The 41,708-nt window shown below is 74.1% G+C and carries 38 protein-coding genes and 2 pseudogenes; 18 read left to right on the plus strand and 22 right to left on the minus strand.

What is annotated here, in order from left to right:
• The first annotated feature begins 218 nt into the window (after nucleotides 1-218).
• From ACIQF6_RS17205 to ACIQF6_RS17215, 3 genes are all read left to right on the plus strand, one after another.
• Nucleotides 219-1,961: an ATP-binding cassette domain-containing protein gene (locus ACIQF6_RS17205; RefSeq protein ID WP_400895487.1), complete on the plus strand. Its 1,743-nt coding sequence runs from the start codon at nucleotides 219-221 to the stop codon at nucleotides 1,959-1,961.
• 366 nt (nucleotides 1,962-2,327) lie between these two features.
• On the plus strand, nucleotides 2,328-4,187 hold the full coding sequence (locus ACIQF6_RS17210; protein WP_400895490.1) for an ATP-binding cassette domain-containing protein: 1,860 nt from the start codon (nucleotides 2,328-2,330) through the stop codon (nucleotides 4,185-4,187).
• A gap of 51 nt (nucleotides 4,188-4,238) precedes the next feature.
• Entirely contained in the window at nucleotides 4,239-4,901 is a 663-nt protein-coding gene (locus tag ACIQF6_RS17215) for a LuxR C-terminal-related transcriptional regulator (protein WP_400895493.1), read from the plus strand.
• Nucleotides 4,902-5,297: 396 nt separating this feature from the next.
• Here ACIQF6_RS17215 and ACIQF6_RS17220 read toward each other — a convergent pair whose 3' ends face one another.
• From ACIQF6_RS17220 to ACIQF6_RS17230, 3 genes are read right to left on the minus strand one after another with little or no spacing between them, the layout of a single operon-like run.
• The gene (locus ACIQF6_RS17220; protein WP_400895495.1) at nucleotides 5,298-6,533 is read right to left on the minus strand and encodes a sensor histidine kinase; all 1,236 of its coding nucleotides are present in this window, start codon (nucleotides 6,531-6,533) and stop codon (nucleotides 5,298-5,300) included.
• A gap of 43 nt (nucleotides 6,534-6,576) precedes the next feature.
• On the minus strand, nucleotides 6,577-7,953 hold the full coding sequence (locus ACIQF6_RS17225; protein ID WP_400895498.1) for an FtsX-like permease family protein: 1,377 nt from the start codon (nucleotides 7,951-7,953) through the stop codon (nucleotides 6,577-6,579).
• A complete protein-coding gene (locus ACIQF6_RS17230; protein ID WP_400895500.1) occupies nucleotides 7,950-8,705 on the minus strand; it encodes an ABC transporter ATP-binding protein in 756 nt (251 codons plus the stop codon). The genes ACIQF6_RS17225 and ACIQF6_RS17230 overlap by 4 nt, the downstream gene beginning before the upstream one ends.
• Before the next feature lie 245 nt (nucleotides 8,706-8,950).
• Between ACIQF6_RS17230 and ACIQF6_RS17235 the strand changes: the two genes are divergently transcribed.
• Entirely contained in the window at nucleotides 8,951-9,265 is a 315-nt protein-coding gene (locus ACIQF6_RS17235) for a hypothetical protein (RefSeq protein ID WP_400895503.1), read from the plus strand.
• A 64-nt stretch (nucleotides 9,266-9,329) separates the two neighbouring features.
• Here ACIQF6_RS17235 and ACIQF6_RS17240 read toward each other — a convergent pair whose 3' ends face one another.
• From ACIQF6_RS17240 to ACIQF6_RS17250, 3 genes are all read right to left on the minus strand, one after another.
• On the minus strand, nucleotides 9,330-10,370 hold the full coding sequence (locus tag ACIQF6_RS17240) for a polysaccharide deacetylase family protein (protein ID WP_400895505.1): 1,041 nt from the start codon (nucleotides 10,368-10,370) through the stop codon (nucleotides 9,330-9,332).
• 201 nt (nucleotides 10,371-10,571) lie between these two features.
• Nucleotides 10,572-11,240: a peptidylprolyl isomerase gene (locus tag ACIQF6_RS17245; RefSeq protein WP_400895507.1), complete on the minus strand. Its 669-nt coding sequence runs from the start codon at nucleotides 11,238-11,240 to the stop codon at nucleotides 10,572-10,574.
• Between the two features lie 42 nt (nucleotides 11,241-11,282).
• Nucleotides 11,283-11,753 (minus strand): hypothetical protein, encoded by a 471-nt coding sequence (locus tag ACIQF6_RS17250; RefSeq protein WP_400895510.1) that lies wholly within the window; start codon nucleotides 11,751-11,753, stop codon nucleotides 11,283-11,285.
• 334 nt (nucleotides 11,754-12,087) lie between these two features.
• Here ACIQF6_RS17250 and ACIQF6_RS17255 point away from each other — a divergent pair, with 334 nt between their 5' ends.
• Nucleotides 12,088-12,804, plus strand: coding sequence for a hypothetical protein (locus tag ACIQF6_RS17255; RefSeq protein WP_400895512.1), 717 nt, complete (start codon nucleotides 12,088-12,090; stop codon nucleotides 12,802-12,804).
• Here ACIQF6_RS17255 and ACIQF6_RS17260 read toward each other — a convergent pair.
• A pseudogene (locus ACIQF6_RS17260) lies at nucleotides 12,799-13,277 on the minus strand (transposase); the annotation flags it as partial. The gene ACIQF6_RS17255 and the pseudogene ACIQF6_RS17260 sit on opposite strands and share 6 nt — an antisense overlap.
• Before the next feature lie 59 nt (nucleotides 13,278-13,336).
• On the opposite strand from ACIQF6_RS17260, the gene ACIQF6_RS17265 reads away from it, so the two are divergent.
• From ACIQF6_RS17265 to ACIQF6_RS17275, 3 genes are all read left to right on the plus strand, one after another.
• Nucleotides 13,337-14,137 (plus strand): DUF5984 family protein, encoded by an 801-nt coding sequence (locus tag ACIQF6_RS17265; protein ID WP_400895514.1) that lies wholly within the window; start codon nucleotides 13,337-13,339, stop codon nucleotides 14,135-14,137.
• A 113-nt stretch (nucleotides 14,138-14,250) separates the two neighbouring features.
• Nucleotides 14,251-14,418, plus strand: a complete 168-nt coding sequence (locus tag ACIQF6_RS17270; protein ID WP_400895517.1) for a hypothetical protein — start codon at nucleotides 14,251-14,253, stop codon at nucleotides 14,416-14,418.
• A 15-nt stretch (nucleotides 14,419-14,433) separates the two neighbouring features.
• Nucleotides 14,434-14,727 carry a hypothetical protein gene (locus ACIQF6_RS17275; protein ID WP_400895519.1) on the plus strand — a complete coding sequence of 98 codons (294 nt, stop codon included), beginning with the start codon at nucleotides 14,434-14,436 and terminating at the stop codon, nucleotides 14,725-14,727.
• Nucleotides 14,728-14,954: 227 nt separating this feature from the next.
• Here the strand turns inward: ACIQF6_RS17275 and ACIQF6_RS17280 are convergent, their stop codons facing one another.
• Nucleotides 14,955-15,509: a GNAT family N-acetyltransferase gene (locus ACIQF6_RS17280; protein ID WP_400895522.1), complete on the minus strand. Its 555-nt coding sequence runs from the start codon at nucleotides 15,507-15,509 to the stop codon at nucleotides 14,955-14,957.
• 66 nt (nucleotides 15,510-15,575) lie between these two features.
• Nucleotides 15,576-15,920, minus strand: coding sequence for a hypothetical protein (locus tag ACIQF6_RS17285; protein WP_400895524.1), 345 nt, complete (start codon nucleotides 15,918-15,920; stop codon nucleotides 15,576-15,578).
• A 91-nt stretch (nucleotides 15,921-16,011) separates the two neighbouring features.
• Between ACIQF6_RS17285 and ligA the strand changes: the two genes are divergently transcribed.
• The gene (gene ligA, locus ACIQF6_RS17290; RefSeq protein WP_400895526.1) at nucleotides 16,012-18,048 is read left to right on the plus strand and encodes an NAD-dependent DNA ligase LigA; all 2,037 of its coding nucleotides are present in this window, start codon (nucleotides 16,012-16,014) and stop codon (nucleotides 18,046-18,048) included.
• Nucleotides 18,049-18,085: 37 nt separating this feature from the next.
• Here the strand turns inward: ligA and ACIQF6_RS17295 are convergent, their stop codons facing one another.
• From ACIQF6_RS17295 to ACIQF6_RS17310, 4 genes and pseudogenes are all read right to left on the minus strand, one after another.
• Entirely contained in the window at nucleotides 18,086-18,787 is a 702-nt protein-coding gene (locus ACIQF6_RS17295; protein ID WP_400895528.1) for a TSUP family transporter, read from the minus strand.
• Nucleotides 18,784-20,253, minus strand: a pseudogene (locus tag ACIQF6_RS17300) (MFS transporter); the annotation flags it as partial. The pseudogene ACIQF6_RS17300 and the gene ACIQF6_RS17295, both read right to left, overlap by 4 nt.
• Nucleotides 20,199-21,044, minus strand: a complete 846-nt coding sequence (locus ACIQF6_RS17305) for an SDR family NAD(P)-dependent oxidoreductase (RefSeq protein WP_400895530.1) — start codon at nucleotides 21,042-21,044, stop codon at nucleotides 20,199-20,201. The pseudogene ACIQF6_RS17300 and the gene ACIQF6_RS17305, both read right to left, overlap by 55 nt.
• Entirely contained in the window at nucleotides 21,041-22,366 is a 1,326-nt protein-coding gene (locus ACIQF6_RS17310) for a flavin-containing monooxygenase (protein ID WP_400895533.1), read from the minus strand. The genes ACIQF6_RS17305 and ACIQF6_RS17310 overlap by 4 nt, the downstream gene beginning before the upstream one ends.
• A 133-nt stretch (nucleotides 22,367-22,499) precedes the next feature.
• Here ACIQF6_RS17310 and ACIQF6_RS17315 point away from each other — a divergent pair, with 133 nt between their 5' ends.
• The 4 genes from ACIQF6_RS17315 to ACIQF6_RS17330 all read left to right on the plus strand — a co-directional run bounded on the left by ACIQF6_RS17315 (nucleotide 22,500) and on the right by ACIQF6_RS17330 (nucleotide 26,741).
• Nucleotides 22,500-23,147: a TetR/AcrR family transcriptional regulator gene (locus ACIQF6_RS17315; protein ID WP_400895536.1), complete on the plus strand. Its 648-nt coding sequence runs from the start codon at nucleotides 22,500-22,502 to the stop codon at nucleotides 23,145-23,147.
• Between the two features lie 285 nt (nucleotides 23,148-23,432).
• A complete protein-coding gene (locus tag ACIQF6_RS17320) occupies nucleotides 23,433-24,851 on the plus strand; it encodes an MFS transporter (RefSeq protein WP_400895539.1) in 1,419 nt (472 codons plus the stop codon).
• Between the two features lie 376 nt (nucleotides 24,852-25,227).
• Entirely contained in the window at nucleotides 25,228-25,704 is a 477-nt protein-coding gene (locus ACIQF6_RS17325; RefSeq protein WP_400895542.1) for a hypothetical protein, read from the plus strand.
• Between the two features lie 416 nt (nucleotides 25,705-26,120).
• Complete coding sequence (locus ACIQF6_RS17330; protein ID WP_400895545.1) at nucleotides 26,121-26,741, plus strand: TetR/AcrR family transcriptional regulator; 621 nt, start codon at nucleotides 26,121-26,123, stop codon at nucleotides 26,739-26,741.
• Nucleotides 26,742-26,748: 7 nt separating this feature from the next.
• Here ACIQF6_RS17330 and ACIQF6_RS17335 read toward each other — a convergent pair whose 3' ends face one another.
• Both ACIQF6_RS17335 and ACIQF6_RS17340 read right to left on the minus strand, forming a co-directional pair.
• Complete coding sequence (locus tag ACIQF6_RS17335) at nucleotides 26,749-27,138, minus strand: hypothetical protein (RefSeq protein ID WP_400895547.1); 390 nt, start codon at nucleotides 27,136-27,138, stop codon at nucleotides 26,749-26,751.
• Nucleotides 27,139-27,222: 84 nt separating this feature from the next.
• A complete protein-coding gene (locus tag ACIQF6_RS17340; protein WP_400895550.1) occupies nucleotides 27,223-28,770 on the minus strand; it encodes a helix-turn-helix domain-containing protein in 1,548 nt (515 codons plus the stop codon).
• A gap of 257 nt (nucleotides 28,771-29,027) precedes the next feature.
• Between ACIQF6_RS17340 and ACIQF6_RS17345 the strand changes: the two genes are divergently transcribed.
• Nucleotides 29,028-32,222, plus strand: a complete 3,195-nt coding sequence (locus ACIQF6_RS17345) for a M28 family peptidase (RefSeq protein WP_400895553.1) — start codon at nucleotides 29,028-29,030, stop codon at nucleotides 32,220-32,222.
• A 74-nt stretch (nucleotides 32,223-32,296) separates the two neighbouring features.
• On the opposite strand, the gene ACIQF6_RS17350 is transcribed toward ACIQF6_RS17345, so the two are convergent.
• Nucleotides 32,297-33,136, minus strand: a complete 840-nt coding sequence (locus ACIQF6_RS17350) for a hypothetical protein (RefSeq protein ID WP_400895556.1) — start codon at nucleotides 33,134-33,136, stop codon at nucleotides 32,297-32,299.
• 156 nt (nucleotides 33,137-33,292) lie between these two features.
• Between ACIQF6_RS17350 and lepB the strand changes: the two genes are divergently transcribed.
• Nucleotides 33,293-34,030: a signal peptidase I gene (gene lepB, locus ACIQF6_RS17355; protein WP_400895559.1), complete on the plus strand. Its 738-nt coding sequence runs from the start codon at nucleotides 33,293-33,295 to the stop codon at nucleotides 34,028-34,030.
• Here the strand turns inward: lepB and ACIQF6_RS17360 are convergent.
• From ACIQF6_RS17360 to ACIQF6_RS17370, 3 genes are read right to left on the minus strand one after another with little or no spacing between them, the layout of a single operon-like run.
• Nucleotides 34,023-34,664, minus strand: a complete 642-nt coding sequence (locus ACIQF6_RS17360; RefSeq protein WP_400895561.1) for a nucleotidyltransferase domain-containing protein — start codon at nucleotides 34,662-34,664, stop codon at nucleotides 34,023-34,025. The two genes, lepB and ACIQF6_RS17360, sit on opposite strands and share 8 nt — an antisense overlap.
• 9 nt (nucleotides 34,665-34,673) lie before the next feature.
• On the minus strand, nucleotides 34,674-35,234 hold the full coding sequence (locus ACIQF6_RS17365; protein ID WP_400895563.1) for an NIPSNAP family protein: 561 nt from the start codon (nucleotides 35,232-35,234) through the stop codon (nucleotides 34,674-34,676).
• A complete protein-coding gene (locus ACIQF6_RS17370; RefSeq protein WP_400895565.1) occupies nucleotides 35,231-35,701 on the minus strand; it encodes a hypothetical protein in 471 nt (156 codons plus the stop codon). Before ACIQF6_RS17370 ends, ACIQF6_RS17365 begins: the two co-directional genes overlap by 4 nt.
• A gap of 64 nt (nucleotides 35,702-35,765) precedes the next feature.
• Here ACIQF6_RS17370 and ACIQF6_RS17375 point away from each other — a divergent pair, with 64 nt between their 5' ends.
• Together ACIQF6_RS17375 and ACIQF6_RS17380 are read left to right on the plus strand one after the other, a co-directional pair.
• Entirely contained in the window at nucleotides 35,766-36,695 is a 930-nt protein-coding gene (locus ACIQF6_RS17375; protein ID WP_400895567.1) for a helix-turn-helix transcriptional regulator, read from the plus strand.
• Nucleotides 36,696-36,789: 94 nt separating this feature from the next.
• A complete protein-coding gene (locus tag ACIQF6_RS17380; RefSeq protein WP_400895569.1) occupies nucleotides 36,790-37,722 on the plus strand; it encodes a DUF389 domain-containing protein in 933 nt (310 codons plus the stop codon).
• Nucleotides 37,723-38,327: 605 nt separating this feature from the next.
• On the opposite strand, the gene ACIQF6_RS17385 is transcribed toward ACIQF6_RS17380, so the two are convergent.
• The 3 genes from ACIQF6_RS17385 to ACIQF6_RS17395 form a co-directional block, all read right to left on the minus strand.
• Nucleotides 38,328-39,650, minus strand: coding sequence for a caspase domain-containing protein (locus ACIQF6_RS17385; RefSeq protein ID WP_400895571.1), 1,323 nt, complete (start codon nucleotides 39,648-39,650; stop codon nucleotides 38,328-38,330).
• A 32-nt stretch (nucleotides 39,651-39,682) separates the two neighbouring features.
• A complete protein-coding gene (locus tag ACIQF6_RS17390; protein WP_400895573.1) occupies nucleotides 39,683-40,420 on the minus strand; it encodes a hypothetical protein in 738 nt (245 codons plus the stop codon).
• A gap of 291 nt (nucleotides 40,421-40,711) precedes the next feature.
• Nucleotides 40,712-40,987, minus strand: a complete 276-nt coding sequence (locus ACIQF6_RS17395) for a hypothetical protein (protein WP_400895575.1) — start codon at nucleotides 40,985-40,987, stop codon at nucleotides 40,712-40,714.
• A gap of 201 nt (nucleotides 40,988-41,188) precedes the next feature.
• Between ACIQF6_RS17395 and ACIQF6_RS17400 the strand changes: the two genes are divergently transcribed.
• Nucleotides 41,189-41,708, plus strand: a 520-nt coding sequence (locus tag ACIQF6_RS17400) for a hypothetical protein (protein ID WP_400895578.1), incomplete at its 3' end; no start/stop codon positions are given.

The raw sequence follows: 41,708 nt of genomic DNA on the forward strand, positions 1-41,708 counted from the left end.
CGTCCGGCGGGGTGTTCCGCCCCCTGGGCGTCGTGAACTCCACCCACCGCCCGTCGCCCCCGGGGGGGGGGGCCGCCCCCCCCCGGCCGGCCCCCCCCCCCCCCCCCCCCCGGCTCCGCATGTCCGGCTCCGCATGTCCCGCACCGCACGTTCGGCACCGCGTCTTCAGCACCGTGCCTCCAGCACCGCTCCTTCGTCGCGCACCCCCGGGAGCCCCCGTGCCCACCGCCCCGACCGCCCCCGCTCCCGTCCTCGCCCCCTCCCCCGCATCCGCTCCCGTGCTGCGGCCTGTGCTGGCGTTGAAGCGGTGGTGGACCGCCGCGCTGGCCCTGTCCGTCACCGCCGGCACCGCCTGCACCCTGCTGCTGCCCGGCGCGCTCGCCCGGGCAATCGACCGGACCTTGGCCGGCGCCGGGCCGTCGGCCTCAACTCCACTGCTGGTCCTGGTCGTTGTCGCTGCGGCGGCCGAGGCCGGCTCCCAGTACGCCGCACCCGGCGGCGCGGCGGCGGTGGGCGCCGCACTGCGTTCGGCACTGGTTCGGCGGATCGGCGCGGCCGGGCCGGCCGTGACGGTACCCGGGACGGCCGGCGCGCCGACGGCCGGTGATCTGGCGGCGCGGCTGACCGGCAGTGCCCCGCAGGCCGCGCTGGCCGGTGCGGCCGTGGTGCACACCGTCTCCCAACTGGTCACCGCGGCGGGCGCGGTGACGGGTCTGTTCCTGCTCTCGCCCCGTCCCGCGCTGGCGTTCCTGCTGGCCGCACCGGCGGGCTGGCTGCTGATCCGCCGTCAGGTGCGCCGCACCGCCGGACACGGCGAGGCCTACCAGGTCGCCCAGTCCGAAATCGCCTCCCGGCTGGTGGAGGCGCTGCGCGGCAGCGCGTCGATCGCCGCGGCCGACGCGCGTTCCACCGAACTCGCCCGGGTGCTGCGCCCGCTGCCCGAGCTGGCCCGGCACGGCCACGCCCTGTGGCGCAGTCAGCGCGAAACCGCCTGGAAGGTCGGCCTGTTGGCGCCCGCCACCCAGGTCGCCGTGCTGGCCGCGGCCGGCGCGGACCTCGCCGCCGGGCGCCTGACCCCCGGAGGTCTGGCCGCGGCGATGGCCTACGCCACGGTCGGCCTGGGCGGCTTCGGCGCGGCCCAGAGCCTGCTGGACCTGGCCCGGGCCCGGGCCGCCGCCGCCCGGCTGGCCGAACTCAGGACCGTCCCGGCCACCCCTCCCGGCACCGCCGAACTTCCGCCCGGCGACGGCCGGTTGGACTTCCACCGGGTGGTGGTCCGGTCCGGCTCCGGCCTGCTGCTGGACCACCTGGACCTGACCGTCCCGGCCGGTGCCTGGGTCGCGGTGGTCGGCGCGGACGACGCCGCGACCTCCGCGGTCGCCGCCCTCGCCGCCGGTCTGCTGCGCCCCGGACGGGGCACGGTGCGGCTCGACGACGCGGACCTCGCCGCCGTCCGCCCGCAGCACCTGCGGGCGGCCGTCGCCGTGGCGTTCGCCGATCCGGTGCTGTACGGCGAGAGCATGGCGGACGCCCTGTCCCTCGGCCGACCTGCCGTCCCCGAGGCCGAGTTGGTGGCCGCCGCCCGTGCCGTGGGGGCGGACGCCTTCCTGCGCCGCCTGCCCGCCGGCTACCGCACTCCGCCGTCCGACGCCCCGCTCTCCGGTGGCGAGCGCCAGCGGGTCGGCCTTGCCCGGGCGCTGTCCCGGGACGCCCGGCTGCTCGTCCTCGACCACGCCACCGCCGGTCTCGACCCGGCCGCCGAAGCGACCGTCCTCGCCGCCCTGCGCACCCACGCCGCCCACCGCACCCGCCTCTGTCCGACCCGTAGCGCCGCCCTCGCCGCCCACGCCGACCTCGTCGCCTGGCTCGACCACGGCCGCCTGCGCGCCCTCGCCCCGCACCGAACCCTGTGGTCCTCCCCCACCTACCGCGCGCTCTTCACCACCGACCCCGTCCGATGAGACCCGTGTCGCCGCAGGTCACACCATCGGACAACCCACCGGGCCGACGCCGCAACCCGATCGCGCCCGCCCGACGCCCGCACTCCTGCACCACGCGGCGCCCATCGCCCCACGCCGACGACGAAGCCTGCGCACCCTCCGCACACCCGCCCTGACGAACCCCCCTCCCCTGCCCACCACCGACCCGACAGGGCCCACGCCATGACGCCACCCGACCACACCCACCCGCTCGCCGGTCCCCTCCCCGAACGCCGCCCAGCCGACGACCGAATCCCGCGCACCCCTCACCCTGACGAACCGCCACCACCCACTCGCCCGCCCCACGCCAACTCCCCGACCCACCACCAACCCGACGGGGCCCACCCCATGACGCCACCCGACCGCCCACACCCTCTCGCCGATCCCCTCCCCGGCCACGGACCACCTCCGGGCGCCACCCCGCCCGACCGGCCCCCCGCCCCGACGCCACGTCAACCCGCTGCCCCTCCGCCGCCCCGCCCGTCTCCACTCCCCTCCCGCCCCGGCCCCGCGCTGCTGCGCGTCTCGCTCGCCGGCAGCCTGCCGGAGCTCGGGAAGCTGGCCGGCTGGACGGTGCTCTCCGCCGCGCCCGCCGCGCTCTCCGGGAAGGCGCTCGCGCTCGCCGTCGATCGCGGCTTCCTCGCCCGTCAACCCACCACCGGACTGGCCTGGTTGGCGCTCTTCGCCACCGCCGCGGCGGTCTCCGCCTGGGGTGCCCGCAACGCCTACCGCCCGCTCGCCCGGATCGTCGAACCCGCCCGGGACCGCCTGCTGCGGGCGACGGCGGACGGTGCGCTGCGGCAGACGGCGGCCACCCGGCCCGATCCGGACACCGCGGCCGTCGCGGTCGCCCGGATCACCCGCCAGGTCGAGGCGGTGCGCGACAGCCTGGCCGGTCAGCTGCTGCTGGTGTCGCACCTCGTTCTCACGCTCGCCGCCGTCGTGGTCGGCATCGCCGCCCTCGCACCTGCCGCGCTCGTCCCGGTCTGCGCGCCCCTGCTCCTGTCCGTCGCCGCGTTCGCCACCCTCACGCCCCGGATGGCCCGCCGCCAGCGCGAGCTGTTCGCCACCGAGGAGGAACTCACCGCCTCCGCTCTGCGCACCATGACGGCCCTGCGCGACCTGACCGTCTGCGGGGCGGAGCAGCGGGCGGTCGACCGGGTGTTGGCGGACGTCGCCGCGAACGAGGGGGCCGGGCGGGCGCTGGCCCGACTGGCCGCCGCCCGGCACCTGTTGGTCGCGCTGGGAGTCCACGGCCCGCTCGCGGTGCTGACCCTGACCGCCCCGACCCTGCTCCACCACGGCCTGAGCCCGGGCGCCCTGCTCGGCGCGCTCGCCTACCTGCTGGGCACCCTCGAACCGGCGCTGCGGCTGCTGGTCCAGGGCCTCGGACCGTCCTGGCTGCGGATGTCCGTCGCCGCCGAACGCCTCGCCACCACCGCCACCGCCACCGCCCCGCCGGCGGCACCCGCGGCCACCACCACCCCCGCCGCCCTGCCGGAGGCACCCCCCGCCGCACCCCCGCCCCCGGTCCGCCGGCGGTCCCGCCGACCGGCCCTCGAACTGCGCGGTGTCGACTTCTCCTGGGGGCGGGAGGCCCAACCGGTGCTGTGCGAGCTCCACTTGACGCTCCGGGACGGCGAGAGTCTCGCCGTGGTGGGGCCGTCCGGCGCCGGCAAGTCCACGCTCGGCGCACTCGCGGCGGGGCTGCTCCACCCGGACCGCGGCCGTGTCCTGCTCTCGGGGCTGCCCGTCGACCGCCTCTCCCCCGCCGCGCTCGCGGCGCTGCGGGTGCTGCTCCCGCAGGAGCCGTACGTCTTCACCGGCACCCTCGCCGAGAACCTCCGCTGGCCGGACCCGGCCCTGCCGACCGGCCGGCTCCAGCATGCCCTTCGCGCTCTCGGCGCGCACTCCCTGACGGACCGTCATGGCGGCCTCGACGGCCAGGTCGGCCCTGCCGTCCTCTCCCCGGGCGAACGTCAACTCGTCGCCCTGGTCCGCGCCTACCTCAGCCCGGCCCCGCTCACCATCCTCGACGAGGCGACCAGCCATCTCGACGCCACCACCGAACTCCGCATCGACCAGGCCTTCCGCACCCGCCCGGGCGCCCTGCTCACCATCACCCACCACCCGTCCCAGGCCGCCCGCGCCGACCGCGTCCTCCATCTCGACACCGCCGCCTGGTCCCTGACCCACCACGCCCGTTGACCCGGCCACCGGCTGTGCTCCCGGCGCGGGGCGGTGCGCCACAATGAGCGGATGACGGACGATCGACTGCGGGTGGTGCTGGCCGAGGACTCGGCGGTGCTGCGGGACGGCCTGACGGAGCTGCTGACGGTACGCGGCCTGGAGGTGGCGGCGGCGGTCGCCACCGGCGAGGACCTGCTCGCGGCGGTCGCCGAGCACCGGCCGCAGGTGGCGGTGGTGGACGTCCGGATGCCGCCGACGCACACCGACGAGGGGGTGCGGGCGGCGCTGAAGATCCGGCAGTCCTGGCCGGAGGTCGGGGTGCTGGTGTTCTCCCAGCACCTGGAGACCGGCTGGGTGGCCCGCCTGCTGGCGGACGGCGCGGCCGGCCTCGGCTACCTGCTGAAGGAACGCGTGGCCCGCACCTCGGAGTTCGTCGACGCCCTGCACCGGGTGGCGTCGGGCGGCACGGCGCTCGACCCGGAGGTCGTCACCCACCTGATGCGGGCCCGCCGCCGCAGCGCGGTCGACGAGCTGACGCCCCGTGAGCGCGAGGTCCTGGCCCTGATGGCCGAGGGCCGCTCCAACCGTGCGGTCGCCGAGCGGCTGTCGGTGACCGAGCGGGCGGTGGAGAAGCACATCGCCTCGGTCTTCACCAAGTTCGACCTGCACGCCTCCCCCGCCGACAACCGGCGGGTCCTGGCGGTGCTGGCCTACCTCGCCGAGGGCTACTGACGGATCGCCGGCTCGCGGTTCCCGAGCCTCGACGTGGCGATGTCGCGGATGCGCCGGGTGCGTCCGAACGCCTGCTGACAGCGCTGAGAGCGGGCGTACCGCACGTGCTCGTCCGAATCCGAGTCCGGATCGGCCTCCGTCACCGCCGCCCACTCGTTCACTGTCACCGTTCCAGGTCGGCCTCCGCCGTGAGGCCGTGAGGCCGTGAGGCCGTGAGGCCGTGAGGCCGTGAGGCCGTGAGGCCGTCAGGCCGCCAGGCCGCCAGGCCGTCAGGCCGCCAGGCCGCCAGGCCGCCAGGCCGTCAGGCCGTCAGGCCGTGAACACACTGCACGGCGGGGCAGCGGCGCTCGTCGATTTCTCCTGCGCGACCGGGCCGCCCGGTAGCCGCCTCGGCGTTCACAGCCGGAGCGGCAGTTCCGCCGTGACGTCGGTCGGACCGCCCGGCGGGCTGCTGATCCGCAGGGTGCCGTCGACGGCGGCGAGGCGTTCGGCGAGGCCGTGCAGGCCGTGGCCGGGGGCCGTGCTCGCGCCGCCGTGGCCGTCGTCGTGGACGGTGAGGCGGATCCGGGTGGCGGTGGTGGTGACGGTGAGTCGGGCGGCGGTCGCTGCGCTGTGCTTGCTGATGTTGGTGAGCAGCTCGGCGGCGCAGTACCAGAGCGTCCGTTCGACGGCTTCGTCCGGGCGGGCGGGCGGCTCACCGGGCAGTCCTTCGAGGCGGACGGCGACGGGGACGGCGCAGCCGGCGGCGAGGGCGGGCAGGGCTTCGGTGAGGCCGCCGTCCAGGCCGGTGGGGCGCAACCCCTGGGTGAGGGCGCGGAGTTCGGCGATGGTGTCGTCGGTCTGGGTGCGGGCGCGGTCGAGCAGGGTGCGCAGACGGGGGTCGGTGCGGGTCCCGTCGGCGAGCGTGTCGTCGGCGAGCGAGAGGGTGATGGCGAGGGCGACCAGCCGGGCCTGGGTGCCGTCGTGGAGGTCGCGTTCGAGGCGGCGCAGCCGGGTCTCGGCGGCGGTGAGCAGGGTGTGCCGGGCCGCTTCGAGGTCGTGGACGCGCTGTTGGGTGCGGGCCGGTCCGAGCAGGTGGCGGGCGAGCCGGCGGTTGGCGTCGGCGGCGAGGCGGAGCAGCGGCGGGGTGAGGGCGAGCAGGGCGAGTCCGAGCAGGGGTGCTGCGGCGTCGAGCGCGGTCGCGGGGTGCGGGCCGGGTTCCAGCAGGCGCAGCCAGAGCGGGAATCCGATCAGCCATCCGCAGGCCGGTGGCAGCAGGACGGCGGCGAAGCCGAGTACGCCGAGGGGCAGGCGCAGCAGCAGGTAGCCGAGGGTGCGCCAGGCGACGGTGTCGGTGAGCGCGGCTCCGATCCGGGCGACGAGGCCGTCGGGCCGGGCGGCGGGGCCGGGTGCGGGGACGGCCTCGTCGAGCAGGCGGGCCGTCAACCAGCGGTGTGGTGTGCCGAGTTGACGGGCTCCGGCGAGTGCGAGGGCGGTGACGGGGAGTCCGACGACCGTCAGTGAGAGCAGGACCCCGGCGTACAGGGCGGCGAGCGTGTACGCCCCGCCGAGTACGGCCACGGGCAGCCCGAGCACCAGGAATCCGACCTCCCGGGGCCGCACCGTCCACCACGTCCGCGCCTGCCCGCTCATGGCCGACCTCCCTCTCCCGTACCGGCGATCATGTTCTCGCGTCTCAGTCCTGTGCGCCGCCCGCCACTTCGGCCGGGGGCCGCCGCATCGCGACCGTCGCGGCGGCGAGCATCGCGGGGACGGTGAGCAGCGTGGCGGCGGCGGCGATGCGGGCGCAGGTCGCGGCGGGGACGGTCGGCACGGGGCTTCCGGTGGCGGCCAGGCTGAAGGCGACGGTGGTGACGGCGGTGACGGCGCCGCCGAGAAGCAGGCCGACGGCGGCGGTGAGGGCGGCTTCCAGCGTCACGACGCGCAGGACGTCCGCGCGGGTCGCGCCGAGCAGGCGCAGCAGGGCGAATTCGCGGCGGCGTTCGCCGGTGAGTGCGACCAGGGTGGTGACGGTGGCGATGGCGCCGAACGCGCCGAGCAGGCCGAGTTCGGCCTGCCGCAGCCAGGTGTCGGTGGCGGAGGTGGCGCCCTCGGGCGGGCCGGCGGCGGCGTGCAGGGCGGTGCCGGTCATGGTCGCCATGGTGGCGGTCAGGCCGGTGAGCAGGGCGATCGGGACTGCGGCGGAGGCCAGTCGGCGGGCGTATCCGCGCAGGTTGGCGTCGGCCTGCCAGCCGGCGACGGGCAGCAGGGCGCGCAGCGCGCGGCCGAGCGGGACGGTCGCCAGCGGTACGAGCAGCGGGCCGGCCAGGGCGACGGCGACCAGCAGCACGAGGGTGCCGAGCAGGGTGGCCTGCGCGGCCTTGTCGACCTCGGCGGCCGGCCGGGTCGCGGCGAGGCGCACCAGCAGTGCTCCGCCGGCGAGCGCGGCGACCGCGGCGAGCAGGCGGGCGACACCGGGCCTGCGGTCGGGGCCGGAGCTGTCGGCGAGCGCGGCGGCGGGGGTGGGCGCGGTGACCTGACGGGCGATCAGGGTGGCGGCGAGGGTGGCGACCAGCAGCGTGACGGCGGTGGCGACCGCGGCGGCGGGGAGCAGGCCGCCGATCCGGGCGTGCGGGGCGGCCATCGCCCGGTGCTGGAGCGCGACGAGGGCGGACCGGGCGGCGGCGGCGCCGAGCAGCGCGCCGGGGGCGGCGACCAGTAGTACGGTCAACGCTGCCTGTCGGCGCAGCAGTTGGCGGATCTGTCGGGGTGTGGCGGCGACGGTGCGCAGCAGGGCGAGGTCGCGGTACTGGTGGCGCAGGGCGAAGCCGAGGGTGTTCAGCGCGACGAAGAACGCCACCAGGACGGTGATCTCCCCGAACGCTCCCACGATCAGCCCCAGCCCGGGCCCCCGTATCTCCCTGCGTTCCGCGGCCGGCACCCCGTGCTCGGCCCCCAGCAGCGCGCCGAGTGCGGTGACGGTGGCGACGGCGAGCAGCAGTGCGACCGCGAGGCCGGCGAACCCGGCGGGCCTGCGCCGGAGTTGGGCCCGGGCGAGCATGGCGGCCATCATGCCTCGACCCCTGTCCGGGCGAGCGCGTCGGCGACCTGACGGACCGTCGGGCGGTGGAGTTCGTCGACGAGGCGTCCGTCGGTGAGCAGCAGGACGCGGTCGGCGTGGGCGGCGGCCGCGGGGTCGTGGGTGACCATGACGCAGGTGGTGCCGTCGTGGTCGACGCCGTCGCGGAGCAGGCGCAGGACCTGGGTGCCGGTGGTGCGGTCGAGGGCGCCGGTGGGCTCGTCGGCGAACAGGACGCGGGGGCGGGAGACCAGGGCGCGGGCGATGGCGACCCGTTGTTGCTGGCCGCCGGAGAGTTGGGCCGGGCGGTGGTGTTCGCGGCCGGTCAGCCCGACCCGGGCGAGGGCTTCGCGGACGGCGGAGCGGGCGGGCCGGTGGCCGGCCATCCGGCCGGGGAGTTCGACGTTCTGGGCGGCCGTCATGCCGGGCATCAGGTTGAACGCCTGGAAGACGAAGCCGACTTCCTCCCGGCGCAGCCGGGCGAGCCGCCGTTCGGGCAGGGCGTGGATCGCGGTGGGGCCCCACCAGACCTGTCCGCGGTCGGGCCGGTCCATGCCGGCCAGGCAGTGCAGCAGGGTGGTCTTGCCGGAGCCGGACGGCCCCATCACGGCGGTGAACGTCCCGCGCCGGAACTCCACCGTCACCCCGCGCAGGACGGGGGTGTCGCGGCCGGCGCGCCGGTAGCTGCGGTACAGCCCGTCGCCTCGGGCGGCGAGCTCCGTTTCGGTACTCGTGGCGCTGTTCATGCCTCCATCGTGCGACGCGGGCGCCTGCGGTTTCGCCCGTGCCAGCACCCGTTCCCGGGGTTCGGGAAACCGCACCCCGGGGAGCGTCCCGTCGCGGAGCGGATCGACGGCCGTCGGAGGTATTGGCGTACGCCGTCGGGGCGAGTGGGCTGACGCGGCGTCCGGCCCGGGGGCCGGGAGAGGGGCTGGATACCTGTGAGAGTGTCGCCCCCGATGGGTGACGCCACGACAGAGAGGACGCCTCCGTGCGGCGATTCCTGACTTCCCTGGCCCTCACCGGCGCCACCGCGCTGCTGCCGGTGGCCGGTCTGCTGGCTGCCGCGCCTGCGGCCCATGCCTCGGCCCAGGACTGCGTCTCCAAGGCCGAGCAGGCGGGCGTTCCGGCGTCCCTCGCGCAGCAGGCGTGTTCGCTCGCCGCAGACGGCAACATCGACGAGTGCACCGAGCTTCTCGGCAACGAGCTGCCCCCGTCGGTCGCGCAGGCGCTCTGTTTCGCAGCGGCCGGGCTCGTCGCCAAGCCCGACCAGCAGGAGGACGGGCCCGACCCGGACGAGGACTGATCTGCCCGCTCCGCCCCGCCGCCCGGACGCGACCCGGGTGCGGGGCGGAGTTCCTGACGAGCCGTCAGGTCGGCAGCGCGTCCACCCGGGCGAAGGTGTAGCCGCGGTCGAGCAGGCCCTCGATCACGCCGGGGAGGGCGTCGGCGGTCTGGGAGCGGTCGCCGCCGCCGTCGTGCATGAGGATCAGCGAGCCGGGGCGGGTCTGTTCGAGGACGGCCCGGGTGATCGCGTCGGCGCCGGGTCGCGCCCAGTCGGACGGTTCGACGTCCCACAGCACCACGGTGGTCTCGCCCTCGGTGAGCCAGCGCAGCACGTCGGGGGTGCGCGAGCCGTACGGGGGGCGGAACATCCGCGGGCCGTCCGAGCCCACGGCCTTGGCGATCGCCTCGTCGGTGCGCTCCAGTTGGGCGAGCACCTCGCCCCGGCTCAGGTCGGGCAGGTACGGGTGGGACCAGGAGTGGTTGGCGATCTGGTGGCCGGCGGCGGCCATCCGTTCGAGTTCGGCGCGGTGCGCGAGGGCGTGCAGGCCGACGCAGAAGAACGTCGCGGGGACGGCGTACCGGTCGAGGACGTCGAGGATGCGCCCGGTGTACGGCGGGTTGGGGCCGTCGTCGAAGGTGAGCGCGACCACGGGGCGTTCGCGCTGGCCGGAGAACAGGCAGCGGCCGGAGCGGCGCATGAAGTCCAGGGCGGGGACGCTGGCGTCGATGTCGGCGATCATCTGCGCGGAGCGGCCACCGAGGGTGCCGGTCTCGACGCTCAGTCGGACCACCGCGTCGGGGTCGCGGAGTGCGACGGCGGCCAGTTCCTCGGCCGCGACGGAGCCGAACGCGGGGCGCTGCGGCAGCACCCACGGGTCGGCGCGGTACAGGGTCAGGCCGGCGCTCATCAGGCCGCCGTCGAGCATGCCGTTGGTGGAGTCGATCACCGTCAGCAGGCTCTCCCCGGTGTCGGCGAACTCCCTTTGCAGGCCGAGCAGGTGCTCGGTGAGGGCGCGGATCCGGCCGGCCGCGAACCGGGCGGGCGGGGCGGCGGGGCGGCCGTCCTCGTCGAGCACGGCGACCTCGAAGCCGGTGCCGGTCCAGGCAATTCCCGAATAACGCATCGCGCCCCTCGCCGCCGGTCGCGGCCGGGCGGCCGCGAGAGTGGTCGGGAGCCTCGCGGAGTCGCTGACGAAGCGTCAACCCTTGTGTACGGAAATGGAATTGATGGCGTAGCGCGGCCTGTTTCGGCGGCCCGTCGGCACGGTGCCGCCCGGCGCGGTGGCGGCCCGCAGCTCCGCGCCGGGCGGGCCGCCGCGGCCGGGTCAGTGGCCGGAGATGGTGACCTTGCGGAAGTCGACCGGCAGGTTCGGGTAGCCGTCGCCGGGGGCGTTCTGGTCGTCCTCGCCGCCGGCGGCGATCTTCTGCAGCACGTCGAGTCCGCCGGTGATCCGGCCGAACGGGGTGTAGTTGGGCAGCAGCTTGGTGTCCTTCCAGACGATGAAGAACTGGCTGCCGTTGGTGTTCGGGCCCGCGTTGGCCATCGCGACGGTTCCGGCGGGGTAGGTCGCCCCGTCGAGGTTCTCGTCGGGGAAGGAGTAGCCGGGGCCGCCGCTGCCGGTGCCGGTCGGGTCGCCGCACTGCAGGACGTACAGGCGCTGGGTGGTGAGGCGGTGGCAGTGGGTGCGGTCGTAGTAGCTGTGCTCGGCGAGGAAGCGGAACGAGAACGTGGTGCACGGGGCCTTGTCGGTGAGCGCCTGGAAGGTGATCGCCCCCTGGGTGGTGCGCAGGGTGGCGCTGTACGGCTTGGCCGCCTTCTTCGCGTCGAAGACCGGGATGCCCTTGAAGTTGTCCGCCGGCACGGCGGGCGAGTACACGCATCCGGTGCCCGCGGCGGGCGCGGCGGCGGCCGGTTCGGCGGCCACCGCGGTGGTGGACAGGGCGAGCGGCAGGGTGGACAGGGCGGTGAGCAGCGCCCAGGACTTGCGCTTCATCTGGCGGCCTTCCCAACGGAGTTGATCGCCCATCGGCATTGCTCAGGGCTTGATCAGGGACCTGCCATACCTGCCCACTCGGGCCCCACCCACACCCCGCACCGCACCCGTCGCACCCTTGCCGTCCCCTTGCGACAGCGGTCGGCGCCTCCAGGCGGAGAACTCGGCGGTGGCCTGGTTCCCGCTGCCGCCGGCCGGCTGCGGGACGTAGAACATCAGGTCGGTGCCGGTCGAGTCGTAGCTGTGGGAACCGAGGTACGGGTTGTCCCGGTGCACCTGGATGATCCGGCCGTTCAGGACGGGGCTGGCGCGGTTCTCGGCGAAGAACCGGGCGATGCCCTCGGTGCCGGTGGCGAACCCGCTCGACCCGGAGGCCCGGCTTCCCTGCTGCTGGTCGTAGATGCGGGCCGGCGGCCGGCTGGTCCAGATGCCGTGCGAGAGCGACCGGTTCTCGCGGGTGAGGGTGCAGCCGGTCCAGTTGTTCAGCCTGACGACCGTACTGCGAGTGCCCACGCGCACTCGATCCGGATCGGCTTCCCGCCGAGCGTCCGGGCCTGCTGGCGCCCGGGCCGGCCCTCGTCGACGACTGGCGGCATTCCGCCGGGGATCGCCGGTCGATTCGCTCCCCCGGTCACAACGCCGAGGGCCCCGAACGCTGTTGAACTCTGCACGTCCATGGATACCCTCTCCGCGGGGCGGCGGCACCGGCCGTCCGCATCGGCGAGGAGGGGATCGACGTGGACACGGCCGCACCCGGGGTATCAGCACAACGGCTCGGCAGGACAAGGGAGATGACGGCGCGGCGGGCCGCCGGCGCGCGGGGGTCCGGCCGGGCGGGGGGCGGGCAGTGACCGGGCCCCGCCTCACCTCCGAGCCGGGAACGGCGGTCCGGGACCGTCTCGATCCGGTGCTCGCGGACCGGGTGACGGAGGCCCTGCTGCTGACCGGCCTGCCGGTGGCGCACGGCGGCCACGGCCCGGGCGTCCACCTGCTGCCGGACGGCGACGCGGTCGTGCTGCGCTGGCTCGCCTCGCCCCGGCTGGAGGACGCGGCGACGGCGGGCGGCGGGCCGAATCCGGCGGCAACGGCCCGTCAGCTGGTCGCCGACGCCGTCGAGAACGCGCTCGCCGAACTACTGCCCGCCCTCGGCCTCGACGCGGAACGCACCACCGTCCGCGGCGGCGCCGCCGACCGCCCGGCCGTCGCGCCGGGCACCCCGCCCGCCCCGGACACCCCGCCGGTGGACCCGGGCGTCCGGGCGGACGTCGTCGCGGCCGTCCGCCGCAGCGCGGCCCTGGCGGGCCTGCCGGTGGCGGCCCGTCCGGGCGGCGCGGGCATCACGCTCGGCAACGCGGCCGGCCTGGCCGACCTCGACTGGAACCCCTCCCCGCGTCTCCCCCGCCAGGACGGCGAGCTGCCGAACCCCCGCACCGCCGTCCAGAACGCCATGCGCCACGCCCTCGGCATCGCCCTCCGCGCCGGCGGCCTCGACCTCGCCTGGCACCGCCCCCCGGGCCGCCCGGCCCAACTCCGCGCCCAGGGCCCGTCCGAGCATCGCTCCTGACGGGCCCTGTCGACGCGGCGGGATCAGCGCAGGACGCCGAGGTCCTTCGGATCGGTGACGCCGTCGAAGGTCAGCGGGTGCCGGTCGGCGGTGACGGCGTACAGGTCGGGCCGCCCGTCTCCGTTGCCGTCGCCCGAGCTGCCCAGCGCGGGGAACTCGGCGTCCAGGACGACCAGGATCTCCGGGGCACCCTCCCGCCAGTGACCGACAGCGATCAACTTCTCCACCACGTCTCGGAGTTGGGCGGCCGTGCTGGCGGCGACGTCCGCGCCGGGCTCCAGCCGCACGGCGTTTAGGATCGCGGTCCAGGAGGTGCGGCCTGTCTCCAAGGCGGCGACGACCGAGTGCGGCCGGCCCGGGATCATCCGGTGCCCGTCCTCGCCCCGGCCGTAGGTGTGGCAGAACGAGCGGTCCGGCGCGGTGGCGGCGTCCGGCCGCAGCCACGGTGAGACGTCCACCGCCAGCGCCGGCCGACAGATTCGACGGGTGGTAACTCTGTTGACGATTGATCTTCAACGGGGACACTGGAGCGGTGATCCACGCTGAATCCGCGATTCGCTTCCGCTTCGGGCTGACCCCGCTGGACGAGGTGCGGCCGTGGGGTGCCGGGCATCCCGTGCTGCACTGGTTCGGCTTGACCGACGGCTGGTACTGCATCGACCTCGATGGCCATGAGGTGCTGCGATACACCGAGCGCACGGTGCGGGAACTCCGGAGCGACACTGACGGCGGGCAACCGTGTCCGTATGTGGACTACTACGTGGTCCGCCTGTGGGAGGACATGATCGAGCTCGTGTCGGAGGCGATGGAACCCGTGCCACCGGACCTGGTCGACATCGCGGCTGACATCTCGCCGGACTGGGCGTGGCAGGACGCGCCGGACGAAGCCGACGCCGCACTGGCCTGGCACAGCGCGGGCTTCCTGCGCACCGGTCATCTGCGAATCGCCCCGCGCGTCCGCTGCTGGCGCACCATCATCAGCGAGGCCGATACCGTGGCTCTGGCCTGGGAGCACCAGGCAGACCCGGCGGGCGTGATCGAGTTCGCCGGGCCGCAGACCGGCCGGGTGACGATGCCGACGAGTGAGTTCCTCGCAGCGGTCACCGATCTCGACCGGATGCTGCTGGCCGCGATGGACCAGCGCATCAGCGAGTTGGAGGAGTCGGCTCCGGTGCCTGGTGTCGAGCTGGACGTAACGGAATTGCGCCGCGAGCACCGGGACCGGGCGACCTGGCTGCAGCGCGCACGGAATCACGAACCAGGTACCGACTGGGAAGCCGTGCGGACCGGCTTGCGTACGCTCCTCGCCCCTGGGGTAGCGGCACAGGACTGAGACGGAAACCGGGCACCTGGTCAAGGCCGATGGTTAAACGGCAAGCTCAGACCCTGACCAATTCCAGTCGCCAGGTCCAGCCCCATTCCCCCGCGTTCCGCAACGAGGAGACCTTGGCTCGCACCTTGGCGCACGAGCGCTACCATCTACCGGAGCTCCGGGACGGACTTCCCTGTCCCCGCACCAGGGTGGAGGAGGACTTGTTCGAGGACCGGGCGTGCGCCTTCGAACAGGATCGGTGGGACAGCCACCCGCTCAACCCGGCCAATGCCAACAAGTGACGGGAAGCCAGGACTGTGAGCAATACCTGGGACGACTGGCAGGACGCTTTCGAGCGCTCCTACGACAGGCTCCCCGAAGCGCCGGTGGAAATCTGCCCGTCGTGCGGACTCGGGAAGGTCTCCCTTGCCTACATGGTGAAGAACGGATCCTCCGCGGGATCGGTGTTCGTGTGGTGCGACTCCTGCCTGAAAGGAATTGTCATCTCGCGAGCCGAAGTCCCGGAGGGTGTCACCCCACTGGAATTCGGAAGTCCTGAAAGCGGGCTGATTCCGAACTTCAGCGTGGTCCCGCCGGTGGGCCGGGAGTGAGGTGACCGGGCCCCGCCCCGCCTGCGCACAGCAGCGCCGGTCGCCATAGGGTCGGCCCACCCGGCCTGCCAGGTGTGTTGCGGGCTGCCACCCTCCGACGAGGGTGGCAGCCCTCGGCATGCGGGATCGACGGACCGTCAGCTCAGAGCGCGGCACCACCCCCCGGGCCGCCCGGCCCAGCTCCGCGCCCACGGGCACGCCACCCGCCCCTGACGCACCGCCGAGGGTCAGGGGCGTCGCGCGCTGCGGACGTGCAGGTGGCCCTCGTTCGGAAATGCGGGCGGCTGGGCGGGCAGGACCGCTTCGAGGCCGAAGCCGCACCGGTCGGCGACCCGGCAGGAGGCGTCGTTGCCGACGGCGTGGAAGAGCGACAGCCGCGCCACCGGCCGGGCGCAGCCCTCGGTCAGCACCCACGCGACGGCCGTCTCCAGCGCGCGCGAGGCCAGCCCGCGCCCGCGGCCCTCCGCGGCCGTCCAGTAGCCCACTTCCGCCGCGCCCCCGTCCGTGACGGTCACGGACACGTGACCGATCGGCGGCCCGAAGCCCGCGCCGCCGTCCTCCAGGACGGCGAAGGCGAAGCGGGTGCCGGCGTCCCAGCCCTGGCGCTGGCTGTCGATCCAGCGCCGGGCGCCGGCCTCGTCGTCGATCACGGCCGTCAGCCAACGGCGCATCGCGGGATCCCGGTGCGCGGCCACCAGGGCGTCGGCGTCGCCGGCCTCCCAGGGGCGCAGCCGCAGGGCGGGCAGGTGGGCAGGCGAGTCCACGGACAGCAGGACACTCACGACAAGATCTCCGATCAGCTCATCAGCCGATCAACCATACAAGCACGTATGCGTATTGACGGTCAGTCAGTCCCGGCTCACCCGGACGCCGCCGACCAGCCCCCAGGCCGCGACGTGCACGGTCGGGCCGCCGGAGACGGTCGGGCCGTCGTCGCTGACGCCGCCGAGCCGGATGCCGGTGACCTTGACCCGGACTTCGGGGCGCACCCGCAGGTGGAGGCCGCCGACCAGGCTGAGCTTGGTGATGCGGAGTTCGGCGCCGTCGGGGATCTCCACGTCGGTGAGGTCGATGTCGGCGCCGCCGACCAGTGAGGCGGTCAGGGTGCGGGTGTGGATCGCCTCGCCCTCCAGGCGGGTGCCGCCGATCAGGCTGATGTGCACGTCGGTTGTGTCGTTCTCCGGGTTGGTCATGGCCGTCACCTTAGGGAGTGCCGCCCGCCGGGCGGAAGTGGCCCGGACGGACCCGGGTCCGAATGTCAGTGCGGCCTTGAACAATGTGTACATGAACGACACCGCTCTGCTCTCCGCCGGCGACTACGCCGCTGCCGTCGCCACCGCCGTCGAGGCCGCGACCGCCTACTACGGCGACGGGTCCACCTCGCTGGGCGACGACGAGTACGACGCCCTGCTGCGGGCGATCGCCGGTTACGAGGAGGCACATCCGGGCGAGGCGCTGCCGCAGTCGCCGACCGGCAAGGTGGCGGGTGGCGCGGTGCAGGGCGACGTGCCGCACAGCGTGCCGATGCTGTCGCTGGACAACGTCTTCTCGGAGGAGGAACTCGCCGACTGGTCGGCCTCCTTGGAGCGCCGGCTGGGCCGCCCGGTGGCGGCCTGGTGCGTGGAGCCGAAGCTCGACGGGTTGGCCGTGGCGGCCCGCTACCGGGCGGGCCGGCTGCACCGGCTGATCACCCGCGGCGACGGCCTGGCGGGCGAGGAGATCAGCCACGCGGCGGGCGACGTGCTGGGCCTGCCGGCCGTCCTGAACGAACCGCTGGACGTCGAGCTGCGCGGCGAAGTGCTGTTCACCCGTGAGCAGTTCGACCGCGCCAACGAGGTCCGCACCGCGCACGGCGCGCTCCCGTTCGCCAATCCGCGCAACGGCGCGGCGGGCACCCTGCGCGCCAAGGACCGCCCGTACCGGGTGGAGTTGACGTTCTTCGCGTACGGCGCGGTCGGCTTCGAGGACGGCCTGGCGCACAGCGCGCTGCTGGCCCGGCTGGCCGAGCTGGGGGCGAACACCGCGGCGAGCACGGACGCGGCGCCGGAGCGCTGTGCGACGGTCGATCAGGTGCAGCAGCGGGTGGCGCAGATCGCGGCGCTGCGCGCGGCGCTGCCGTTCGGCATCGACGGCGTGGTGGTCAAGGCGGACGAGGCGGCGGACCGGCGCGAGGCGGGCAACGGCTCGCGGGCGCCGCGCTGGGCGGTGGCCCGCAAGCTGCCGGCCGAGCACAAGGTGACCACGCTGCTGGGCGTCGAGTGGAACGTGGGCCGCACCGGCATCATCGCGCCGCGGGCGGTGCTGGAGCCGGTGGTCATCGACGGCGTGACGGTGACGTACGCGACGCTGCACAACCCGGCCGACATCGAGCGGCGCGGGCTGATGCTGGGCGACCGGGTGTTCGTGCACCGCGCGGGGGACGTCATTCCGCGGGTGGAGGCGCCGCTGGTGGACCAGCGCACCGGCGCGGAGCGGCCGATCGTCTTCCCGGAGGCGTGCCCGCGCTGCGGGGAGGCGATCGACACCGGTGAGCAGCGCTGGCGGTGCAGCCGGGGCCGCAACTGCCAGGCGGTGGCGTCGATCATCTACGCGGCGGGCCGCGACCAGTTGGACATCGAGGGCCTGGGTTCGACCCGCGCGGTGCAGCTGGTCGAGGCCGGCCTGGTCACGGACCTGGCGGACCTGTTCACGCTGACGCGGGATCAGCTGGTGACGCTGGAGCGGATGGGCGAGACGTCGACGGTCAATCTGCTGGCGGCGATCGAGACGGCCCGGACGAAGCCGCTGCACCGGGTGTTCTGCGCGCTCGGCATCCGCGGCACCGGCCGCAGCATGTCGCGGCGGATCGCCGCGCACTTCGGTTCGATGGCGGCGATCCGCGCGGCGGACGCCGAGACGCTGGCGGCGGTGGACGGCATCGGCCCGGAGAAGGCCCGCCTGCTGGTGACCGAACTCGCCGAGCTGACCGACCTGTTGGACCGCCTGGCCGCGCAGGGCGTGGGCACGGCCGTCACCGAGCCGCAGGCCCCGGCGGCGGCCGACGAGCCCGCCGCGGCGTCGGGTGTGCTGGCGGGCGAGGCGGTGGTGGTGACGGGCAGCATGACGGGTCCGCTGGCGGCGCTGTCCCGCAACGAGATGAACGAGCTGATCGAGCGGGCCGGCGGCAAGGCCTCGTCGTCGGTGTCCAAGCGGACGACGCTGCTGGTGGCGGGCGAGAAGGCCGGCTCGAAGCGGGCGAAGGCGGAGGAGCTGGGCGTCCGGGTCGTCTCGCCGGACGAGTTCGCCGCGCTGGTCGCGGAGCACCTGCCGCAGCAGGACTGACGGGCCTCCCCCGCACTGGAATTGACGGATCGTCAGCTCAGAGCGCGGTGCCGATCAGGGCGAGCGCGCCGACGCAGGAGACGGCGAGCACGCCGGTGCGGGTGGCGGTGGGCGACAGGCGCGGGGCGAGCGCCATGCCGGTGGCCGCGCCGGCGGCGAGCGCGGCCACCGCGGGCCAGGACGGCAGGACGAGGCCGAGCACGGCCGCGGTGGCGATGTTCTGCACCAGGAAGAACGCGTGCAGGGTGGCCCGGGCCTCGCGCGCGGGCCACCCGGCGTTGGCGGCGTACAGGCCGACCGGGGGGCCGCCGACCCCGCCGATGACGTTCAGCGCGGCGCTGGAGAGGCCGCTGAGCCAGGCCCCGGCGGGGCGTTGCAGGAACGCCGAGCGCAACCCGCGGGCGAGCAGCGCGACGCCGGCCAGAACGCCGAGGCCGGCGGCGACGGCGAGCACCCGGGTGTCGGCGCCGCCGAGCAGCCGGGCGGCGACGGGGGTACCGAGCAGGGTGGGCAGCAGCAGCCGTCCGGTGTCCCGGGGGCGGGTGTGCCGCCAGTCCCGGGCGAGCGGCAGCAGCGAGGCGAGCACGGCGAGCAGCAGCACGGTGGGGACGGCGCGGTGCGGGCCGACGGCGGCGATCAGCGCGGGAGCGGCGATCAGCGAGAAGCCCATGCCGGTGGCGGCCTGCGCGAACGCGCCAAGTGCGACGGCCGCCACGGCGAGGGTTTCCGGTCCGGTCACGGGGTGCGGTCCAAGGTACATCGGCGCTGGAAGCACAGGGCGACGGCCATCAGTGCGGCGGGCAGGGCGGTGAATCCGAGCAGCAGCGCGTTCAGGGCGGTGCCGCTCTGCGCGGCGGGGTGGCCGCCGGTGCTGGAGACGAAGCCGCCGACGGCGAGGACGGCGGAGTACAGGTAGGGGCCGACGGCGGTGCCGGTGGCTTCGGTGGCGGTCCACACGCCGGTGTAGGCGCCGGCCTTGGACGAGCCGGCCTCCGAAGAGCCCGCCTTGGAGGCGCCGGCCTCCGAAGAGCCGGGCTTGGAGGAGCCGGTGGCGGCGGCCGTCGGCGAGCCGGCGGCGTTGACGGCGTCCGACAGCATGGAGAACGCGAACAGCTGGAGGCCGGAGAAGGCCAGGCCCATGGCCATCACCACAACGGCGGTGAGCGCGGTGCCCGCGGCGCCGGCCAGCAGCGCGCCGGGCAGCAGCGCGAGCGAGCCGGTGGCGAACACGGCCTGGGAGATCAGCAGTCCGCGCTGTTTGCCGATCCGCCGCGACCAGGCGGTCCAGGCGGGTCCGGCGAACATCGCGGGTCCGAGGAACAGGCCCATGAACAGCGCCGTCAACTTGGCGTTGTGGAACAGGTACTGGGTGACGTAGGGCAGCGCGGCCAGGAACAGGTGGGTGGTGGTGCCGGTGAACAGGTAGGACAGCACCAGGGCGCGGAAGTTGCGGTCCCGGCCGGCGATCCGCAGGTCGGCGAGGGTGGAGTGGCCGGCCCGCGGGTCGGGCGCGCGGAAGCCGCAGGCGTCGGTGAGGCGGCGGACGCCGACCAGGGCGACGGCGGCGGAGGCGGTCATGGCGACGGCCAGCAGCAGCGCCATCCGGGTGTAGTCGGCGCGCCCGCCGCCGGCCGCGAGGGCGGGCGCGGCGACGCCGGCGCCCAGCAGACCGATCGTCAGCAGGGCCATCCGGAACATGAAGACCCGGGTCCGCTCGTGGTAGCCGACGAGCAGGTCGGACGGGGTGGTGAGGTAGGGGACCTGGAACGCGGCGAACAGCAGGTTGCCGACGATCAGCCAGCCGCCGACCCAGAGCGCGGCGGGTGCGCCGGTCAGCGCCGGCGGCACGGTGAACATGGCGGCCATCGCGAGGCCGAGCAGCAGTCCGGTGCGCATCATCCGGCGGCGGTGGCCGTGGGTGCGGGCCTGCCGGTCGGAGCGGGAGCCGAGCAGCGGGTGCACCACGATGTCGACGATCTTGGGCAGCAGCAGGGCCAGGCCGGCCACCGCGGCGGGGACGCCGAGCACGTCGGTGAGGAAGTAGAGCAGCAGCAGCCCGGGCACGGTGACCCACACGCCCATGCCGACCGAGCCGGTGGCGTACAGGGTGAGGGTGCGGCGGCCGGCTCTCGGCGGGGCCTGAGGGTCCGTCACGGGGTGCTCCGGTGGCGGGCGGCGACGCCGGCGGCGAGCGGGGCGTCGTCGAAGGCACCGGCGGCGGCGCGCTTGGCGAGGGTGCCGCGGACGATCCGGTCGGTGAGCGCGGGCAGGTGCCGGGCGAGGAAGAACTCGACGGCGCCCTTGCGGGTGGTGGGAAGGTCGCGGCGGGCCCGGACGGCGAGCGCGGCGCGTTCGATCGTGTCGAGCACGCCGTCCAGCGGCTCGTACACGCTCATGCCGTCCAGCGAGAGCCCGGCGGCCTTGGTGGAGTCGTGGATGGGGCTGCGCACGGCGGACGGGTAGACGCAGGAGACCGTGACGTGGGTGCCGAGTTCGAGGCGCAGCGCGTCGGCGTAGGCGACCATGGCCCGCTTGGAGGCGCCGTAGGCGGCGGCCAGCGGGAGCTGCATGACGGCCATCCGGGAGGTGACCATGACGACCCGGCCGCGGGCGGCGACCAGGGCGTCGACGCAGGCGGCGGTGGTGCGCCAGGTGCCGAGCAGGTTGATCTCCAGCTGGCGGCGGACTTCGTCGCCGGGGGCGAGTTCGGCGGGGGCGGGGCCGCCGATGCCGGCGTTGTTGACCAGGATGTCGAGGCCGCCGAGGGTGTCGAGGGCTTCGGCGACGGCCGATTCGACGCTGGTGTCGTCGGTGATGTCGCAGCGCAGCACGGTGAACGGTTCGTCGCCGGTGGGGCGCAGGTCGAGGCCGACGACGTGGGCGCCGGCCCGGGTGAGGCGTTCGCCGAGGGAGCGGCCGATGGTGCCGGAGGCGCCGGTGATCAGTACGCGCCGGCCGCGCGGGTCCTGACGTCGATCGAACAGTCGGATCGTCATATCGCTGCCTTCGTGGTGGGGTTGGTGCGGGCGGCGCGGCGGGCGCCGGCCCGCAGTTCGCGCGGCACGGCGGCGGTGTACTGGTCGAAGTCGATCCGCATCATCGGCCGCTTGGCGCCCCAGCGGCGGACGGCGGCGGCGTGCATCCGCGCGACGTGGGCGCGCTGCTGCTCGGGGGCGGGCAGCGCGTAGCGGCCGGCCAGGTGGGCGGCGACCAACCTGCCCTGGGCCTCGACGACGGGGAGCGCGGCGCCGGTGGACTGCATCAGGCCGACGAAGCTCAGGGTGGGGTCGTCGAGGTGGAAGACCCGCTGGTAGAGCGGCAGCGCCTCGAGGTCGCCGCCGGTCCAGCGCTCGTCCAGGAACGGGACGGTGACGTGGTACCCGGTGGCCCAGACGATCACATCGACCCGGTCGGCGGTGCCGTCGGTGAACTGCACCCGGTTGCCGTCGAGCCGTTCGATGCCGGGGCGGGCCTCGATCTCGCCGTGGGTGAGGCGGTGCAGGACGGTGTCGCTGATGGTGGGGTGGTTCTGGAACAGCCCGCCGGCGGGCTTCGGCAGGCCGTACCGCTCGGGGGTGCCGACGGCCAGCCTCAGCACGGTCTGGGCGACGGCCTGCCGGATCCGCCACGGCAGCACGGCGAGCGCGCCGCCGGTGGCGTCGGCGGGGCGGCCGAACAGGTACTTGGGCACGATGTGGCTGCCGTGCCGGGCGGAGAGCAGCACCGGCCCCCGGGAGACGTACGAGGCGTCCACGGCGACGTCCATCGCGGAGTTGCCCATGCCGACGACCAGGACGCGCCTGTCCTTGTACGCGTCGGCGCCGCGGTGGTCGTGGGCGTGCAGCTGGACGCCGTCGAAGGCGCCGGGGTAGCCGGGGCTGGGCCACTTCGGGTCGCGGTTGTGGCCGTTGGCGACCACCACGGCGTCGTACTGCTCGGCGCCGGCCGCGGTCTCGACCTCCCAGTGCGTCCCGGCGCGCCGGACGGCGGTGACGTCGGCCCCGAACCGGATCCGCTCGGTGACGCCGAACCGGTGCGCGTAGTCGGCGAGGTAGCCGGCCACCTTGGCCGCCGACGGGTAGTCGGGCCAGTGCTCGGGCATCGGGTGGTCGACGAACTGCGTGCGGCCCTTGCTGGTGTTCAGGTGCAGGCTGTCGTACGCCGGTGACGTCCCGGCGCTGTCGTCGCCCGCCCACAGGCCGCCGACCCGGTCGCCGCGTTCCAGCACGGTGACGTCGAGGTCGTGGTCGAGCAGCGCCTTGGCCGTGGCGAGCCCGGCCGCGCCGGCGCCGATCACCGCCACCTTCGTGGAGCCCATGGCCGGGCCCTCCTCTCTGCGGAAGGCGCTCATTCAATCGAATGATGGAGGGAAGGGCAATGGTCTCTGACCTGGCTTTCTCATCTCCGTCACATGATTGAAACCGGCCCGACATGTCGGTAGCCTCGACCGTATGAGCACCCGGTCCGACGACAGTCCCCGTGAGCCCCGCGAGCGCATCCTGGCGACCGCCACCCGCCTGTTCGCCGAACGCGGGTACGACGCCACCAGTACCCGGGCGATCGGCGACGCGGTCGGGCTGAACATCGCCACCGTGGCCTACCACGTGGGCGCCAAGCCCGAGTTGTACCGCGAGGTGATGCGCCGGGCGCACCTGGCCCAGCGCGAGGTGGTGACGGCCGCCGTCCGCCGGCTGCACGCGTGCGGCTCCTTGCCCGAGGAGACCAGGGCGGCACTGCTCGCCTTCGTGGACGCCTACCTGTCGTTCTGCCTCGGCCACCCCGAGGTGCCGGCGCTGTGGATGCGCCGCTGGCTGGCCGAGGGCTCCGATCTGGCCGACATCGAGACCGAGTTCGCCGGCCCGCTGGTCGCCGAGGTCGCCGCGGCCGTCCGCGAGGTGCTCGACCGCGCCGGCCTGGGCGCCGGCGTGGACGTCGAGATGCTGGTCTTCACCATCGTCTGGACGTCCCACTCCTTCGGCCAGGCCGGCGTCATCGACCCGGCCGGCCGCCGCCTGGGCCCGCTCGACCTACCGGTCCTCGACCGCTTCCGCCGCCACCTGCACACGGTCGTCAACGGCGTGCTGGACCAGGCGTCCTGACGATTCGTCAGGCTTCTACGCCACCCAGGAGGCCCGGCCGGTCGCACCGTTGGCCGGCCCCGCCCGGGGCGTGACGCCCGCCCCTGCGGACACCGCCGACGAGCCCTTCTTCGCGGACGCCTCGCGGGCGTGTCGCGCGGGCACTGCACGGCCGCCGGCCCAACTGGCCCGACCGGACCGGGATTTCCCTCTCTCCGGATCAACCCGAACACGACTGTTCAACTTACCTGACTTTCTGCTATCCATTAACCCGTACACCACTGTTCGAGTTACGGGGGGTCCACCATGCACGGCACCGCGCACCACGCACCGTCCACCCACCCACCGGTCGCCGCACACCCGCGCCGTCGCCTGCTGCTCGGGGTGCTCTGCCTGGCCCAGTTCATGCTGGTCGTGGACGTCACGGTGATCAACGTCGCGCTGCCCGCGATCGGCGCCGACCTGCACCTCGGCCGCTCCGCCCTCACCTGGGCGGTCACCGCGTACACGCTCTGCTTCGGCGGCCTGATGCTGCTCGGCGGACGCCTGGCCGACGCGTTCGGGCCGCGCCGGACGCTGACGGCCGGTCTGCTCCTGTTCACCGCCGCCTCGCTGACAGCGGGCCTTGCCGACGGGCCCGTCCTGCTGCTGGCCGGACGCGCCGCCCAGGGCGTGGGCGCGGCGCTGGTCTCCCCGGCCGCACTGGCCGCACTGACCAGGGCGTTCGACGGCCCGGAGCGCACCAGGGCCCTGGGCGTGTGGGCGATGCTCGGTGGGATCGGCTTCGCCGCCGGCGCGATGCTCGGCGGGCTCCTCACGGCCGGCCCCGGCTGGCACTGGGTGTTCTTCGTCAACCTGCCGGTGGCCCTCGCCGTCCTCGCCGCCCTGCCCGCCCTGTTCCCGCCCACTCCCCCCGCCGCCGGCCGGCGGATCGACCTCCCGGGCGCCCTGCTGGTCACCGCCGCCACCGGCGCACTGGTCCTCGGCCTGGTCAACGCCGGTGACAGCGGCTGGGGTTCGGCGTCCGCCGTGCTGCCGCTGCTCGGCTCCCTCGCCCTCTACGGCCTGTTCGCGGCGGTCGAACGCCGGACGGACGCCCCGCTGATGGACGTCCGCATCCTGGCCCGCCGCCCGGTCGCCGCCGGATCACTGCTGATGCTGGTCGCCACCGCGCTCCTGCTCGGCCTGGTCTTCCTCGCCTCGCTCTATCTCCAGGACGTCCGCCGCCTCTCCGCCCTCGCCACCGGCGCCCTGGTCCTGCCGATGGCCGCGGGCACCGCCGTCGCCGCCCACCTGACGGGCCGCCGGCTGGCCCGCGCGGGCGTCCGCACCGTCGCCACCGGCGGCCTGCTGCTCGCCGCGGCCGGCATCGCCCTCCTCGCCTGCACCGACGGCCCGGCCTGGACGGTCGCCGGCCTCACCCTCGCCGCCTTCGGCATCGTCCCCGTCCTGGTCTGCGCGACCACCACCGCCCTCGGATTCGTCCCCCACGAGGAGGCGGGCCTGGCGTCCGGCGTGGTCAACACCTTCCACGAGGTCGGCGGCGCGATCGGCATCGCCGTCGTCTCCACCGCCGCCGCCCCGGGCATCGCCGCCCACACCTCCGCCGGCTTCCCCACCGCCCACCTCGCCCTCGCCACCACCGCCCTCCTACTGGCCGCCCTCACCCCCGCCCTGATCCCCCCTGGCCGCGCCGAACGCCCTGCGGGCATGCACGCCCACTGAGCACCTGCGCCCAAGGCCGTCGTGAGGTTCGGTCGAATCAGGAATCGAGAAGTCGCGGATTGGTGAGTCTGCCGTGCGCGCGACCGGTCGGGCCGGGACAAGATCGGGTTGGCTGGTTCGATGCCGCCGGCTCCGGAGCAGTCACGGTCGAACCTCGTTGAAATCGTCAAGGGCCTGTTGGACGGTCATCGCCAGGAACCCCGGATACGACCAACGGTCCTTCGGCTTCCCGAAGACACAGAAATGGACGAACTGGCCGGGCTCGGAACGGCGCCGGCACAGTGGTCGGGCCGCCCTCGAAGCCTGGCCAAGGCCAGGTCCTGGCCGGTGCGTCAATGCGCTGGCCTCGATGGAGCCGTGCGGCAATGATTCCCTGGTGTTCTACGAAGATCTGACCGAGTACGACTATCTGGCCGAGGACTCCTTCACGGACAGGGAGTCCGGCTTCTTCGCGCTTTGGTACCGCCCTGTCTATACCCGCCTGAACGTCGGCTGGCTGGAGGCCGGCCGGCCATATCCGACCGGCCCGGTCCCCGCTGGCTTCATCGAGAGGCTGGAAGCCGTCCAGAGGATCCAGTGGATGAACGAATGCCTCGGGACACACGAGTGCGACCTCTGTCCCGCAGGCGACGGCCCGGAAGGAAACGGAGAGGTGCGGATCCCGGGGCGGCCCGGGATCGCATACGCCGCGCCGTTCCTGGTCACCCACTACATCGCTGTCCACGGCTACCAGCCCCCAAGCGTCTTCGTCGACGCGGTTCTCGCGGTCGACATCGACGAATGGGCGGCCACACGCTGGCCCGACGTGCCGTTCCCTTGGGTCCCGGACGCGGTGGAACGCCTGCTGGAGTGATTACGGGTCGGTCGCGCGGCGACACTGAGGCACCATCACCGCAGACATGTCAGGGTGCCAAGCCGTCACGTCGAGGCAGCGGGCACGAGCTCGATGTTCGAATCTGGGGCCCCTGCCAGTGGTCAGGGAGCTTCACCAAGACCAGCGGCGCGAACCATGTCGATCGTGGGGATCGTGCTGTCGAGGATCACCTCCGTCGCGGGAGGGGGAGGGGGGAGCAAGCGACGTGATCATCACTACGGTGTGCGGCAGGACCTGTTGGGACGTGAACCGGCCGCGGGCCTGGTTCTCCACCACCGCGCGCAACAGGGTTACGGTCTCCGACGCCGGTGCCTGCTGTTCCCCTCCGGCCGCGGGTGGGAGACCTCCCGGTGCCACCCGTCCGGGGCGGCGAGCGACGGGCCTAGACTCCCCTCATGGACTCCGACCAGCGCCGAGCCCCCGCCGCGTCCGCCCGGCGGGGCGGATCCGGGCAGCCCCGGCGGGCCGATGCCGAGCGCAGTATCGCCGCGATCCTGGCTGCGGCCGCCGGCTGCTTCGCCCGCGACCCGCAGGTCAGTATGGGCGAGATCGCGGCTGCGGCGGGCGTCGGCCGGGTCACGCTCTATGCGCATTTCCCGTCGCGGGAGGCGCTGCTCGGCGAGTTGATGGACCGTGCGCTGCGGGAGGTCACCGCGACCGTCGCGGCCCAGCGGCTCGACCGCGAGCCCGCCGATCGCGCCCTGTCCGCGCTGCTGCGCTCGTCCTGGCACCTGCTCGACCGCAACCTGCGGATGCTGCACGCCGCCCGGCGCGCGCTGCCCGCGGAGACCGTCGAGGACCGGCACGCCGACATCCTCGCCACCGTCGGGCGGTTGATCACCCGCGGGCAGGACGAGGGCGTCTTCCGCGCCGATCTGCCCGCCCACTGGCTGGTCACCAGCGTCTACACGCTGATCCTCGCCGCGGGCGACCAGGTCGAGTCCGGCCGCTTCACCTCGGCCGAGGCGCTGGCCGCCCTGGAGGCGACCGTTGCCCCGGCCCTGCGGAGTGCCTGACGGGGTGTCAGTGGTCGTCGCGCGGGCGGTCCCACTCGTCGTCGAACTCCTCCGGGCCGTACTCGGCCTCGTTCTGCTCGCGCAGCTTCCGGGCCCGCTTCTCGGACTCCGCACGGTCCTCCGGCGACAGGTTCTCCGCCGCGCTCCGCATCTCGTCGAGCCGCGCCCCGATCGCCGACAGGTAGCGGTCGGACTCCACCACGTCCCGCATCCCGATCCGGCCGCTCAGCACCGCCCGGGCCATCTGCTGCAGCTCCGGGCCGACGCTGTCCGTCCTGGCGATCGTCCGCAGCGCCCGGTGCAGTTCCGCCGCCTGTGCCGGGTTGTCCGCGACGTCGAGCAGCTCGTCGTCCGAGATCTCCGGAACGTCCGGCTCGCGACCGTCTGCTGCGCCCATGGCTGCCGTCCCCCTCGGAGTCGATGAATCAGCCGATCATAGTCGCCGCCCGGGCCGCCCGGGCCGCCCGGCAGGACGCCTGTGTCAGATCGCGGCGCCGAGCCGGGCCGCCGCCTCGGTGGCGGCGTGTCCCCAGCGGGGGGCGCCGGCGGTGAGGCGGGCGCGCAGGCCGCGCAGTTCGTGGCGGACCAGGGCGGGGAGCGCGGCGGGCGGGGTGTCGAGGAGCGGGGCGAGGGTGGCGACGGCGGTGTGCGGGTCGTCCTGGCAGAGGTGGCAGTCGGCGATGCGGGCGGTCAGCATGGCACGGGCGGCGGGGAGTTCGCCGGTGCCGAGCAGGCCGAGCGCGGTGTGTGCGGCGGCCAGTGCGCGGCGGGCGAGGCCGGGGTCTCCGCTCGCGGCGGCGAGGTCGCGCAGGGCGGCGGCGGACCCGGATTCGATCCGCATCCGCAGGGCGGCCGGGGTGAGCCAGGGGACCAGGAAGGGGGCGTCCTCGGGCTGGTCGAGGTGGAGCCGGGCCCGGCCGAGGTGGCGGACGGTGGCCCGGACGTCGCCGGCCAGGGCGGTCGCCCGGGCCTCGCCGATCTGGGAGAGCGCGCCGGACCAGTGGTGTCCGGGCGCGGCGTGGCGGATCTCCCGGGCGTAGTCGCGGGAGGAGAACGGGTCGTCGTCGAGCAGGCCGAGCACCGCCATGTCGCTGAGCGCGGCGACCTGGGTGGCGGGGTCTCCGGCGAGTGCGGCCCAGCCGACGGCGCGGTCGAAGCAGGCCATCGCGGTGGCGGGGCGTCCGCCGTGCAGGCGCAGGCTGCCCGCGGCGTGGGCGTGTTCGGCGGCGAGGCGGGCCAGGACGCGGCGGTGCCGGGTGGGGGCGTCGGCGAGCCGGGCGACCACGGCGCGCAGCGTGGCCTCGATCACCGTGCCGGGGCCGCGTTCGCCCATCGCCCGTTCCGCGCTGTGGAGTTGGGCGCCGAGGACGGCGGCGAGGGCGTGCACGGTGTCGGTGTCGAGCGGCGCGGCGGGGTTGTCGCAGAACGCCGCGTGCAGCGCCAGCACCGCGGCGGGGGGCGGGAGTTGGCAGCCGGCGGCACCGTGCAGCGGGCACTGAAGGTCGTGATGGGGCAGCCGGTCGGGGCAGTGCTCGACCATCGCGAGGGTGCTCGTCGCACTGTCGCCGGGCGGCAGCGGGGGGCGCAGCAGGTGGGCGGGGAGCGCGGGGCGGTCGGCCTCGGCGGTTTCGGCGCGTCCGTAGCAGCGGGTCAACTCTCCGCTGGTGGAGAGGAGTTCGTCGAGCCGTCGGACGAGTCGGGGGGTGGCGCGGCGGGCGCCGTGTTCGAGTCGGCTGACGGCGGTGTGGTCGTAGCCGACGGCGGCGCCGAGTTGGGCCTGGGTCCAGCCGGCGTTGCGGCGCCAGTGGCGCAGCAGGGCGCCGAACTCCTGCCATCCGCCGCTGCTGCCGAGGGAGCCGCTGCCGAGGCTGCCGCCGCCATTGCCGAGTGAGCCGCCGCTGCTGCCGAGGCCACCGCTGCCGCCGGTGCCGAGGCCACTGCTGCCGGTGCCGGTGCCGGTCGCGCCGCCGACGCCACTGCCGATGCCGCTGCTGCCCGGTGTCGTGACCGGGCCGGTTGCGCCCAGCATTCGCCGCTACCTCCCCGATGGCTCCGCCGCGCCCGCCCGTACGGGGGGCGGTATCGAGACGGTACCAATCGACCCCGGCCGCGTACATGGCGTGGTCTGTACCTGTTGTTTGCCAACTTCGTTCGAGGTCGGGCCATTTGACGGAACTTGCCAGCTCTTTGTGGGCCCTGTCAGCCCCGTTGACCGGGGCATGGCGACGGTGTGAGGGTTCCGGGCACCCCCACACCCGTGGCACCCCCACACCATAGGAGCTCTGAATGAAACGCAGATTGCTGACCGCCGGTACCACCCTGGCCGTGCTGGGCGGCATGCTGGGCGGTTTCGCCGGTCAGGCAGCTGCCTCGCCCACGCCCGCTCCGCTCGCGCCCACCCCACTGGCCGCGGCGGTCTCGGCGGCGGATCTGGCCGCGTCGGCCGGCCTGGACTCGCTGGCCAAGGGGCCTGACGAGTCGTACGAGCGGCAGTCCGTCACCCCGTTCCTGGGCGGCGACCTGTACTCGGTGTCGTACCAGCGCACCTACAAGGGCCTGCCGGTGGTCGGCGGCGACGCGGTGGTGCTCGCCGACGGGCAGGGCAAGGTCCGGTCGGTGCAGAACGCGAAGTCCGGCCCGGTCGGGGTTCCGACGAAGGCGAAGGTGAGCGCCGCGGCCGCGGAGCAGACCGCGCGCAAGCAGCTGGCGAAGGTCGACTCGGCCGACGCCCCGCGCCTGGTGGTGCGGGTCAAGGACGGCTCCTCGCGGCTGGCCTGGGAGTCCGTGCTGACGGGTTCGACCGGTGAGGCGCCCAGCCACCTGCACGTGTTCGTCGACGCGATCACCGGCGAGGTCGCCGACAGCTACGACGACGTCGAGGCCGGCACCATCAACAGCAAGTGGAACGGCCCGGCGCCGCTGACCATCTCCACCACCAGCTCGGGCGGCACGTACTCACTGCGCGACCCCAGCCGTCCCGGTCTGAGCTGTTCCGACTACTCGACCGGCCAGGTGTTCAGCAAGTCCTCCGACTCCTGGGGCACGGGCAACCCGACCTCGAAGGAGACCGGGTGCGGCGACGCGATGTTCGCGGCGCAGCAGGAGTGGAACATGCTCCGCGACTGGCTGGGCCGCAACGGCCACGACGGCAACGGCGGCAGCTGGCCGGTGAAGGTCGGCCTGAACGACGTCAACGCGTACTGGGACGGCACGTCCGTCTCGATCGGCCACAACAACGCGAACGAGTGGATCGGCGCGATGGACGTGGTGGGCCACGAGTTCGGCCACGGCATCGACCAGTACACGCCGGGCGGCGCGAACAACGAGGCGGGCCTGGGCGAGGGCACGGGTGACATCTTCGGCGCGCTGACCAAGGCGTACGTCAACGAGCCCGCGCCGTTCGACTCCCCGGACTACGCGGTGGGCCGGGCGATCAACCTGGTCGGGCAGGGCCCGATCCGGATCATGTACAACCCGTCGCAGATATCGGGCAACCCGAACTGCTACTCGGCGTCCATCCCGAGCACCGAGGTGCACGCGGCGGCCGGCCCGCTGAACCACTGGTTCTACCTGCTGGCGGAGGGCTCGAACCCGACCAACGGCCGGCCGACCAGCCCGACCTGCAACTCCTCCACGGTGACCGGCGTCGGCATCCAGAGCGCGGGCAAGATCTTCTACGGCGGCATGCTGCTGAAGACCAGCAGCATGACGTACAAGAAGTACCGCACCACGACCCTGACGGCGGCGAAGAACCTCGACGCCACCTGCAACCTGTTCAACCGCACCAAGGCCGCCTGGGACGCCATCAGCGTGCCGGCCCAGACCGGTGACCCGACCTGCGCCGCCACCCCGACCAGCGACTACTCGCTGGCGCTGAGCCCGTCCGCGGGCACCGTGCAGCAGGGCGCGTCGACCACGGCGACCGTCTCCACCGCCGTCACCTCCGGTTCCGCGGCGGCCGTTTCGCTGTCCGTCAGCGGCGCGCCGACCGGCACCACCGCGACGGTCTCCCCGTCGAGCGTGCAGTCCGGCGGTTCGGCGACGCTGAACATCAACGTCGGCGCGAGCACCCCGGCGGGCAGCTACACGCTGACGGTGACCGGCTCCGGCCCGGCCACCCACACCGCGCAGTACCAGCTGACGGTGAGCGGCGGCGGCAACCCGGGCGGTCCGGCGCCGCACATCGACGTCACCAAGGTGCAGGCCGACCTGAGCCAGCTGTACACCATCGCGCAGCAGAACGGCGGCAACCGCCGGGCGGGCTCCGCCGGTTACACGCAGTCGGTGGCGTACATCAAGGGCAAGCTCCAGGCGGCGGGCTACACCGTCACCGAGCAGACCTGCACCTCCTGCACCTACTCCTCGAACAACCTGATCGCCGACTGGCCGGGCGGCCCGTCCGACCAGGTCACCATGCTCGGCGCGCACCTGGACTCGGTCTCGGCCGGCCCGGGCATCAACGACAACGGCTCCGGCTCGGCCGTGCTGCTGGAGAACGCGCTCGCGCTGGCGCAGCAGAACCCGACGATGAGCAAGCACGTCCGGTTCGCCTGGTGGGCCGGCGAGGAGCAGGGCATGCAGGGCTCGGCGTACTACGTGGGCCAGCTGTCCTCGACGCAGCGCTCGGCGATCAAGGGCTACTACAACTTCGACATGATCGGCTCGCCGAACGCGGGCTACTTCGTCAACAACCTCACCTCGGCCGCCGCGGCCCCGCTGAAGGCGTACTGGGACTCCCTCAGCCTCCAGCCGGAGGAGAACGTCGAGGGCCAGGGCCGTTCCGACGACTACTCGTTCCAGCAGGCCGGCATCCCGACCTCGGGCTACGCGGCGGGCGCCGACGCCGTCAAGACGTCCGCGCAGGCCGCCAAGTGGGGCGGTACGGCGGGCCGTTCGTACGACTCCTGCTACCACCAGTCGTGCGACACCACGTCCAACGTCGACGCGACGGTGCTGACCCGCAACGCCGACGGTGTGGCGTACGCGATCTGGCAGACCTCGGTGGGCGGCACCACCACGCCGACCAACGACTTCAGCGTCTCGGTGAACCCGGCCACCGCCACCGTCCAGGCCGGCTCGTCGGCGAGCGCGACGGTCTCCACCGCGACCACCTCGGGTTCGGCGCAGAGCGTGTCGCTGACCGCGAGCGGCGCGCCGTCCGGCACCACCGTCTCGTTCAGCCCGTCCACCGTCTCCAGCGGCGGCAGCTCGTCCCTGACGGTCGCCACCTCGGCCTCCACCCCGGCCGGCACCTACACCATCACCCTGACCGGCGCCGGCGCCTCGGCCACCCACGCCACCTCCTTCACCCTGGTGGTGAACGGCGGCGGCAGCGGCGGCACCACCTGGGCCGCGGGCGTCAACTACAACGTGGGTGACGTGGTCACCTACAACGGCGTCAGCTACCGCTGCCTGCAGGCGCACCTGTCGCAGAGCACCTGGACGCCGGACGTGGTCCCCGCCCTCTGGCAGCGCGTCTAGCCTCGGGGCACGGCGGGCGGTGTCGCGGCCGGTTGGGGGACGGGCCGCGGCACCGCTCGCTTTTCGACGTACCGTCAGGCGGGCAGCCGCGCGGCGGCGACCCCGGCCTGGTACTCGCCGAAGCACCAGCCCAGGACGAGCGAGCCGCCGGCCGCGTCCAGGACGTCGCTCCACGGCCAGTGCTCGGAGCCGGTGCAGCAACCGCCCTCGCTGCGGGCGTCCTCCGCGGAGCGGCACAGCAGCCGCAGGTGGTGGCGCAGCCCGGGGTGCGCGACCGTGTCCAGCCGCTTCTCCCAGGGTTCGGCGGCGGGGCGGTCGCTGCTGACGTCGTGCCTGGTCACCAGGTGTTCGGGGCCGCGGTCGGTGAAGGTGGCGGCCCGCAGCGCAGCGTGCAGGGCGCCCTCGGTGGCGACGCACAGGACGACGGTCAGCCAGTGGTTGAGCGGCGTCGCCCCCTGGCCGGCCAGGTCGAGCCCGTGGCGGCGCAGCAGCGGCCCCAGGTCCGCGCCGCGCACCACCGCGCCGTCGGAGGCGTCCAAAGTGGCGACGGCGAGCAGGTCGGTGACGAAGGCGTCGTCGAACGGCCTCGGTCCCTTGTGGCCGTCCGCGCCCCAGGCGCCCGTCGCGGCGAGCAGGTCGGGGTCGAAGCGGAACAGTGACGCGCTCAGGTCGAACCGCCAGTTCCACGGGGAGAACGGGTGGGGTCCGTCCGGGTCCGGCAGGTAGGTCGGCTCCGGGTCCGTCAGGGCGTCTGCGGTGGCCCAGGAGTTGGGGAACAGGAACTCGTCGAGGGTCTCCGAGGCGTAGTACGCCCCGTACCGGGCGGCGGGGTCCGCCGCTGCCGCCGCTGTCGCGTCCTCGCCGAGCAGGGCCGCGAAGGCCTCGGCCAGTGCGGTGTCCCAGTCGTTCGTCACGGGGTGCGCCTCTCTTTTCCTGTCCGCCACGGGAGTTGACGCACCGTACCGGGCGCCGCCGACAGGCGCTTACGTCCCCCCGACGGGCCGGGTCCGTACGATGGCGACCGGCCGGGTCCGCGCGGCCTGTCCGGCCTCCGGGGGAAGGGTCGTCCGATGTCCTACCGCTCCGCGCTGCTCGCGTCCGCCTCGGCCCGGCTGCGGGCGGGGACCGCTGCCGACCGGCCCGCGCGTCGGCGGCGCTCCGCGCTGCGCGGGCTGGTGGTGCCGGCGGCGGTGGCACTGGTGCTGGCGTTCGTGCTGAAGACCTTCGTGTTCCAGGTGTTCGTCATCCCGTCGGGCTCGATGATGGGCACGCTGCAGAAGGGCGACCGGGTCGCCGTCGACAAGTTCAGCCCCTGGCTCGGCGAGACCCCGCAGCGCGGCGAGGTGGTGGTCTTCCGCGATCCGGGCGGCTGGCTCACCTCCGCGCCGGACACCGGGGGCGTCGTCGGCGGCGTTCGCAACGCGCTGAGCTGGGTCGGGCTGGCGCCGTCCGCCAACGAGAAGGACCTGATCAAGCGGGTGATCGCGGTCGGCGGCGACACCGTCGACTGCCGCGCCGGCCACCCCCTGACCGTCAACGGCACCGTCCTGGACGAGCCGTACCTGTACCCCGGCGCGACGCCCTGCGACGACTTCCCCGTCGGCACCGTCACCGTCCCGCCCGGGCACCTATGGGTGATGGGCGACCACCGCAACGACTCCGCGGACTCCCGCTTCCAGCAGCTCCACAACCCCGGCGGCGGCTTCGTCCCCACCGACCACGTCCTCGGCCGCGCCCGCGTCCTGCTCTGGCCGCTCCCCCGCTGGGCGTCGCTGCCCGTCCCGCCGACCTTCCACCGCGTCAGCTGACGGCCGTCCGCTCCAGCCAGGGGTGGCCGGGGTGGACCCGGGCCAGCCAGCCGGCCAGGGCGCGGCGGCGGGCGGGCGACAGGTGGGGCAGCACGAGGTCGAAGTCGGCCTGGTCCTTGGGGCGGACGGCCTTCGCCTTGAACAGCAGGACCAGTTCGGGCCGCAGGTACGGGATGCCGGTGGCGGTGCGCTCGACGACCTCGGGGTAGGGCAGCCGCAGCGTCTCGTCGCGACGGCAGATCCACGTCGTCCCGTCGTGCGGCTCCCGGAACACGTCGAACCGCCACCGGCCGCTCGCCGCCTCCCGGGCCCAGGTCTGGTGCGTCGCGGCGAGCGCCTCCGGCCCGGCGGCGGGCCACACCGTGCCGGAGCCGACCGCGTCGAACGCCAACTCGGGGAACCGGCCCCGCACTTCGTCGAACGCGGCGGCCGGCACCGCGATCTCCAGGTCCCCGTGCGGCCTGGTCTCCCGCCCGAGGAACAGTTCCAGCGCCCACCCCGCCGCCACACACCACGGCGCATCCAGCCCGGCCAGCCGCGGCGCAACCTGCTCGGGCCGCCAGGGCTCCGCCCACCCGGCGGCGATCTCGGCGTCATCGGGCCGGTGGCCGCCCGGCGGTTCGGTGTCGGTCATGCCCCGACCTTAGGGCCTCTGCTCCCCGACCGGTGCCAGCCGCAGGCGTTGCAGCGGGGTCCACGGCGGCGGTTCGGCGGGGCCGAACCAGACGCGGACGTCGAGGCCGGTGCGGACGGGGAGGTGCGGGTAGTCGTTGACGGCGTGTTCGGTGCGGTGCAGGGCGTGGCGCGGGTGCAGGTGCCGGGCGGCGTAGCTGTCGAACTCGGCGGCGGACGGTGGTTGACAGATCGTCACCTGAACCTCGCGGGCGTCGGCGGCGGGCGTGCAGCCGGGGCCGCGCAGCAGCAGGACGTCGTCGCTGTCGACCATCGTGGCGTTGGCCGCGTCGCGGTGCGCCCGCCACACCGGGCCGGTGTAGAAGGCTTCCAGGGCGCGGCGGCGGTGCGCCATGTCGGGGAAGGCGCGGATCCAGACGAAACGGTCGGGGTCGTCCAGGTCGCGGAACCGGCCGCCGAGCGTGATCCCGACGTCCTGCTGGCCGGTGACGAACTCCCGCTCGAACAGGTCGATCAGGGTGTCCCGGGCGCCGGGGTGCAGGGTGTACTGGCGCAGTTCGACGATGCTCATGCGGCGCTCTCCGCGATCCGGGTGAAGTCCATGGTCCAGTTGAGTTCCCAGCCGAGTCCGCCGTCGACGGAGAACTCCTGCTCCCAGCGGGCGGTGTCGGGTCCGAGGCGGTGCCACGCGAAGTGCACCCGGATCGGGCGGCCGTCGTACTGGTCGTCGCCGTGGAAGTCGCCGCGGTCGCCGGTGAAGCCGCCGGTCATCGGCGGGTCGAGCCGGCCGGTACGGCTGTCGGACCAGTGGATCGTCCACTGCCCCGCGATGTGGTCGTACAGGCGAAGCGTCAGGCCCTGCCGCCCGAGGGTGTCGAAGTCGATCTCCTCGATGTTCCCGGCGCCGCCGAACAGCGGCCGCACCACGGCGCGGCCGGGGAACTCGGTCCAGGTGTCGCCGGCCGGTTCGGCCAGTGGGGTGGTGAGGCGGCGGTTGGCGACCTGCCAGGTGCCGTGCAGGAAGTCGAAGTCGTTCATGTGCCGCAGGTTAGGGCCGCTCCCCTGACATCCAGTGTCAGTGGAGATCGGGACACTGGCGGGCATGCGCGCGAGTCGACTGGTCACCCTTCTCCTGCTGCTCCAGAACCGGGGCCGCCTGACGGCCCGTCAACTGGCGGAGGAACTGGAGGTCTCCGTCCGGACGGTCTACCGCGACGTCGAGGCGCTCGCCGCAGCCGGCATCCCGCTGTACGGCGAGGCCGGGCACGCGGGCGGCTACCGCCTGGTCGACGGCTACCGGACGCGGCTGACCGGGCTGACCGCCGACGAGGCGCAGGCCGCGTTCCTCGCCGCACTGCCCGGCACCGCCGCCGAACTGGGCCTCGGCGAGGCCCTCGCCACCGCCCGGCTCAAACTGCGCGCCGCCCTCCCCGAACAGTCGCGGGCGCACGCCGACCGGATCCAGGAACGCTTCCTGCTCGACGCCCCCGGCTGGTACGGCGACGCCGACGACACGCCGCACCTGACGGCCGTGGCCGCCGCGGTGTGGGCCCGGCGCACGGTCCGGCTGCGCTACCGCCGTTGGCGGGCCCCGGAGGAGATCTCCCGGCAGGTCGACCCGTACGGGCTGGTCCTGAAGGCCGGCCGCTGGTACCTGGTCGCGGGCGGGCCGTCCGGCCCGCGCACCTACCGGGTCGACCAGATTCTCCACCTCACCTGCCTCGACGAGGAGTTCACCGTCCCGCCGGACTTCTCCCTGCCCACCTGGTGGGCCGGCCACCTGGCCGACTTCCGGGCCCGCCTGCACACCGGCCACGCCCTGGTGCGGCTCACCCCGGAGGGCGCCCGCCGCCTCGGCGTGACACCCGCGGACGACGGCTGGACGCAGGCCCTGGTGCCGATCGAGTCCGTCGACCACGCCCACGGCGAGTTCCTCCGCCTGGGCACCGACATCGACGTCCTCGAACCCCCCGAACTCCGCGCCCGCCTCGCCGCCACCGCCCGCACCCTGGCGGCCCGTTACGCACAGTGACCCGCCCCGGCAGCCTCCGGCCCCGACCCCGGCCCGGCCCGGCCCGGCCCGGCTCTAGGGTTTGGCGGACAGCCGCGACCGCCCGGAGGACTCCTTGCTTCAGCTTCGACTCATCGTCCCCGCCGACCTGCGCGAGCAGGTGCTCGACCGGCTCGACGCCTGTGTGGGGGTCGCCCACGTGGCGGTGCTGCCCGGCGGCGCGGTCCGGCCGGCCGGCGACCTGGTGCTGTGCGACGTGGCCCGCGAGTCGGTCGACGAACTGCTCGGCGAGCTGCGCGCGTTGGGCCTGGCCGAGCGCGGCGCCATCACGCTGGACGAGTCGGGGCTGACCATTTCGCGGGCCGCCGAGGAGGCGGAGCAGCAGGCCCCGGGCGAGGGCGTGGACGCGCTGGTGTGGGAGGAGGTCTCCGGGATCGTCCACGAGGAGTCCACGCTCAGCTGGGTCTTCCTCGCCCTGCTGACCGTCGCCACCATGCTGGCCGCCTGCGGCGCCGTGCTGGACAGTGCGATCCTGGTGGTCGGCGCGATGGCGGTGGGCCCGGAGTTCGGGCCGCTCGCCGGGCTGTGCGTCGCCGTGGTGCAGCGCCGGGCCCGGCCCGCGGTGCGGTCCCTGCTGGCCCTGGTGGTCGGGTTCGCCGTGGCGATGGTCCTCACCGTGGGGTTCGCGCTGCTGATGGACGCGCTCGGCCTGTTCAGCGACGCCAAGTTCGCCGCGGCCCGGCCCAACACCTCGTTCATCTGGCAGCCGGACGCGATGTCCTTCGTGGTCGCCTTCCTGGCCGGCGTCGCGGGCCTGCTGTCGCTGACCTCCGCCAAGGCGTCCGCCCTGGTCGGGGTGGCGATCTCGGTCACCACCGTGCCGGCCGCGGCCAACGCCGCCGTGGCGGTCGCGTACGGCGAGTACGCGCAAGGCTGGGGCTCGGCCGTGCAGTTGGCCCTCAACCTCTCCGGAATCGTCCTCGCCGGAGTGCTCACCCTCCTCGTCCAGCAGGGCGCCTGGCACTTCGCGGCACGCAGGCCCCGCTGACGAGCCGGCCGGGCCGCCGCACGGACGTGCGGGCAGGCGGCAGGGCCGCTGCGCGGGCGCGCGGGCAGGCGACGGGTGACCATCCGGTCCCTGTCGGATCGGCGCACGGCTCCCCGGCCCTGCCGGGCTGCGAGGTGCCCGCACTCCGCGCCGGGCGGCGCCGCTCCCGCGAGACCGCCTCCCCGCTTCAGCAATCGCCCCCTCCGAGCGGCCCTCTCCGAGCGGCCCCCGGAGGGCAACGTGCAAGCCGGCCATCGCTGGGACCGTGGCGGCTGACCCCCGCGTGGGCGGGGCAGGACCTGGACTACCACGGCCCTCCGGCCTTCCCGAGCGCCCGGCGGGGCCGGCCCCGGTGCCCGGCTGGCCCCGATCCGTCGGACGGCCCCGGCCGGGACGGAGTGGCGGCTCCGGAACCGCGGCGGTGGCACCGGCACACGGCCCTTGCCGCTGGTTCGGCGCCCGGCCACGTCTCGCCGTGCCGCTGAACCCGGAGTCCGATTCGCCGTGTCCGGAGGTGCGAGCGGGCGGACCGACAGCAGAGGAACACCGGGGACCAGGGCCGGAGCCTGGCACGACCGGCCCCCGCACAGCCGGCCGCCTCGTCCTCAGAGCATGTCCTCCCGGACGCGCGGGTCGTGGCTCATGAAATCCTGCTTGGTGCGCAGCACGCGGACCGGGGCGTACCTGTCCAGTGCCGCGAGGAACTGATCATGGTGTGTGTGGACCGTCGCCGTGTGGGGGAGGGAGCGGTAGCCGAGCTCGTACAGCCCGCGGGTAATCACATGGCTTCTGGGCAAGTCGGCCGCAAGGGCCCCTGGTCGCGGACGGACAATCAGAAGGCTGTACCACCCCACCTGTGCCGGGCGCAGGTTCCTGAGGGGCAGGACTCCTATGTGGGAGACGTCCTCCCACGCTATACGTACGGTGTCGGTGCGGTTGCGGTAGTGCAGGTGCGTGGTGACGGCCGAGCGGTCGATGACCAGTTCCGCGTCCTTCAGCCTGAACGGCGCGGTCGCTGCCGCGAATGCCAGCGCGATGGCGGCGGCCGCGGCAGGAACGCCCCATGTCCACCTCATGTCGTTGGTCAGCCCCGATACCTGGAGCCCCAGTACAGGGGAGAAGATTGCCGCTGCCGCGGCCCCCCGCCACCGAACGCCCCGGCTCTTGCGTGCCGCGGCCGGGGAACGGCGGGAAAATCTCTCTCGGTCCGGATCGTCGGGGCCGGGCGTGTCGGCCGGTTCCGTTCGGCCGCGGGCCAGTGACAGGGCGGCTGCGGTGTCGGTCGTGCGTTGCCGGGGGCGGGGCAGTCCGCGGGAGCCGAGGTCCGCGGCGACGGCGCGGTAGATGCCGTCGAGGCTGAGCGGCTCCGCGCTGTCCAGCGCGGCCAGCAGCGCTCCGGTGAACGCGGTGTACCGTTCACCGGCCGGAGCGTAGGACGGTGCGGTGCCGCTGGTGGACGTCATCGTGCAGGTGCCCGCGATGGACAGCTGGCCGTCCAGCACACCCTCCTCACCCGCCATCACGTCGATGGCGCGCCCGGAGAAGCAGCAGTCCAGAATCAGGACGCGGGCCGCGGCGCCACTGGCGCCGAGGTCTTCGCGCAGCAGATCGACGGCCAGCGCGCTGTACTTCGGCGAGCCGGTCCGGGTCGCGCTCGTTCCCAGGTACAGCCGGCCCCGGTCGTCCACCAGACCGTGCCCCGCGTAGTAGATCAGCAGCAGGTCCGAGGCCTCGTCGGCGGCCCGGCCCACGGCGCGACCGATCTCCGCGACGGACGCCCGGGGATCGACGACCTCGCAGTTCCCCGCATCCAGCACCCCCGTACGGGGATCCGTCAGACACCGCCGCAGACTCGCCACGTTGGCCCGCACCGCCGGCAGATCGGCGAGGCCGGGCTCGTCCGGGAAACGGTCGACCCCGATCAGCACCGCACGCGACCGGAAGGGATCAGGGAAACGACTCACCCCTGCTGCTCCGGCCCGTCCACCAGCCGGCCGATCTCCCGCATCAGGCCGGGCAGTTCGTCCTTCGCCACCCGCGCGTCGACCTCGACACTGCGCCCGTCCCGGGTGAGGACCACTTTCACCTCCGCGCGGCGCTGGCTGAACCAGGCGGACAGGGAACTGGCGAGGACCGCCCCGACGCCGCCCGACCCCAACGCAACGGTGAGCACGTCGAGCAGCGCGCCCATCTCCCCAGGGCGCGCGCTGCGCGATGCCTCCAGCCGCAGCCGTCCCCGGAGCTCGTCCTCCAGCCGCAGCCAGTCGAACAGCGACTGCAACGCATCGCGGTCGCGGTCGTCGACCACCGTGATCCTCAGGAGCCGAGCCCCCATACTCGCTGTGAGATCCATGGCAATTATCATGCCAACGTTCTGACGCCCAGTCAGCGGTTGACCATGATGCTGCTGTCCGTCGACGGGAGCGTCGGGTCGGGTGCGGATCTCAGCGATCAGGTGGGTGAGCTCGCTGACCCGGTGCTTGAGATCGATGACCGTGCGCACCGGCAGGGCCAAGTCGTTGCTGTCCCCCGTATGGGGCACTCCGATCTCGGCCCGGAGCGAGCGGATGTCCTTGGTGCGGCCGACGCCGGCGGCCCAGTCCAGCTGCGGCCGGTCCTGTGTGGCCGCAGTGAGCGCGCGGCCGAGCTTGCCGATCGCGGCTTGCCGATGGGTCAACTGTGCGAGCAGGCCGCGCACGAGAGCGTCGACGGCAGGAACCGGATCGACGTGTACGGTGCGGGCGTTGGCGGCGGTCTCGGCGAGGAAGTCCTCGTCCAGGTCGGTGGCGGCAGCGGCCCACGCGGGATTGGTGCAGGTGCTGTGGCACCTGCCTCCGCGCGGGCGTTGGCGATCAGGTTGCGCGGCGGGTCAGCCAGCTCGGCCGCCCGCCGCATCATGGCCTCGATCACCTCGGGGCCGGTGGTGAACCCGACAGCCGACAGGTGCCGGACGGAACTTGGGAGCCTGGCTGCGGCTGGCCGGGCGCGGTCACCAGCGCGAGCGCCAGGCGACGAACAGGCCCACGCCTGCACTTGTGACAGCGGTGAAGGCGGCGGGGCCAGCCAGGACGAACACGGCGGCGGCCAGGGCGATCAGGAGCAGCAGTGCCGTCAGGTCCAGCACCCGCTCGCCGATCGGGGCGTGGGAAGTCGGATCGGCCGGGCGGACGATGCCGTCCGCCGGGGGCGGGAAGGCGGGAGGCGCCGCAACGGGAGCAGGAGCGGGGGTCGCGGTGGGCGACTGGGCGGTGTCGTCGGTGTCCATGCCTACCAGTGCAGCTCCGCTCCGGCCGCGGCCAGCCATGGTACGAACGGACCCGTGCAAGCCCGACCAGCGCCGACCGGGGCCGTACATTCCATCGGGTCCGCCGAACATCGGGCTTGTCCGGTGCTGTTCGGCCGTTTTCGGTGCGTCCCCCTGATCGGGGGTTCTACGGTGGTTCCCACATACCGTCAGGGGGACCATGTGACCGACCCGATCGCAGAGCCGCAGCAGTTGGTCGAGGACAGCTACCCGCGGGAACTGTCTGCCTTTGCCATGGAGTTGCGCGATCTGCGGATCGGCTGCGGCAGCCCATCGTTGCGCAAGGTGGAGAAGGCGGCACCGTCTGCGCGGCCGTTGTCGGCCTCTGCAGTCAGCGAGGCTCTGGCGGGCAAGCGCCTGCCGCGCCTGGACTTCCTGATGGCCTTGGTCCAGACTCTGCTCGCGCTCGAGGACGGCCACCCCGTGGGTCGTGAGGACCCGCGGGTTAAGCAGTGGCGCGCCCGCTGGGAGGAACTCGAACGCTTCCGGGTCCACGCCCGCGCGAGACTGCCGCGGCGTCCGGCAGCCCCGGAGCGGGCGGTCCTTTCATGGGTGCACTCGGTGGTGAGGGACGACGGGAGCACGCGTGCCAGCCCTGTCGCTTCGGTGGCGTTCTCCCCGGACGGGCGCCTGCTCGCCACCGCCGGCCACGACGGCGCGGTGCGGCTGTGGGACCCGGCCA

Source organism: Kitasatospora sp. NPDC092948 (assembly GCF_044754805.1).
Taxonomy (GTDB): Bacteria; Actinomycetota; Actinomycetes; order Streptomycetales; family Streptomycetaceae; genus Kitasatospora.

Excerpts from the sequence above, each read along its gene's own strand:
- ACIQF6_RS17210 (WP_400895490.1), top strand. The coding sequence starts at position 2,328 with ATGACGCCACCCGACCGCCCACACCCTCTCGCCGATCCCCTCCCCGGC.
- ACIQF6_RS17215 (WP_400895493.1), top strand. The coding sequence starts at position 4,239 with ATGACGGACGATCGACTGCGGGTGGTGCTGGCCGAGGACTCGGCGGTG.
- ACIQF6_RS17220 (WP_400895495.1), bottom strand. The coding sequence starts at position 6,533 with ATGAGCGGGCAGGCGCGGACGTGGTGGACGGTGCGGCCCCGGGAGGTC.
- ACIQF6_RS17225 (WP_400895498.1), bottom strand. The coding sequence starts at position 7,953 with ATGATGGCCGCCATGCTCGCCCGGGCCCAACTCCGGCGCAGGCCCGCC.
- ACIQF6_RS17230 (WP_400895500.1), bottom strand. The coding sequence starts at position 8,705 with ATGAACAGCGCCACGAGTACCGAAACGGAGCTCGCCGCCCGAGGCGAC.
- ACIQF6_RS17240 (WP_400895505.1), bottom strand. The coding sequence starts at position 10,370 with ATGCGTTATTCGGGAATTGCCTGGACCGGCACCGGCTTCGAGGTCGCC.
- ACIQF6_RS17245 (WP_400895507.1), bottom strand. The coding sequence starts at position 11,240 with ATGAAGCGCAAGTCCTGGGCGCTGCTCACCGCCCTGTCCACCCTGCCG.
- ACIQF6_RS17285 (WP_400895524.1), bottom strand. The coding sequence starts at position 15,920 with ATGACCAACCCGGAGAACGACACAACCGACGTGCACATCAGCCTGATC.
- ligA (WP_400895526.1), top strand. The coding sequence starts at position 16,012 with ATGAACGACACCGCTCTGCTCTCCGCCGGCGACTACGCCGCTGCCGTC.
- ACIQF6_RS17305 (WP_400895530.1), bottom strand. The coding sequence starts at position 21,044 with ATGACGATCCGACTGTTCGATCGACGTCAGGACCCGCGCGGCCGGCGC.
- ACIQF6_RS17310 (WP_400895533.1), bottom strand. The coding sequence starts at position 22,366 with ATGGGCTCCACGAAGGTGGCGGTGATCGGCGCCGGCGCGGCCGGGCTC.
- ACIQF6_RS17315 (WP_400895536.1), top strand. The coding sequence starts at position 22,500 with ATGAGCACCCGGTCCGACGACAGTCCCCGTGAGCCCCGCGAGCGCATC.
- ACIQF6_RS17320 (WP_400895539.1), top strand. The coding sequence starts at position 23,433 with ATGCACGGCACCGCGCACCACGCACCGTCCACCCACCCACCGGTCGCC.
- ACIQF6_RS17330 (WP_400895545.1), top strand. The coding sequence starts at position 26,121 with ATGGACTCCGACCAGCGCCGAGCCCCCGCCGCGTCCGCCCGGCGGGGC.
- ACIQF6_RS17335 (WP_400895547.1), bottom strand. The coding sequence starts at position 27,138 with ATGGGCGCAGCAGACGGTCGCGAGCCGGACGTTCCGGAGATCTCGGAC.
- ACIQF6_RS17340 (WP_400895550.1), bottom strand. The coding sequence starts at position 28,770 with ATGCTGGGCGCAACCGGCCCGGTCACGACACCGGGCAGCAGCGGCATC.
- ACIQF6_RS17345 (WP_400895553.1), top strand. The coding sequence starts at position 29,028 with ATGAAACGCAGATTGCTGACCGCCGGTACCACCCTGGCCGTGCTGGGC.
- lepB (WP_400895559.1), top strand. The coding sequence starts at position 33,293 with ATGTCCTACCGCTCCGCGCTGCTCGCGTCCGCCTCGGCCCGGCTGCGG.
- ACIQF6_RS17360 (WP_400895561.1), bottom strand. The coding sequence starts at position 34,664 with ATGACCGACACCGAACCGCCGGGCGGCCACCGGCCCGATGACGCCGAG.
- ACIQF6_RS17365 (WP_400895563.1), bottom strand. The coding sequence starts at position 35,234 with ATGAGCATCGTCGAACTGCGCCAGTACACCCTGCACCCCGGCGCCCGG.
- ACIQF6_RS17370 (WP_400895565.1), bottom strand. The coding sequence starts at position 35,701 with ATGAACGACTTCGACTTCCTGCACGGCACCTGGCAGGTCGCCAACCGC.
- ACIQF6_RS17375 (WP_400895567.1), top strand. The coding sequence starts at position 35,766 with ATGCGCGCGAGTCGACTGGTCACCCTTCTCCTGCTGCTCCAGAACCGG.
- ACIQF6_RS17395 (WP_400895575.1), bottom strand. The coding sequence starts at position 40,987 with ATGGACACCGACGACACCGCCCAGTCGCCCACCGCGACCCCCGCTCCT.